Annotated in this window: 35 protein-coding genes and 1 tRNA gene (1 of these 36 cut by a window edge); 14 read left to right on the top strand and 22 right to left on the bottom strand. The window is 66.1% G+C overall.

The annotated features are described in order from the left end of the window. Nucleotides 1-230: 230 nt before the first annotated feature. On the bottom strand, nt 231-2,528 hold the full coding sequence (locus MTR65_RS07735; RefSeq protein ID WP_243798811.1) for a TonB-dependent receptor: 2,298 nt from the start codon (nt 2,526-2,528) through the stop codon (nt 231-233). Between the two features lie 280 nt (nt 2,529-2,808). Further along, nucleotides 2,809-3,189, bottom strand: coding sequence for a PilZ domain-containing protein (locus tag MTR65_RS07730; RefSeq protein WP_243798808.1), 381 nt, complete (start codon nt 3,187-3,189; stop codon nt 2,809-2,811). Between the two features lie 345 nt (nt 3,190-3,534). Here MTR65_RS07730 and MTR65_RS07725 point away from each other — a divergent pair, with 345 nt between their 5' ends. Continuing rightward, a complete protein-coding gene (locus MTR65_RS07725) occupies nt 3,535-5,628 on the top strand; it encodes a RelA/SpoT family protein (protein WP_243798806.1) in 2,094 nt (697 codons plus the stop codon). Between the two features lie 7 nt (nt 5,629-5,635). On the opposite strand, the gene MTR65_RS07720 is transcribed toward MTR65_RS07725, so the two are convergent. Continuing rightward, nucleotides 5,636-5,953 (bottom strand): DUF1905 domain-containing protein, encoded by a 318-nt coding sequence (locus tag MTR65_RS07720; RefSeq protein WP_243798803.1) that lies wholly within the window; start codon nt 5,951-5,953, stop codon nt 5,636-5,638. Continuing rightward, on the bottom strand, nt 5,950-7,029 hold the full coding sequence (locus tag MTR65_RS07715; RefSeq protein WP_243798801.1) for a peptidylprolyl isomerase: 1,080 nt from the start codon (nt 7,027-7,029) through the stop codon (nt 5,950-5,952). The genes MTR65_RS07720 and MTR65_RS07715 overlap by 4 nt, the downstream gene beginning before the upstream one ends. Nucleotides 7,030-7,103: 74 nt before the next feature. Here MTR65_RS07715 and MTR65_RS07710 point away from each other — a divergent pair. Continuing rightward, nucleotides 7,104-7,194: transfer RNA gene (locus tag MTR65_RS07710), tRNA-Ser, on the top strand. 121 nt (nt 7,195-7,315) lie between these two features. Here MTR65_RS07710 and MTR65_RS07705 read toward each other — a convergent pair. After that, nucleotides 7,316-7,612, bottom strand: coding sequence for a putative quinol monooxygenase (locus MTR65_RS07705; RefSeq protein ID WP_243798799.1), 297 nt, complete (start codon nt 7,610-7,612; stop codon nt 7,316-7,318). A 74-nt stretch (nt 7,613-7,686) separates the two neighbouring features. Then, nucleotides 7,687-8,484, bottom strand: coding sequence for a type 1 glutamine amidotransferase domain-containing protein (locus tag MTR65_RS07700; RefSeq protein ID WP_243798797.1), 798 nt, complete (start codon nt 8,482-8,484; stop codon nt 7,687-7,689). A gap of 117 nt (nt 8,485-8,601) precedes the next feature. Between MTR65_RS07700 and MTR65_RS07695 the strand changes: the two genes are divergently transcribed. Next, a complete protein-coding gene (locus MTR65_RS07695; protein WP_243798795.1) occupies nt 8,602-9,510 on the top strand; it encodes a LysR family transcriptional regulator in 909 nt (302 codons plus the stop codon). A gap of 133 nt (nt 9,511-9,643) precedes the next feature. Here the strand turns inward: MTR65_RS07695 and MTR65_RS07690 are convergent, their stop codons facing one another. Then, nucleotides 9,644-11,266 (bottom strand): GMC family oxidoreductase, encoded by a 1,623-nt coding sequence (locus MTR65_RS07690; RefSeq protein WP_243798793.1) that lies wholly within the window; start codon nt 11,264-11,266, stop codon nt 9,644-9,646. Between the two features lie 37 nt (nt 11,267-11,303). Continuing rightward, the gene (locus MTR65_RS07685; protein WP_243798790.1) at nt 11,304-12,785 is read right to left on the bottom strand and encodes a benzaldehyde dehydrogenase; all 1,482 of its coding nucleotides are present in this window, start codon (nt 12,783-12,785) and stop codon (nt 11,304-11,306) included. Between the two features lie 149 nt (nt 12,786-12,934). On the opposite strand from MTR65_RS07685, the gene MTR65_RS07680 reads away from it, so the two are divergent. Both MTR65_RS07680 and MTR65_RS07675 read left to right on the top strand, forming a co-directional pair. Continuing rightward, nucleotides 12,935-13,852 (top strand): LysR family transcriptional regulator, encoded by a 918-nt coding sequence (locus MTR65_RS07680; protein ID WP_243798787.1) that lies wholly within the window; start codon nt 12,935-12,937, stop codon nt 13,850-13,852. A gap of 137 nt (nt 13,853-13,989) precedes the next feature. Then, a complete protein-coding gene (locus MTR65_RS07675; protein ID WP_243798785.1) occupies nt 13,990-15,585 on the top strand; it encodes a tannase/feruloyl esterase family alpha/beta hydrolase in 1,596 nt (531 codons plus the stop codon). A 10-nt stretch (nt 15,586-15,595) separates the two neighbouring features. On the opposite strand, the gene MTR65_RS07670 is transcribed toward MTR65_RS07675, so the two are convergent. Then, a complete protein-coding gene (locus tag MTR65_RS07670) occupies nt 15,596-16,327 on the bottom strand; it encodes a 2'-5' RNA ligase family protein (protein WP_243798783.1) in 732 nt (243 codons plus the stop codon). Further along, a complete protein-coding gene (locus MTR65_RS07665; RefSeq protein WP_243798780.1) occupies nt 16,296-18,485 on the bottom strand; it encodes a penicillin acylase family protein in 2,190 nt (729 codons plus the stop codon). Before MTR65_RS07665 ends, MTR65_RS07670 begins: the two co-directional genes overlap by 32 nt. Before the next feature lie 214 nt (nt 18,486-18,699). On the opposite strand from MTR65_RS07665, the gene MTR65_RS07660 reads away from it, so the two are divergent. From MTR65_RS07660 to MTR65_RS07645, 4 genes are all read left to right on the top strand, one after another. Next, nucleotides 18,700-19,872, top strand: a complete 1,173-nt coding sequence (locus tag MTR65_RS07660; protein WP_243798820.1) for an efflux RND transporter periplasmic adaptor subunit — start codon at nt 18,700-18,702, stop codon at nt 19,870-19,872. Between the two features lies 1 nt (nt 19,873). Beyond that, nucleotides 19,874-23,041, top strand: coding sequence for an efflux RND transporter permease subunit (locus tag MTR65_RS07655; RefSeq protein WP_243798777.1), 3,168 nt, complete (start codon nt 19,874-19,876; stop codon nt 23,039-23,041). A gap of 2 nt (nt 23,042-23,043) precedes the next feature. Next, nucleotides 23,044-24,486, top strand: coding sequence for an efflux transporter outer membrane subunit (locus MTR65_RS07650; protein ID WP_243798775.1), 1,443 nt, complete (start codon nt 23,044-23,046; stop codon nt 24,484-24,486). Nucleotides 24,487-24,621: 135 nt separating this feature from the next. Then, nucleotides 24,622-25,239: a TetR/AcrR family transcriptional regulator gene (locus MTR65_RS07645; RefSeq protein ID WP_243798773.1), complete on the top strand. Its 618-nt coding sequence runs from the start codon at nt 24,622-24,624 to the stop codon at nt 25,237-25,239. Nucleotides 25,240-25,308: 69 nt separating this feature from the next. Here MTR65_RS07645 and MTR65_RS07640 read toward each other — a convergent pair whose 3' ends face one another. The 5 genes from MTR65_RS07640 to MTR65_RS07620 form a co-directional block, all read right to left on the bottom strand. After that, complete coding sequence (locus tag MTR65_RS07640; RefSeq protein ID WP_243798771.1) at nt 25,309-26,277, bottom strand: copper resistance protein B; 969 nt, start codon at nt 26,275-26,277, stop codon at nt 25,309-25,311. After that, the gene (locus MTR65_RS07635) at nt 26,274-28,064 is read right to left on the bottom strand and encodes a copper resistance system multicopper oxidase (protein ID WP_243798768.1); all 1,791 of its coding nucleotides are present in this window, start codon (nt 28,062-28,064) and stop codon (nt 26,274-26,276) included. The genes MTR65_RS07640 and MTR65_RS07635 overlap by 4 nt, the downstream gene beginning before the upstream one ends. Before the next feature lie 85 nt (nt 28,065-28,149). Continuing rightward, nucleotides 28,150-28,554, bottom strand: coding sequence for a DUF2946 family protein (locus MTR65_RS07630; RefSeq protein WP_243798766.1), 405 nt, complete (start codon nt 28,552-28,554; stop codon nt 28,150-28,152). Between the two features lie 196 nt (nt 28,555-28,750). Next, nucleotides 28,751-30,064 carry a metal-dependent hydrolase family protein gene (locus MTR65_RS07625; protein WP_243798764.1) on the bottom strand — a complete coding sequence of 438 codons (1,314 nt, stop codon included), beginning with the start codon at nt 30,062-30,064 and terminating at the stop codon, nt 28,751-28,753. Between the two features lie 86 nt (nt 30,065-30,150). Next, nucleotides 30,151-32,457: a TonB-dependent receptor gene (locus MTR65_RS07620; RefSeq protein ID WP_243798762.1), complete on the bottom strand. Its 2,307-nt coding sequence runs from the start codon at nt 32,455-32,457 to the stop codon at nt 30,151-30,153. 531 nt (nt 32,458-32,988) lie between these two features. Here MTR65_RS07620 and MTR65_RS07615 point away from each other — a divergent pair. Next, the gene (locus MTR65_RS07615; RefSeq protein ID WP_243798760.1) at nt 32,989-35,802 is read left to right on the top strand and encodes a M14 family zinc carboxypeptidase; all 2,814 of its coding nucleotides are present in this window, start codon (nt 32,989-32,991) and stop codon (nt 35,800-35,802) included. Between the two features lie 81 nt (nt 35,803-35,883). Here MTR65_RS07615 and MTR65_RS07610 read toward each other — a convergent pair whose 3' ends face one another. Both MTR65_RS07610 and MTR65_RS07605 read right to left on the bottom strand, forming a co-directional pair. After that, nucleotides 35,884-36,867: a ketopantoate reductase family protein gene (locus MTR65_RS07610; protein ID WP_243798758.1), complete on the bottom strand. Its 984-nt coding sequence runs from the start codon at nt 36,865-36,867 to the stop codon at nt 35,884-35,886. Further along, nucleotides 36,864-38,081, bottom strand: coding sequence for an aromatic amino acid transaminase (locus tag MTR65_RS07605; RefSeq protein WP_243798756.1), 1,218 nt, complete (start codon nt 38,079-38,081; stop codon nt 36,864-36,866). The genes MTR65_RS07610 and MTR65_RS07605 overlap by 4 nt, the downstream gene beginning before the upstream one ends. A gap of 206 nt (nt 38,082-38,287) precedes the next feature. On the opposite strand from MTR65_RS07605, the gene MTR65_RS07600 reads away from it, so the two are divergent. Continuing rightward, nucleotides 38,288-38,764, top strand: coding sequence for an Lrp/AsnC family transcriptional regulator (locus MTR65_RS07600; RefSeq protein WP_243798754.1), 477 nt, complete (start codon nt 38,288-38,290; stop codon nt 38,762-38,764). 37 nt (nt 38,765-38,801) lie between these two features. Here the strand turns inward: MTR65_RS07600 and MTR65_RS07595 are convergent, their stop codons facing one another. The 5 genes from MTR65_RS07595 to MTR65_RS07575 all read right to left on the bottom strand — a co-directional run bounded on the left by MTR65_RS07595 (nt 38,802) and on the right by MTR65_RS07575 (nt 46,523). After that, nucleotides 38,802-39,992, bottom strand: coding sequence for an ROK family protein (locus MTR65_RS07595; protein ID WP_243798752.1), 1,191 nt, complete (start codon nt 39,990-39,992; stop codon nt 38,802-38,804). Nucleotides 39,993-40,106: 114 nt separating this feature from the next. Further along, nucleotides 40,107-41,333 carry a serine hydrolase domain-containing protein gene (locus MTR65_RS07590; protein WP_243798750.1) on the bottom strand — a complete coding sequence of 409 codons (1,227 nt, stop codon included), beginning with the start codon at nt 41,331-41,333 and terminating at the stop codon, nt 40,107-40,109. 160 nt (nt 41,334-41,493) lie between these two features. Further along, the gene (locus tag MTR65_RS07585) at nt 41,494-44,706 is read right to left on the bottom strand and encodes an amidohydrolase family protein (RefSeq protein WP_243798747.1); all 3,213 of its coding nucleotides are present in this window, start codon (nt 44,704-44,706) and stop codon (nt 41,494-41,496) included. Then, nucleotides 44,703-45,860, bottom strand: a complete 1,158-nt coding sequence (locus MTR65_RS07580; RefSeq protein WP_243798744.1) for a PepSY-associated TM helix domain-containing protein — start codon at nt 45,858-45,860, stop codon at nt 44,703-44,705. The genes MTR65_RS07585 and MTR65_RS07580 overlap by 4 nt, the downstream gene beginning before the upstream one ends. Before the next feature lie 24 nt (nt 45,861-45,884). After that, nucleotides 45,885-46,523 (bottom strand): FMN-binding negative transcriptional regulator, encoded by a 639-nt coding sequence (locus tag MTR65_RS07575; RefSeq protein WP_243798742.1) that lies wholly within the window; start codon nt 46,521-46,523, stop codon nt 45,885-45,887. A 184-nt stretch (nt 46,524-46,707) separates the two neighbouring features. Between MTR65_RS07575 and pdxR the strand changes: the two genes are divergently transcribed. The 3 genes from pdxR to MTR65_RS07560 form a co-directional block, all read left to right on the top strand. After that, entirely contained in the window at nt 46,708-48,195 is a 1,488-nt protein-coding gene (gene pdxR / locus MTR65_RS07570; protein WP_243798740.1) for a MocR-like pyridoxine biosynthesis transcription factor PdxR, read from the top strand. Nucleotides 48,196-48,306: 111 nt separating this feature from the next. Further along, complete coding sequence (locus tag MTR65_RS07565; protein WP_243798737.1) at nt 48,307-49,992, top strand: amidohydrolase; 1,686 nt, start codon at nt 48,307-48,309, stop codon at nt 49,990-49,992. A 149-nt stretch (nt 49,993-50,141) separates the two neighbouring features. Then, a protein-coding gene (locus MTR65_RS07560; protein WP_243798735.1) for a TonB-dependent receptor crosses the window boundary here: on the top strand, nt 50,142-50,913 show its start. Its footprint extends 1,385 nt past the window's final position; the window shows 772 of its 2,157 coding nt (coding positions 1-772); the start codon lies at nt 50,142-50,144; its stop codon lies off the right edge, out of view.

Here is a 50,913-nt window from a genome sequence, read left to right as displayed (position 1 = left end):
AGGCTCACCGCTCGCTACGCCGTGGGTGAAGCCCTGTGCGGTCATTGCCTGGGCCAGGCCCGGCAGCGCCAGGGCGCCGAGGCCAAGGAGGCTGCCCTGGATGAGAAGGCGGCGGTCGAGAGTGAGAGGCATGGCAGGCAGTGTCCTGTGTCGCAGGCTATCGGGAAACGCGAAAAAGGGGCGGGGTGGCCGGGCGCGGGACGTGTCCTGGGCCCGCCCACCCCGGATCGTCAGAAGCGGGCCTTCACGGTCACGCCGTAAGTGCGCGGCTCGGCCGGGATGAAGGTGGGGTGCCCGAAGGCGCCGCCGGTGTTGCCCGCATCGAGGAGGTACTTCTCGTCGAAGAGGTTGCGCGCCCAGCCCGCGATTTCATACTGGCCGTTGGCGAAGGTCACGCCGCCACGCACGTTGGCAAGCGTCACGCCCGGCTGGCTGATCGCTTCGGTATTGGGCGTCTCGAAGTAGATCTTCGAGCGGTAGGTCACGCTGGGCGAGAGGAACAGGCCGACGGTCTCGGTTACCGGGGCATCGATGATAAGCCCGGCCGAAGCCTGCCACTCGGGCTGGAGGCGGAAGCGCGAACCAGCGAGGTTGCCGTTCTCGGGGTCGTTGTCGATACCGCCGTCGATCCAGCCGCCGTTGGCGTAGGCGCGCAGCCACGAGGTGGGGCTCACCTCGACTTCGGCCTCTACGCCCAGGTTGCTGGCCGAGCCCGCGCTGATCGTGCGCGCGTTGCCGCCCGCCTCGATCACGGTGACCTGGAAGTCGGAGTACTGCTGGTAGTAGACGCCGAGTGAACCGGAGAAGATGCCGCTCGCCATCTTCACGCCGCCCTCGTAGTTCCACACGGTCTCGTTGCCGACCTCGTTGGGGCCTGCATAGCGCGCGCCGGTGTCGGCATCGGTGAGCGTCGTCACCTGGACCGAGGGCGAACGGCGGCCCTTGGAGATGGTGGCGTAGAGATTGACCTCGTCGGTCACGCGCAGCAGCGCGTTGAAGCGCGGCAGGAACGCGGCGTAGCTGCGGTCGGCGTAGACCACGGCGCCATCGGTGTTGGCATAAGGCAGCAGCGGCTCGCCGTAGATCGGGGCGACCGGCTGGTAGGTGGAATAGCCCGAGCGGCGCTTCTCGATGAGGACGCGCGCGCCCGCGTTGAGTTCAAGCGCCGGGGTGGGGATCCAGGTCGCCTCGCCGAACATCGACCAGGACTGGTTGCGGCCCTCGTTCTGGAACCAGCTGGCATAGGGCGCGCTCTCGATCAGGCCGCCCGTGGCAAGGCCGGTGGCAAGCGCGGCCGGCACGGAATTGTCGGGCGCGACGCAGCCAAGGCCAGGGATGATGTTCGCGGTACACTGCAGATAGGTGCCGACTTCGCTGGAGAAGGGCACGTACTGGCGTGTGTCCTCGATCATGTAGTTCCAGCCGAAGTGGGCGCGCCACTGGTCATCGGCATAGGCGAAGCGGCCCTCGTGGCTGAACTGCCAGCCATCGGCCTGCTCGGCGAATTCCAGATAGGAGGCGGCCGAACCATCGGCGTCGAAGACCTCGAGCGAATCGAAGTTGCGGTAGCCGTTGACGGTGGTGAAGCTCCAGCCGTCCGCGAAGTCCCAGTTGAAGGTGAAGTTCACGTCGTAGACGTCACGGTCGAGGCCCAGCTTGTCCTTGCCCAGGACTTCCTGCGAATTGGGCGAGCCGCCCAGGTACGCATCGCCGTAGACGTCGTCCACCGCGGTCGAGCCGAGCGTGCGCGAAAGAAACGGGGTGCCCGAGTTGCGCTGGCGGTCGTAGGTGAAGACGAGATCCGCGGTGATGTCCGGGGTCGGGGTGAAGCGCAGCGAGCCGCGCACACCCAGCGTGTTGATGCCGTAGAGGTCGTCCTGATTGGGCGCGAGGTTCTTCACGTAGCCATCGCGGTTCTTGTACTTGAATGCGACGCGGCCCGCGATCACGTCGTTACCCGCATTCAGGAAGCCGCCCGCTTCGTAATAGTCATAGTTGCCGTAGCCGCCCGAAATCTCGGCCGAGAGGCCGGGCTTGGGCTTGGCCGAGACCATCGAGATCGCGCCCACGGTCGAGGCGGTGCCGAACAGGGTCGCCTGCGGGCCCTTGACGACCTCGATGCGCTCCATGTCGTAGATGCCCTGGTAGGCCCCGCGCGAGCGCGAGATGTCGACGCCGTTGTAATAGAGCGTGACGCGCGCGGCGTCCTGCGCCGAACCACTGTCCGAGGTGATGCCGCGGATCACGATGCCGGGGTTGTTGGCGCTCTGCTCCTGGATGTTGAGGCCGGGAACGTAGGCGGAGAGCTCGTCGAGTTCGGAGACGCCGATTTCCTCCATGCGCTCACCCGAAAGCGCGCTGAGGGTGACGGGCACGTCCTGCGCGCGCTGTTCATAACGCTGCGTGGTGACGATGATCGCGTTTTCGCTTTCGCCAATGCCGTCGGCCTCGGCGGCCTGTGCGGCAGAGGCAAGCGCGACAAGGGACGAACCGGCGACAAGTGCGGAGAAGACAGCGGACAGTTTCACGGAAAAAAGGTTCCCTCACGAAATAAGCGACACGTTGGAGTGGCTTGCGGGAAGCCCCCTAGCCTGTGTTTGTGACAGCCGCGCGAACCCTTCCGCTTGAAAACGGGGAAGGGCTACGGTGCCGGGGAGGCCCTTTGTCGCAAATTTACAATCTGGAACAGTCTGTTCGTGCAGGCATCAGGATGTGCCTTCGACAGACACGCGGACGCAGCCGGACGCGTAAGGTCCGACTGCGTGGGACGTGCGGGAGGTCGAGGGGAGGGCGCCGGGGCGCGGCGCCTCAGCAGGCGTAGAGCGGGGCGCTCTCTGCCTTCGGTGTGGCGCGCAAGAGACGGTTCTCCACCTGCCCGCCCAGAGTTCCTGCCATGTTGCCGTTGCGGCGCTGGTTGGCGAGACCGATTCCGTGGAGGTCAAGCGGGGCGGACAACTGCACGCCGAATTCACGGCCTTCCACCCAGCGGACCTCACCCTTGAGGCCGAAGGTTCCGGCGAGGTCAAGCTCGATCACTTCGCCGCAGCAAGGAAGCAGGTCCTTGCTGGCAAGGCACATGCCCTGCTCGGAAACGTTGCGGATCATCACCGGGGTGCCGTCCAGACCGGGCAGCGTCATCATCGCGCGCATCAAGGTGCGGTGGCGCGGCGCGCGTGTCACGCGGGCCATGCGGCCGCCCCGCGCCTTCATCGCGCTTGCTTCCGCTGTCTTGTGCGTATCCGCTATCGCGGCCTCTCTATCCAGCATTCCCATCTCGTCCGGTCTCCTCGTCGGTCTGCGCCCGGGGGCGGCAAGACCCTCCTCACTCAAGTTCGTGAGGATGCCCGGGACATTGCTGGCGAAGCGTTAACCCTCGCCCCGGGGCATATCCGATGAAAACGATTGAATTTGCGCCTTGCACGGGGTTAATCTTTTCCGGCCTGCCCCGGCCTCGCGCGTATCTGGTTGCAAAGATTGCATCTGGGCGCGGCAAGGCTTGCCGTGCGCCAAAAAATCTTCACATGACATGGAACGATGCTGCGTCAGTACGAACTAGTTGAACGCGTCAAGGAATACGCGCCCGAGGCCGACGAGGCCCTGCTCAACCGTGCCTATGTCTACACGGTCCAGAAGCATGGAACCCAGAAGCGGGCGAGCGGGGACCCCTATTTTTCGCACCCGGTCGAAGTCGCCGGCCTGATGACCGAGCTCAAGCTCGACCAGCAGACAATCATCACCGCGCTCCTCCACGACACGGTCGAGGATACGCTGGCGACGACCGACGAGATCGAGAAACTCTTCGGCACTGACGTCGCGCGGCTGGTCGATGGCGTCACCAAGCTCTCCAAGATCGAGGTGATGACCGAGAACGAGCGCGCGGCCGAGAACCTGCGCAAGTTCCTCCTCGCGATGAGCGAGGACCTGCGCGTGCTCCTCGTCAAGCTGGCCGATCGTCTTCACAACATGCGCACGCTCCACTTCATCAAGAAGCCGGAGAAGCGCCAGCGCATCGCGCGCGAGACCATGGAGATCTACGCGCCGCTGGCCGAGCGCGTGGGCATGTACGAATACATGCGCGAGATGCAGCTCCTGGCCTTCGAGCAGTTGGAGCCCGAGGGCTATGCCACGATCACCGGGCGTCTTGCCCAGATCCGCAGCCAGGAAGGCGGGCAGGTCGATGCGATCGCGCTGGCCATCAAGCAGGCGCTCGCCGAAGCAGGCATCGCGGTCGAGGTGACGGGGCGAGAGAAGCACCCCTATTCGATCTGGCGCAAGATGAAGGAGCGCCACGTCTCCTTCGAGCAGATCACCGACATCATGGCCTTCCGCGTCCTCACCGAGAACCCGGACGATTGCTACCGCGCGCTGGGCGTCCTGCACCAGCACTGGCAGATGATCCCGGGGCGCTTCAAGGACTACATCTCGACGCCCAAGTCGAACGGCTACCAGTCGCTGCACACCGCGCTCATCTATGAAAATTCGATGCGCATGGAAGTGCAGATCCGCACCCGCGAGATGCACCGCCTAAACGAGTTTGGCCTCGCCGCGCACTGGGCCTACAAGCAGGGCGGTTCGCGCCCCGACGGGCAGGTCGGCTGGCTGCGTGACCTCATCGAGATCGTCGACAGCACGCACGACGCCGAGGAGCTGCTCGAGAACACCAAGCTCGCGATCTACCAGGACCGCATCTTCGCCTTCACCCCCAAGGGCGCGCTGCACCAGTTGCCCAAGGGCTCGACTGCGGTCGACTTCGCCTTTGCGGTCCATACCGACCTTGGCAGTTCGGCGGTGGGCGCCAAGATCAACAACCGCCACATGCCGCTGCGCACCCGTCTCAACAACGGCGACGTGGTGGAGATCATCAAGAGCGAGGGCTCCGAGCCGCAGCTCTCCTGGTTGGGCTTCGTCGTGACCGGCAAGGCCCGCGCCACGATCCGCCGCGCGGTGCGTGCCAAGGAGCGCGCCGAAATCGCCGAGATCGGCTCCAAGCTCTACGACGAGATCGTCACCCGCCTGCCCCAGCGCATCGGCAAGAAGGCCCTTCACGCGGCAATGGAACGCCTCGGAATGCGCGGCGAGGAAGACCTCATGTTCGCGATCGGCTCGGCCCACGTGACCGACCGCGAGGTGATGGAGGCGCTGGTGCCGGGCAGCACCGAGACCATGCCCGACGATCCCGAATGGACCCGCAGCGAGAAGGCCATCTCGATCAAGGGGCTGACAGCGGGGATGGGCTTCGAGCTTGCCAAGTGCTGCCACCCGGTGCCGGGCGACCGCATCGTCGGCCTGCGCCGTCCCGACCACAAGGTCGAGGTCCACACGATCGATTGCCTGACGCTGGCCAACGGCGTGGATGCCGACTGGCTTGACCTGTCCTGGGGCTCGCGCACGACCGGCGCGACCGGACGTCTGCGCCTCGTGCTCTACAACCGGCCCGGCACGCTGGCCGAAGTCACGCAGATCTTCGCCAACGCGCACGCCAACGTCGCCAGCCTCAACATGGTCCAGCGCGACGATCCCTTCGGCACTTACGAGGCGGATCTCGAGGTCGCCGACCTCGCCCACCTCACGCGCATCATCGCGGCGCTACGGGCAAGTGCGGCGGTGACCGACGCGGAACGTATCTAGTCGCGCGCTAGAAGGTCAGCTCGACCTCGACGGGTTCGTCTTCGGCAAGGTCCTCCGCCTTGCGCACGGCGGCCTTGACGGGCAGTAGCCAGGCGCCGTCGCCCTTGCTGGGAAAGACCGAGGTCGCAAAGCGCGTCGCCCCGATGCGCGCCTGGACCTTGATCGAACCGAAGCCGCGCCCCAGGCCCTCCAACTTGCGCATGAGCGCGGTCGCGCTCAGCGTTTCGGCATCGGCACCAGTGATGCTGAGGAAGTACCAGGTTCCCCCGTTCGCGCCACCCGTCCAGCGCCAGAGCGGGGCGGTGTGCGTGACTGTCTCGCTCATTTCGCAGCGTGGCGGATGGGCACGGGGATGTTGCAGATGTCGATGCCGCCTGTGGGCTGGATGTAGAACGTGTCCTTGCGGTTGGCGCGCGAGGCGACGTACTTTTCAAAGCTCACGCTGTCGGTGGCGAGATATTCGAAGGCGGGCAGGTCCGCCACTTCGTCGCCCATGCGCACCGAGACGATCGGAGTGCGTTCCTGCGGCGTTTCGTAGAAGCTGAGTTCGCCCGTGCCGCGCGGCAGCGAGGAGAGGTATTCCATGCCCTCGATCACCCGGCCGACGACGGCGATGTTGCGGTCGAGCTGGCGCGGGGCCTGTCCGATCACCGCGTAGAGTTCGGCGCCGGTGCCGGTGTCGGGCGAATAGTTGCGGCCCACGCCCACCGCGCCGTAGCAGTGGAGGGGCCAGAACCTTGGGTCGGTCTCGGTCGGATCTTCCGGGGCGTCGGTCGCGACGGGCCAGCCCTGGTAGAACTCCACCCAGGGCGCGTAGCTGTCGCGCGTGTGCCAGCCCATGTCGGCCTGCGCGGTGGTTGTGGCGGGGATCGAGGCGGGAGGGGTGTCCTCCTCGATAAACAGGGATTGCGGATCGAGGTCGGTCATCTGGGCCAAGACACCCGCCTCAGGTGCGCACTCAGGGTAGTCGTCCTGCGCGAAAGAGGTGGTGTAGTCTCCCTCGCCCGGCGTGCAGAGCCCGTCCGGAAGCGGCTTGGCCTTGGCCGGGTTTTCACCCTCTGGATCGCCCCATTGCACCACGTAGTTGTCCTGGACCCGGACAATGGCGATGCCGTCGTACCAGCGCGCGGCAACAAGCGCGCGCATGTTGTGCGTCCAGGGCACCGAGAAGGGCGGCGGCATGAGCTGGATCACGACCCGGCGCGGCGTGCCATCTGTGGCAGGCGCGAGCTCCATGACCATGAGGTCGGACGGCGCGATCTTGCGCCATTCCCGGGCCTTGGACGCCTTGACGATGCTGTCGGGTGTGACGTCCGGCGCTCCCTCCTGCGCCTCTAGGGGAGATGCAAGAGCGGACGTGACGGCGAGCAAGGGCAGGAGATGCCGGAGGAAAATGCGCATGAAATGACGATGCCACGCGCTCAGTGCTTGCGAAAGCCAAAAAGTGGCGCTAGTGGCACGCCCTCCAGCGATGCGGAGCGGTGGCCGAGTGGTCGAAGGCGCACGCCTGGAAAGTGTGTATACGGTAACCCCGTATCGAGGGTTCGAATCCCTCCCGCTCCGCCATTTCCCTGATCATTGATGTTCGTGATTGCCCGCTGAAGGGCAGGTTCTTGCGAACTTTTCCGTGTTTGATTGCCCCCTGCGCCACGATGGCGACAGGCGCCCTCGACCTCGTCGTGGCCCCTCAGTTTGCAGAGAGGGGATCAAGGACGAAGGCGACCCGTTCGGCCAGCGTCTCGATCTGCGCGAGGTAGGTCTGGAAATGCGCAGTTGCGCGGTGGGCGGCAACCGCTTCCTGTCCGGTGTAGAGCTCGTCCAGCACGAAGCGGGTCGGCTCGCTCTGGTCCTGCCAGAGGTCGTAGCGAAGGTTGCCCGCTTCGGCCCGGCTCGGCGCGAGCATGCCCTCGAGAAGCGCGCGGAGCTGGTCGGTTGCGCCGGGACGGGCGGTCAGGATGGCAACGATCTTTACAGGCGTGGTCATGGTGGTGATCCTTTCTGAACGGGAGGGGGCGGTGGTGCGCATGCGAAGCGCACCGCCGGTCTTGCGCGTGCGCATTATGCGGTGCGCGAACCGCCAAGCGCTTCGATCATGGCCTTGGCAATGGCGTGATCGGAGGCCGGGTTCTGGCCCGTGATCAGTTCGCGGTCGACGACCACATGCGGGGCAAAGTCCTCGTCTGCAGCGCTGACCTCGCCGCCCGCGAGGCGCAGGGCCTTGGGCATGTCGAAATGAAGTTCGCCCTTGAGCAGGTGTTCTTCGGCAATCTTCTCCTCGCTCGCCGAGAACACCGTCATGCGATAGCCCGCGTAGATCCAGTCCTGCGCCAGGCGGCTTGCCCGGGTATCGTCGCCCTCGGTCAGGGCTGCCCGGTACGCGGGCGCGTCGCTGAGCGCCGCGACAATCGCTACGGGTCCATGGCAGAGCAGCCCGGTCGGCTTGGCCTTGGCGTGGAAGTGGTGCAGGATCATGCCCACCTCGAGATTCTCCATGAGGTCGACTATCGGCGCATGGCCCCCGGGGACAAAGACACCGGCAAATCCATCCAGCCCCTCGGTCAGGACCGAGGACAGTGTGCGCACCGCGTTCATCGCCGGGTGCTCGGCAAAGAACTGCCTGGCGCGTTCATATGCGGCTTTATCACCGCCAAAATGCTCGGCCGTGTCCGAGTCTGCATCGATGTGCGGCCGGGTGCCATCGGGCGTGGCGAGCACGACATCGTAGCCCGCGTCGATCAGCGCCATTGCGGGGACGACGGTCTCGTTGAGATACTGTCCGGTCGGGGCCGAGCCACCGCCGCGCAATTCGATCTGGGTGGCATTCGAGCCGAGAAAGAGCACTCTCGCCTGCGTCATCTGAACCTCCTTGGTCATGTGCAGCAACCGCTGCGGATGCCTGCAAGGTGGTCTCTTTCTACATATTCGAGAAATTTATTATATTGATCTTAGATATGGGCAAGGCAGTATGACTGGATGCGCTACGATCTCAACCTGCTTCCCATCTTCGTCGCCCTGATGGAGGAGCGGAACGTCACACGCGCCGCCCAGCGGGTCGGGATGACCCAGCCCGCGCTGTCCAACGCGCTTTCGCGTCTGCGCGTGATGTTGCAGGACCAGCTGTTCATTCGTGAGCGCTATGGCATCCAGCCCACGCCCATTGCTCTCGAACTGGCGCCGAGGATTGCCGAGGCACTAGCCAAGCTCGATGATGCCGTGCTGGGCCAGCAGGCCTTCGATCCGGCGAAGGCCGAGCGGGTCTTCACCATAGCTCCGAACGGCTATGTCGAGTTCGTTCTGGTGCCCGCCGTGGTGGCCCGGCTTCAGCAGGTGGCACCGGGCATCAAGCTGCGGCTGACACCCTATGGCAACGATCTGGCCGAGACGGGCGTCGTGTCCGGCACGACCGCGCTGGTGCTGGGCCGCATCGTCGATCCGCCCGACAATCTCGTTGTCCAGCACCTCATGGACGAAAGCCTAGCCTGCGCCGTGCGGGCAGACCATCCCACGGTGGGCGACACGATGACACGCGCGCAGTTCGAGGCGCTGAAGCACGTCAACATCATGCCTCCGGGGCGCATGCGCGCGGGTCTGTTCCAGGCGCTCGCCCAGCAGGACCTCAAGCGCGAGGTGGCCATTTCCGTCACCAACTTCTTCGCGGTCGCCGAAATGGTGGCGGCCACCGACTATTGCGCAACGCTGCCCTCGCTGATCTGTCAGCGGCTGAGGCAGGATCCGCGCCTGAAAATCCTGCCCACGCCGGTGGACCTTGGCACGTTCCCCGTCGAAATGGCCTGGCATGTGCGATATCGGCAGGACCCGGCCCATCGCTGGTTTCGGGGATTGATTGCCGATGTGGTTCGGGAGCTGTCAGCTTCCGCGTGAAGCGCCTCGTGCTACCCAAGCCTCGCTTGAGAGCTATCCCTAATGCAAGATCGCCCCGGAAAGCCGAAGCTTTCCGAGGCGATCCCGGTTGGGAGCTCGTGGAAGGGGCCAAGGTGCCCCGGTGCCGTGCGGGTCAGGCCGCAGCGGGCGCCTTGGCGAAGTAGGTCTCGACCAGCATCTTGGAGGCGTGCCGGGCCAGTGCCTGCGTGGGGGCATTGGTGTTGCCGCTGATGATCTGGGGCATGATCGAGGCGTCGATGACGTGAAGGTTGTCGATGCCCTTTACCTTGAGGCGCGCATCGACGACGCTCATCGGATCCTCGGGCTTGCCCATCGCGCAGGTGCCGACCGGGTGCCACATGGTGGTGGCGACCTGCTTGACGAAACCGCTGATGTCCTCATCGCTCTGGACGGCTGCGCCGGGGACGAATTCCTCCTCGATTACTTCGGCAAGCGAGCGCTGCGCCATGACCTTGCGCAGGGCCTTGACCGCCGCAATGCCGACCTTGAGGTCATAAGGGTCGCCGATGAAGTTGGGGTTGATCAGCGGCATCGAAGTGGGATCGGCGTCGGCAAGGCGAACCCAGCCCCGGCTTCTGGGCTGGAGCACCACCGTGGCAAACGTGACTCCCGATCGCGAACCCGACGGATTGAGGCCGTCCTCTGAAATGATCGGCTCGTGGTAGCATTGCACCGTGGGTTCCTGGTTCTCCAGATCGTCTGGATCGAAATAGGACACGGTCTCGATGCCATTGCCCGAGGCCGGGCCGTCGCCCGTGACCAGATAGCGCGCGCCCGAGGCCAGCATGCCCACCCCTTGCGCGGCGGACTGATAGCCCATCTTGCCTTTCACGAAGGCGGCGATCGGAATGATCGGGTGGTCCTGCAGGTTCTCACCGACGCCGGGCAGGTCCTCGATCACGGGAATGCCGAACGTCTCGAGCTGTTCGCGCGGGCCCACGCCCGAATGCATGAGCACCTTGGGGCTTTGCACCGCGCCTGCCGAGAGGATGACGAGATCGGCGCGAATTTCTTCTTCGCTGGACCCGTGGCGCACGCACACGCCGACCGCCTTGTGGTCCTCGATCAGGACCTTCGTGACGGTGCGCGAGGTCAGGAGATCGACGCGGCCAGCATCGACCTGCGGATGCAGATAGGCGACCGCCGCGCTGGCGCGCTTGCCATTGTCGATGTTCATCTGGACCGGGGATACACCGGTCTGGGTCGTGCCATTATAGTCGGCGTTGTAGTCCAGCCCGAACTCCTGAAACGCCTTCATGCAGCGCTGGTTGAGTTCGTTGATACCCTTGGGCAGTTCGACCGAGAGAGGGCCGTCGATGCCGTGATGCTCGTTGTGGAAGGTGTCGTTGCGCTCCTGCTCGATGTAGGTCTTGCGCATCGTGTCCCACGACCAGTCGCCGGTTTCGCCCACGGCCTCCTGCCAGGCGTCGAAATCCTGCTTCTGGCCGCGCACGTAGCACATCGCGTTGACCGACGTGCCGCCACCCACGACCTTGCCCATGCGGAAGCGGCGGCGCTGGCCGTTCACGGGCACGGTGTCGTAGGGCCAGACCGCGGTATCCTTGGCGAGCAGCTTGGAATAGCCCGCAGGAATGTGGATCATGGGGTTGCGATCCAGCGGCCCGGCTTCCAGCACGGCAATCGATTTGTCGGTGTGCTGCGCGAGGTAGTCGGCAACGACGCAGCCTGCAGCGCCGCTGCCCACGATGAGAACGTCGTAGTGCTTTCCAGACATCAGGTGACCTTTCTTTTTGTTATGTCGTGCGCCGGCTTCAGAACGGGTAGGCCGGTGCCTCTCCCTTGATCGTGACCCACTGCCACTCGGTGAATTCCTCCCAGTTCGCCGGACCGCCGATGGCGCTGCCGTTGCCCGAGGCGCCTACGCCGCCGAAGGGGTTGACCACCTCGTCGTTGACCGTCTGGTCGTTGATGTGAAGGAGGCCGGTCTGGAGCTGCTCGCCGATCGCCATGGCGCGCGAAACATTGCGCGACTGAATGGCGGCGGAGAGGCCGTATTCGGTCTGGTTGGCAAGCTTTACGGCTTCGGCATCGTCGGCGAAGGTGGTGACGACCGCGACCGGACCGAAAATCTCTTCGCGAAAGGCGCTCATCTCGGGGGTGACGTTGGCAAGGACGGTGGGCGTGTAGAACAGCTTCTCACCCTGGCCGCCGGTGACGAGCGTGGCGCCTGCATCGAGGCTTTCCTGGACGACCTTGGCGACGTGGTCGGCCTGGCGCTGGTTAATCAGCGGGCCGATCGCGATGTTCTCGTCGGTGGGGTCGCCCATCGGCAGCGCCGCGGCCTTTTCGCCCAGCGCCTTCACGAAATCCTCGGCAATCGCTTCGTGGACGAGCACCCGGCCCGCCGACATGCAGATCTGTCCCTGGTGCAGGAACACACCCCAGGCGACATTGCGAAGGGCAAGGTCGATATCGGCGTCGTCGAGCACGATGATCGAGTTCTTGCCGCCCAGTTCCAGACTGACCTTCTTGAGATGACGGCTGGCGTTCTGGCCGACCATGCGCCCCGCGCCGGTCGAGCCGGTGAACTGGATCATGCCCACCTCCGGGTCCGAGCACAGCGCCTCGCCCGCTTCGCTGCCGCCGGGAAGGACATGCAGGAGGCCCGAGGGCAGGCCCGCCAGTTCGAACAGACGCGCAATGACGAGGCCGCCGCAGATTGCGGTGCGCGGGTCGGGCTTGAGGATCACCGCATTGCCCACGGCGAGCGCGGGCGCGACCGCGCGCATGGCGAGGTAGAGCGGGAAGTTGAAGGGGGAGATGATGCCCACGACGCCAATCGGGCGGCGCCGCGCCATGTTGATGCGGCCGGGCGTCGTGGGCAGGACAAGGCCCTGCGCCTGATGGGGCATTGCGGCGGCAAGCTGGATGGACTTCAGGGTGACGGTCAGCTCGAAGGCCGCCTTGGCACGGGCCGAGCCGCTTTCGCGGACCAGCCAGGTGACAATATCTTCAAAGTGCGCCTGGCCGATGGAAAGCGCTTTCAGGAACACCTCGGCGCGGGCGTCGGGGGTGAGGGCGGCCCATTCGCGCTGGGCGCGGCGCGCGGACTTGGCCGCTTGGGCAACGTCTTCGGCGTTGGCAAGCGCAATCTGGCCCAGTTCCTTGCCGGTGGCGGGCTCGATCGCCTGCGTGGTGTCATCGCCGGCGGTCCAGCCATTGCCGTAGAACATACCGGAAAGATACTTTTCGGGGAGGAATTCGGCTGCGTCCTGCGCGCTGGTATTCGTCATGCCCATCTCCGTTCTCTTGCTTTTTATCGCGTATTGGCGACCTGAATGGAGCGGGAGGTAAGTTTTCTCCCCGAGGATGCAAAGACCATCTAGGTTCCTTCACATATCGGTTTGGTATATCACGCGCCGCAGTCGTAACGAGAGGAACCATGGCGGACATTCGGCGTTTACGCTATTTCGTGGCGGTTGCTTCCGAGCAGAGCTTCACCCGCGCGGCGGCGCGTCTCAACATCGCGCAGCCCCCGCTGAGCCGCCGTATCCAGGAAATCGAGGAAGAGCTTGGCACGAAGTTGATCGAGCGCTCCTCGCGCCCGCTCACGCTGACCCCCGCCGGCCAGCTGTTCTACGCCCACGCCCTTCAGGTGCTGGAGCGGCACGATACCATGGAGCGGGCGATGGAGCGCTTCATCAAGGCGGAACGGCCACGCTTCACGCTGGGCGTGCAACCCTCCGAGTTCTACGTTCGCCTCCCGCAGATCGTGCGGCGCTTCCGCACGCAGGATCCGGGTACGGACCTGGTCCTCACCGAAATGAGCAGTTCCGAGCAGATCGCGGCCCTGAAGGAAGGTCGGATCGATGCGGGGCTGGGGCGCGTGCGCATCGATGATCCTGCCATCGAGCGCGAAGTGCTGCGCGAGGAACGCCTTGTCGCCGCGCTGCCGCCAGGGGCGGGGCCTGCGAACGAGCCCATTGGCCTGGATCACCTGGCGCGCATGCCCCTGCTGCTCTACCCGCGCGAGCCACGGCCCAGCCACGCCGACGTGGTGCTGTCCGTCTTTCGCGATTCCGGCCTGAACCCTGAGGAAGTGATCGAGGTGCGCGAACTGGAGACGGCGCTCATCATGGTCTCGGCCGGGGTCGGGGCCTGCCTCATACCGGCTTCCTCGCAGTGGCTGGCCCATCCCGAGGTCATCTGCCGCCCGGTGCAGCCGCGGGCCGTCTCGCCGATCATTCTCTACCACCGCCCCGGCGAGGCTTCGCCCCAGTTCGCCACGCTCCTGCGGACATTCGCCTCCCTGTTCCAGGAATGGGGCTATCCGCTCTCGGCCCGCCTCTTGCAGGCGTGACAGCCACAGGGGCGCAGGCAGGTCTCTTGCAGGTAGACGGATCGGACGCTTGACCCGTGCTCGCCTCGCCTATCATAACAGGTGGTAGGATGGCGTCCTGAAGGGCGTGGAGCGATAGATTTCGCAGGGAGAGAGACATGTCACGTGCCATATTCGGCCTGACCGCGCTGCTGTGCGCGGGGATCGCAACACCGGCCCTGGCCAGGGCGGAAGGGGCCGCGACCGAGGCGGATGAGGCACGCTGCACACGCGTCGCGCGCGAGCGTTTCGGTGAGGATGTCACCCTGACCCGGGTCGTGCATCTGGATGTGACCCCCGCGACGGCCGGTGACGCGCAAGGCACGCCGCGCATGTCCGCGCTGCCCGCCCATTGCCGGATCGAAGGCATCATCAACGCGCGCAAGGGCGCCGATGGCAAGGACTACGGCATCGGCTTTGCCATGGCGCTGCCCGATGACTGGACGGGGCGCTTCCTGCTCCAGGGCGGCGGCGGGCTCAACGGCAGCGTGAAGCCTCCGGTGGGGCCTGTCGCCAGCGATGGCACGCCGGCACTGGCGCGCGGCTTTGCGGTCATCAGCCACGACAGCGGGCACAAGGGCGCGGTCTTCGACGACAGTTTCCTGGCCGACCAGCGCGCTGCGCTCGACTTTGCCGAAGCCTCGGTGGAGCGCGTGGCGCTGCTCGGCAAGGCGATCGCGACGCGTTACTACGGCGCGCCCATCGCGCACAGCTACATGACCGGCTGCTCGACGGGCGGGCGCGAGGGCATGCTGGCCTTCCAGCGCTATCCCGACCTGTTCGACGGCATCGTGGTCGGAGCCCCCGCGATGCGTTCGGCGGATTCGAATCTCGGCGTCGAATATACTCAGGTCCTGTTCAACCAGGCCGCGCCCAAGGATGGGGACGGCCTGCCGATCCTCAGCCAGGTTCTGACCGACGCCAATCGCAAGGCAATCCTGGCGGGCATCCTCGACCAGTGCGATGGCCTGGATGGCCTGAAGGACGGCATGGTCGAGAACGTCGCGCAGTGCCGTTTCCAACCGACCCGCATCGGCTGCGAGGAGGCGCCGGGCGAGGGGTGCCTGTCGGCCGGACAGGTGCGCGCGCTGGAGCTGGGATTGGCAGGTCCGAAGGACAGCGCGGGTTATCCGCTCTACGCCCCCATGGCGGCCGATACCGGCATCGTCGCGAGCCCTATGGGGTATCTGCCGACCGGGCATCCCGGCCCCTTCGGTCCGCCCAACCGCGCGACCGAGATCGACCTTGACGCGCGCATCCACGCGATCCGCAACACCGCCTGGCAACGCCTGACCGACACCAATTACTGGACCAACCTCAGCACTTATCTGGGCCGGGGGGGCAAGGTCCTGTTCTTCCACGGCGTCTCGGACTTCTGGTTCTCGCCCTTTGCGACCTGGGACTACTACCAGCGCGCGGCCGAGGCGAACGGTGCGGACTTCACGCAGGCGAGCCGGTTCTACATGGTGCCTGGAATGCTGCACTGCTCGGGCGGCAACAGCTTCGAGGAGTTCGATCTCCTCTCCGCCATCGTCGCCTTCGTGGAAGAGGGCAAGGCGCCCGAGGCGGTGACCGCTTATCGCAAGGGAGAGGGGGCGGACCATGTGCGCGAGAGCAGGCCTCTATGCCCCTATCCGGCGCACGCGGCCTATCAGGGCGGCGATCCGCGGCGTGCGGAGAGCTTTACCTGCGAGCCGCCTGCCGAGGCCGACTGAGCCGACGTCTTCAGCGCGGGAAGCGGAATTCGGCGAGGGTCTCCACGATCTGGCCATCTGCATCCACACGGCCGATACCGATCCCTTCGACCATTCCCTCTGCGTGCGGGGGATCGGCCTTCGCCTGCGCCATGAAGGCATCGAGCTCGGGGCTCGTCTCGCGGGCAAGCAGGGTCAGGTGCGGATCGAACTGGGCAAAGACGTTGGGGGATCCGTAGCGTTCGAAAACGGGTAGTTTGTCGGGGTAGGCCTCCATCCATTCGGGTGGGGCTACCGCGTGGTCGCGCAAGGGTTCGGCCGTGAGCGTGACGAGGTCGGCGAGGCGCTGGAGTGCGGCGCTGCGCTCCAGGGTCAGGAACAGCCAGTCCGAGGGTGTGCGCTCGGCGCCCTTGATAACAAGGGGAATGCGCGCCTGCTGCCGGGCGAGCGCGCCAATGGCCGCGATCAGTTTCTCTTCCGATCCTTGCGGGTACTGCGTCAGGTAGAGCGTTGCGTGCACCGCGTGCCCCCGCGCCTGGAAGCTGGTCATGCCGCGCGCGGCGAGATCTGCGCTCGCCTTCGTGACGGCCTCTTCGATCGCGGCGGAGGGAATGGCATAGACGTTCAGGCGCACAGGTTCCTGCGCATGGGCACCAAACGCGAGCGTCATGCCGACAAGACCGAGCATGGCGGCAAGGAGACGGGTGAAGCGGGCGCGAGGGCTCCCACGCTCAGCCGCCCGGGTGGTAGCGTTTTTCGACATGGCCGGTGAGATCCTCGGGGTAGAAGTAGACGGGGCGCAAGGCGCCTTGCGCATAGAGTTCGGCCTGGTCGGCGAAGTGCGGTGAGGCCGGATCGCCGCTTTCGCCGCCCGCCGTGACGGCGAGCGCGCGGACCTTCGGGCCGAATTCGACCACGGCAACGAAGCTGTTGCCGCTCGTGCCATAGTACTTGGCCGTGTTGGGGTAAGGCTTCGCGCCAAAGGAGGCGAGCGAGCCCCAGATGGCCGAGGTGAAGGGCACCGGAAGGCTGGGCGCATCATCATCGAAGTGGGGCGTCAGCGTGTTGTCGAGGCGCTGGAAGCGGTTGATGTCGCCCCAGGCCACGCGCCAGGAGCCAAAGTCACCCCTGAGGCGCGCCACGGTGTCCTCAAGTGCGGTAAGGCGGGCGTTGGCTTTGAGGTTGCGGGCGATGTAGTCGGGCAGTTGCAGGTGCGCGGCCTTGGCCTTCGCGCGGTACGCTGCGCCTAGCGTATCGCCCCAGACGACCGCCAGCGAGGTCGCCTGTGAGGCATAGCCCCAGCGGTGGTCCCAGCGGCGCAGGAGCGTGATCGGCTCGGCCAGCGCGGCGCGGCGGGGATCCTCTTCGGGCAGAGCGTCGTAGTCGGCCAGCAGTTGCGGGATCAGCATCGCGAAGGCGGGTAGGTGGCTGTCAAAGGCCGCCTCGACCAGCGTTTCCAGCGTGAAATCGGCGCGCCCTTGCAGCACGGCATCGGCGTGGACGCCGCGGTAATTGGGGCCAAACTGGTCCATGTACTTCGGGAAGTCTTCCGGTATGGGGCTGTCGGGGCCAGCCGCATCCCAGGGCCAGTCGTTGGTGTTATGGACCCAGCCTACACCGGGGGCGATGGCGCTGGGCAGGCTCTCCAGCGTGTGGAGGCCCTGCCAGTCGGTCGCGGGATCTGCGCCGTCGACGACTTGGGTATAGTCGAAGGTGTCGTCGCGCACGGGTACGAATTGGGGGTGGAGATAGGCGATCTCACCCTTGCTATCGGCAAAGATCGTGTCGTTCGAGGAATTGGCGCGCCGCTCGGCTACGTCCAGGTAGCTGGCCAGATCCTCGGTCTTGGTGCGCAGCCAGGACTGCTCGAGGGCGGGGATCGGCTTCCACATGAGCGCCTGCGCGATCCACTTGCCGCCGTGTTCGGCAACAACGGGCCCGTGGTGGGTGCGGTAGACCGGGAACGTGCGCGTGCCCTTCGTCCCGTCCTCGCGGCGGTAGGCGAGGGTGAGGCTTTCCTCTCTCACCGGGCGCAGTTCGTCCCCATAGCGGGTGAAGCGCGCGCCGTCCTTCTCGACCACGGTCTCGGCGAAGCTGTCGATGTTGTCGACGCCCGAGGAGGTGTGCATCCAGCCGGTCCTGGTGTTGAAGCCCTGGTAGATGAAGAACTGGCCCCAGGTGCTGGCGCCATAGGCGTTGAGACCTTCCTCGCTCGTCATCTGCAATTCGGAGCGGAAGTAGAAGCTGGTGTGCGGGTTGATGAGGAGGAGCGCGTGGCCGTTCTTCGTGTTGGTGGGCGCAATGGCGATACCGTTGGAGCCGCTTGGCTCGCGCGGGGCCGCGCCGGTTTCCAGCGCGGTCAGCGCAATCTCGCGCTTTTCATAGAAGGCCTGGAGCTGGCTGAGCGGGATCGAGCGCTCGATGTCCCCGCCGATGCTGCCTTCCGTGAAGGAGAGCGCCATCCACGGCTCGAACCGGGTCAGGACGCGGGGGCGTACCTCGGGGTGGGTGGCAAGGTAGCAGTTGAGCCCGTCCGCCCAGGCGTCCATCAGCGCGCGCAGCCAGGCCGGGCTTTCGCTGTACTGGGTCTTGAGCCTGGTGGGATCGACGAAGAGGCGCTGGCGTAGGTCCTGCCAGATCGCGCTTTCCCCTTCCGCCTCGGCCACGCGGCCAAGGGCCGTCAGGTAGTTCATCTCGATGCGGGGGAAGTCGTCCTCGGCCTGCGCGTAGATTGCCCCGAAAACCGCATCGGCGTCGGTCGTGCCGTGGACGTGGGCGATGCCCCAGTCGTCCCGCGTGATCGTCACGTCCTTCGCGTGGGCGGACCAACGCGCGGTTTCGGAGAGCGGGGCGGCGCTGGCCTGAACGGGCGCAAGGCTTGAGGCAAGGAGGGCGGCAAGGAGGATAGCGGGGCGTGTCATCGTCTGCTGGTGCTATGCGCGCGGTCTGCGCGAGGCAAGCGCGGTGAGAGCGAGGCGCGCCGGAGTAGATCGCCAAGGCCGCTCAGGGCGGCCCCTTGTTGCAATTCCTGCACAATCGAACGCAATAACCGTACAGCACGGTATATTGACGGATTGTGTCTGAAGGGTCACTGGCCGACCGTTCTGTACGGTTATGGAGTGTCCGGTGTTGTCCATGTTTTCGCCGCTTGCGGGAAATGCCCCCCGATCCGCACGGCGCTCGCGCATCAGGGGCGCTGCCTGTGGCGCCGCGCTGGCCCTGATCCTCACGCTGGGCGCCTGCGCCGGTGAACCCGAAGCCAAGGCTCCCGAGCCCGCGCGGGTCGATGTCATGGTCATGCAGCCGCGCGACCTGCCGCGCGATATGGACTTCTCCGGCCGCACCAGCGCCTATCGCGTCGCCGAGATCCGCCCGCAGGTGAACGGCATCCTGCAGCGCCGCTTCTTCACCGAGGGCGTGGACGTCGCCAAGGGGCAGACGCTCTACCAGATCGACCCCTCGGTCTATCAGGCGACCTACAACCGCGCGGTGGCGAACCTGGCCTCGGCCCGCAATCTGGCCCGCCGCTACGAGGATCTCGTCGCCGACAAGGTTGTTTCGCGCCAGCAGCGCGACGATGCCGTGGCCGCCTGGCACCAGGCCGAAGCGGAGGTGCAGGCCGCCCGCATCGACCTGCAACGCACGCACCTGTCCTCGCCGATCACCGGGCGCATCGGCCGTTCGCTGACGACCGAGGGCGCGCTCGTCTCGGCCGATCAGGCGGTGGCGCTGACCACGGTGACGCAGCTCGATCCCATCTTCGTCGACATCCAGCAGTCGAGCGATGAACTTCTGCGCCTGCGTCGCCATCTCACCGACAAGAACCTGACGGCGGGCAGCGGCGCGAACATCCCGGTCGAACTCACACTGGAGGACGGCAAGCCCTATGAGATCAAGGGCAAGCTCTCGTTCTCCGAAGTGAATGTCGATCCGGGCACGGGCATGACCACGCTGCGCGCGATCTTCCCCAACCCCGAGCACCTGCTGCTGCCGGGCATGTACGTGCGCGCCAAGGTGCGGGCCTCGGTGGCGGAGAACGCGTTTCTGGTTCCCCAGAACGCGATCTCGCGCGACATCCACGCCGATCCTTTCGTCTACGTGGTGGCCAAGGACGGCAGCGCCAAGGAAGCGCGCGTCACTCTTGATGGATCGAGCGGCAGTTCCTGGATTGTCACGCAGGGGCTCCATGCCGGGGACCGGGTGATCACCAACGGCCTCGAAGCCGTGCGCCCGGGCGCGAAGGTTGCGGTCGAGGAGGTCTCCGGCGGCGCGGCTGCCAAGCGCGTGGCGCGCGCGGAGACCCACTGACATGGCCCGCTATTTCATCGACAGACCTGTCTTCGCATGGGTCATCGCGCTTATCATCATGCTGGTGGGCGCGATCTTCGTGGTCTCGCTGCCGATCGCGCAGTACCCCAATATCGCGCCGCCCCCGATCACGGTCTCGGTTACCTATCCCGGCGCTTCGGCCGAAACGGTGCGCGATACGGTGATCCAGCCCATCGAGCAGCAGATGTACGGCCTCGATGGTCTGGAATACATGTCGGCCAATGCGCAGGCCGATGGTTCGGCGCAGATCGTGCTGACCTTCATCCAGGGCACCGATCCCAACATCGCGCAGGTGCAGGTCCAGAACAAGCTCTCCCTTGCCCAGCCCATGCTGCCCGCCGAAGTGGTCGCGCAGGGGCTCTCGGTGACCAAGGCCACGCGCAACTTCATGCTGGTTGCCTCCTTCACATCGAAGGACCACTCGATGGACCGCGCGGCCATCGGTGACTACCTCGCCTCGAACGTGACCAACCCGCTCGCGCGTATCTCGGGCGTGGGCGACTACATCCTGTTCGGCTCCGAATACGCGATGCGCATCTGGGTCAAGCCGGAACGCCTGCAGAGCTTTGGCCTCACCATCAGCGATGTCCAGAACGCGATTGCCAGCCAGAACGTGCAGGTCTCTTCAGGCGAAATCGGCGGCCTGCCGGCGCGCAAGGGCCAGTTGCTGGACGCGACCGTGGTAGGCCCGACCCGCTTCACCGACCCCGAGCAGTTCCGCAACGTCCTCCTCAAGGTCAACACCGACGGCTCGCAGGTGCGCCTCAAGGACGTGGCGGAGGTCGAGCTCAACAGCCAGAACATGCAGCCGCGCGGCCTGATGAACGGTAGCGACACCGCGGCCATCGGCATCAACCTTGCACCCGGTGCCAACCAGATGGAAGTGGCCGCCGCGATCAAGAGCGAACTGACCCGGCTGGAGCAGTATTTCCCGGAAGGCCTTACGGTCAATTTTCCCTACGATACGACACCCGTCGTCAAGCTATCGCTGGAGGAAGTGGTCGAGACCCTGATCGTCGCGATCCTCCTGGTGGTGGGCGTGATGTACCTCTTCCTCCAGAACGTTCGCGCGACGCTGATCCCCACCATCGCGGTGCCGGTCGTGCTCCTGGGCACGTTCGCTGTCCTTGGCTTCTTCGGCTTTACCATCAACACCCTGAGCATGCTGGGGATGGTGCTGGCCATTGGCCTCCTGGTCGATGACGCCATCGTCGTGGTCGAGAACGTCGAGCGCCTCATGGTCGAGGAACACCTCAGCCCGCTCGAGGCCACGCGCAAGTCGATGGACCAGATCACCGGCGCGCTCGTGGGTATCGCCCTCGTCATCTCGACGGTGTTCCTGCCGATGGCCTTCTTCGGCGGCTCGGCGGGCGTGGTCTATCGCCAGTTCTCGATCACCATCATCTCCTCGATGCTGTTGTCGGCCTTCGTGGCGATCACCTTCACCCCGGCGCTGTGCGCCACGATCCTGAAGCCCCACGATCCGTCCAAGGCCAAGAAGAGCGGCTTCTTCCACGGCTTCAACACGCGCTATGACGCCATGGTCCAGCGCTACGGCGGGGGCGTTGCCGGTGTGCTTCGCCACATGCGCCCCGCAGCCATCGTCTATGTCGCGCTGACCGCGGGCACGCTCTACCTGCTCCAGGTCCTGCCCTCGGGCTTCATGCCCGAGGAGGACCAGAGCACCGTCTTCGTGCAGGTCCAGCTCAAGCCGGGATCGACCGCGGAGATGACCGAGAAGGTCAACAACGACATTCGCGCCTACTTCCAGGACCATGAGAAGGAGGCGGTGAACAGCGTGCTTTCGGTCATGGGCTTCAACTTTGGCGGGCGCGCGCAGGATGCCGGCATCGTCATCGTCGGCCTCAAGGACTTCGAGACACGCGAGGGCGCTGAGAACACCGCGATGGCGGTGGTGGAGCGGGCCATGGCGCACTTCCACGACTACAAGGGCGCAACGGTAACCCCCTTCCTGCCGCCTGCGGTCATGGAACTGGGCAACGCCAGCGGCTTCGACCTGGAACTGGAGGACCGCGGGCACCTGGGCCATGACAAGCTGATCGCCGCGCGCAACCAGCTACTTGCCAAGGCCCGCAGCGATCCGCGTCTGGTCGCTGTGCGCCCCAACGGTCTCGACGACATTCCCCAGGCCCACTTCGTGATCGACCGCGAGAAGGCCGAGGCACAGGGCGTCTCGATGGCCGAGATCAACACCACGCTGCAAGGCTCGTTCGGTCAGCTCTACGTCAACCAGTTCACCCGCTCAGGCCGCACCAAGCGCGTCTTCATCCAGGGTGAGATCGACAAGCGCATGCAGCCCGAAGACCTCGATTACTGGTACCTGCGCAACAACCAGGGCCAGATGGTCCCGCTCTCGGGCGTCGTGCGCATCGACTGGAAGGTCGGCGCGCAGAAGCTGGAGCGTTACAACGGCGTGGAATCGATCGAGATCCTGGGCGAACCGGCGCGCGGCGTCAGCTCGGGCGAAGCGATGGCAATCATGGAAGGCTACATCGACGAACTGCCCGAGGGCATCAGCCATGAATGGACCTCGGTCTCCTTCGAGCAGGAGCAGTCGTCCGGGCAGGCGGGCAAGCTTTATGTGGTCTCGATTGTCGCGGTGCTGCTGTGCCTGGCCGCGCTCTACGAAAGCTCGGCGATCCCCGTCGCGGTGATCCTGGCGGTGCCGCTGGGCGTGCTGGGGGCGGTGGCGGCCTCGCTGATGCGTGGCCTGCAGAACGACATCTATTTCCAGGTCGGTCTGCTCACCACCGTGGGCCTTGCCACCAAGAACTCGATCCTCATCGTCGAGTTCGCGCGCGAGGGCTACGACCAGGGCATGGAACTGGTCGAGGCCGCGATCCACGCCGCCAAGGAACGTCTGCGCCCGATCCTGATGACCTCCTTCGCCTTCATCCTGGGGACGCTGCCGCTGGCGGTTGCCTCGGGCGCAGGCGCGGGTTCGCACGTTGCTATCGGTACGGCAGTCGTGGGTGGCATGATCGGGGCGACGATCCTCGTGATCTTCCTCGTGCCCGCTTTCTTCGTGGGCGTGATGAGGCTCTTCAAGGTGCCGCGCCAGGACTACTCCAAGCCGCATTCAGGCCCCACGCCCTATATCCCCGAGCACACCGGACAGGAGGCATGATCATGCGCAAGGCCCCCCTGAGTAGCCTTCTGGCCCTGACTGTTGCAGGCGCCCTCGCGGGCTGTTCGTTCACCCCCAAATACGAACGCCCGGACCTTCCCGTGGCGCAGGACTGGCCCGAGGACCTGCAAGCCGCCGCCGGAGAACCGGGCTTAGGAGAGGATACGGATAAGACCCTGGGCTGGGAGGAGTTCTACCGCTCCGCCCCCTTACGCGAGGTCATCCGGCTTGGCCTTGAGAACAACCGCGACCTGCGCCAGGCCGTGCTCAACGTTCAGGCCTACCGGGCGCGCTACCGCATCCAGCACGCGGACCTGTTCCCGACGCTGGAAGCGGGCGCGGACGGATCGCTCCAGCGCCTGCCCGCAGACCTGTCGCAAACCGGGCAGGGCCATGTCTTCGAACAGTATGGCCTGGACGTGGGCACGACGTCCTACGAACTCGACCTGTTCGGACGCATCCGCAGCCTCAATTCCGAGGCCATGCAGACCTACCTCGCCAGCGAGCAGGCGCGTCGCGCAAGCCAGATCACGCTGGTCGCCAACATCGCCGTCGCCTTCCTGACGCTGGAGATCGACCGGCAGCGCCTCGACCTCAGCCAGCGCACGCTCACCAACTACGAGGAGGCGCTAGGCCTTGTCGAACGTGGGCTGGAGGTCGGCACGGCGACCGAACTGGACCGGCGCCAGGCGGCGACACTGGTGGCGCAGACCCAGGCCGAAGTGCAGCGCGGCACGCGCCTTGTCGCGACCGACACCAACGCGCTGCGCCTGCTGGTCGGGACCACTCTGCCCGAAGGGTTTGACAATGGCTTTATCGCCGACGACACGATCCTGGCCCGCGTGCCCGCCGGGCTTCCCGCAGCCCTCCTCCAGCGCCGCCCCGACATCATGGAGGCCGAGCATCAGTTGATGGCAGCCAACGCCGATATCGGCGCGGCGCGCGCGGCCTTCTTCCCGCAGGTGACCCTGACAGGCTCGGGCGGGACAGTCAGCGACGGCGTCTCGGGCCTGTTCGGAAATGGCCAGGGGACCTGGTCGTTCCTGCCGCACATCAGCCTGCCGGTCTTCACCGGCGGGCGGCTGAAGGGCAACCTGCGCTACGCCGAACTGACCCGGGACATGCGCGTGGCGGCCTACGAGAAGACGATCCAGACCGCCTTTCGCGAAGTCTCCGATGGCCTTGCCGCACGCGCGACCTTTGGCCGGCAGCTGGCCGCGCAGCAGCGCGAGGTGGCTTCCTCGCAAGGCTATCTCGACCTCGCCGACAAGGCCTACCGGGGCGGGGTGCGCGACTACCTCGTCGTGCTCGACGCGCAGCGCACGGTCTTCTCCGCGCAGCAGCAGTACCTTGTCGATCACCTCGCGCAGCTGACCGGCGAGATCCAGCTCTACCAGGCGCTGGGCGGCGGCTGGTCGCCGCAGGACGAGGCGACGTCCCTCTAGGACGCGAGAGGCCCGGTCCACGCCGCCGTGTGTGGGCCGGGCTCTGTTGTTTGCGGGACAGGGCGTCTTGCGAAGGGGCGGTCTTCGCTCCTATTGCGAACGTACCGTATGGTATTTGAACAGGGGGAGGACGCGGTGCGAAAGAAGACGCAGAGCAAGCGCGAGGAGATCGTTGCCATTGCCCGCGCAGCCTTCCTGGATGGGGGCTACAGCGCGACCTCGATGGCGAGCATCGCGGCGCTCGTCGGAGGCTCCAAGGGCACCCTCTACGGCTATTTTTCCAGCAAGGAAGAGCTGTTCGGCGCGGTCGTGCGCGATGTCAGCGAAGAGCATGGGCTGCCCGTGCTGGCGCTGCTCGACGATCCGCAGGCCGACCTTGCCGAGACCATCTTCGCGCTCGCGCGGGCGCTCACCCGCTTCTTCGTGATGCCCGAGGCCATCGCCCACTACCGTCTGGCGGTGGGGGAATCGGGACGGTTCCCCAAGCTCGGCCAGATCTTCTTCGAGCAGGGCCAGAAAGAGGGTGAGGACATGGTGACCGCCTGGCTGGAGGAGCGCATCGCGCGGGGGCAACTCGCGGCGCGTCCCCCGCGCCTCCTGGCCCAGCAGTTCGTGGCGCTGTGCCGGGCAGGGCCCTGGAACGCCCTCTTGATGGGCGCGCCCGAGCAGCCGGGCGAGGCACAGCTGGAGGAACTGGCCACACTGGCGGCGCAGACCTTCCTCGCCGCGCACGCGCGGCCCCACCCAGAGTGATTCTGGGAGTGATCCCGGAAGTGATGCGAGGAAGGGGGCGATGCGCGTGCACCGGCCCCTCCGTTAGCCTCAGAACCAGGCTCTGAGGCCCGCGACCGCAACCACCCGGTCGGGGTCATCTCCCACCGCGCGGGCATAGTCGGCGGTGGAGCCGAACTTCTTCTGCCATTCCACGCCCACGTAGGGTGCGAACTGGCGCGCGAACTCGTAGCGCAGGCGCACGCCCGCCTCGAGCGAGGTGAGCCCGCGTCCGGTGCCGCGCTCGGCGATCCGCTGGGCCGAGAACAGCGCTTCGGCGCGCGGTTGCAGGATCAGCCGCTGGGTCAGACGCTGGTCGGTCTCGGCCTCCAAGCGTGCAGTCAGTTCCCCCTTGGTCGACAGGAAGGCCTGCGCGGAGATGTCGAACATGTAGGGCGCGAGCCCCTCGACACCCAGGCTCACTTGCGTGCGGTCGGGATCCGGGCCCAGTTCCTGCCGCACCCCGGCCTGGAGGTCGAACCAGGCGCCGATGGCGTGGCCCCACAAGACTTCGACTTCGGCGTCCTCGATGCCCTCACCAAAGGCCGCTTCGCCCTCGCTCTTGATCCATAACCGGTCGATGTCGCCGCCGGTGCGCAGCGCGCCTTCCCATGAAAGGCCGTCGCTGCCCTTGCCCAGTTTCGCCTCGAGCCGGTCGAGCATGACGATGGTGGTGCCCATGCCGCCCATCTCGTGCCGGACCATGTGGCGGGCGTGGGCCATGTCTTCGCCGGGGAAATACATATCGGCGGCGTGGTCCGGGCCCGAGAACGCCTCGGGCGGGGGCGGGCCTTGCGGGATGTCCTGCGCCATCGACGGCGCGCCCGCGTTCATGGGCATGGCGTGTCCCTCATGGGCATCATGCCCATCGTGGGAAGGCATCGCCATCCCCTCGCCATGCTGCGAATGGTCCATGGCGTGGCCGGACATGTCATGACCGGAATGGTCCTGCGCGTGCAGCGGAGCGGGAAGGAGCAGCGCGCCGGTGAGGGCGCCGATCAGGAAACGGGCCTTTGTCATGCCGCACCTCCTTCCAGCGGGCGCACGGTGACGACGTTGAACATGCCGGACATCATGTGCAGCAGGAGGTGGCAGTGAAACGCCCAGTCGCCCGGCGCATCGGCGGTCACGTCGAAGGAGACCTTGCCCGCGGGGAGCACGCTCACCGTGTGCTTGCGCGGCCGCCGCTTGCCCGCGCCGTTGACGAGATCGAAGAAGAAGCCGTGCAGGTGGATCGGGTGCGTCATCATCGTCTCGTTGACGAGGGTGAAGCGCACGCGCTCGTTGTGGGCAAGGCGGATCGGCTCGACCATCTCGGAGAAACGCCGCCCGTCGAAGGACCACATGTAGCGTTCCATGTTGCCGGTGAGGTGTACCACGATCTCGCGCGTGGGCGGCGTCAAGTCGTCGCGGTCTTCGGGCGTTTCGAGGTCGGTGTAGACAAGCACGCGATGGTCCACGTCATCAAGGCCCAGGCCCCGCTCACCAGTGCGGTCGGTGGGCATGGGGGCCAGCATGTCGACGCCGGGTGTCAGCTCCACGCCGGGCGCGGTCGCGGGATCGCGCATGGAGTGGTTCATCGCCATCCCGCCATCGCCGTGGTCCATGCCTTCCATGCTGCCCATGGCGTGATCGGAGTGGTCCGTTTCATCCCTATCTCCCATCCCCATATCCTTCATGGTGAGACGCGGCGGTTTGCGTAAGGGGGGGACCGGAGCGACCATCCCGGCGCGCGGGGCCAGTGTGGCGCGGGCAAAGCCCGAACGGTCGCTCGATTCCGCGATGACCGAGTATGCGCGCGCGTCCGGCGTCACCACCAGATCGTAGGTCTCGGCGACGCCGATCTGGATCTCGTCGGTCTCGACCGGCGCGACGTCGCTGCCGTCGGCCGCGATCACGGTAAAGGGGAGACCCGGGATACGCAGGTTGAAGATGGTCATGGCCGAGGCGTTGATGACGCGCAGGCGCACCCGCTCACCGGGCCGGAACAGGCCGGTCCAGTTGGCGTCCGGGCCCTGGCCGTTGATGAGGTAGGTGTAGGTCGCGCCCGTCACGTCGGCGATGTCCATGGGCGACATGCGCATGCGGCCCCAGGCCAGCTTCTGTTCCTGTGTCCAAGGCTTGCCCGAGGGGTTCTCGAACAGGGCCTGCTGCTGGAAGTTGTAGTAATCCGGGCGGGCCTTGAGCTTGCGCCAGATCTCCATGGGCGGCGTGAAGCTCCAGTCCGAGAGCATGAGGATCATCTCGCGCTCGGTTTCCACGCGCTCACCGTGGGCGGGATCGATCACCAGCGGGCCGAACAGGCCGGTTCCTTCCTGACCGCCCGAATGGCTGTGGTACCAGTAGGTGCCCGACTGGCGCACGGGAAAGCGGTAGGTGAAGGTCTCGTGCGGAGCGATCCCGGGGAAGGTGACGCCGGGCACACCGTCCATCTGGAAAGGCAGCAGGATGCCGTGCCAGTGGATCGAGCTGTCGACATCGAGGTGGTTGGTGACGGCAAGCTCCACGTCCTGCCCTTCGCGCAGGCGAATGAGCGGGCCGGGCACCGTGCCATTGACGGTGGTCGCGCTGGCGGTGCGTCCGCCCAGCGTGAATGGCGTGCGCGCGATGTTGAGCGCGATGTGCTCGCCGCTCAGCGCACCTTCGGTCGTGGCGCCGGTCGCGGTGCCGGTCGCGGTATGGGCACCGTGGTGGTGGTGCATCTGGGCGCGTGCCCAGTGGGGGAAGAGCAGCGAGGCCGCCGCGCCGCCGCCTGCGGTCAGCGCGCCGGCGAGCAGCGCGCGCCGGTCATGGGGTGTCTGGAACATGGGGTATCCTTCCGGCAGAGCCGGGTCTGAATTCCGAAATGCAACGGCAAGGTCCAGGCGCGCAGGTGCGGCCCGACTTCGAAGATCAGACAGCCCGCGGAGGCGGGGGATCGAGCGGCGAGGCGTGCGAGGCCAGCGCGGCCATGGCGCGCGGCTGCGGACGCTCGCGGTGGAGCGGGCGCAGCGCCGGGGGCGCGGGAAGGTCGGGCAGGGCAAGCCCGGTTGCGGCCAGGCACGAGGCCATGCAGTGGAGGTTGGCGAGCGGGGCCTTCCCATGGCCGGTGTCATGTCCCGTGCCGTGACCCGAAGTCTCGCAGCCGGTATGGGCCATCTCCATCGCGTGCGAAGGCGCGGGGCTGGCCTCGCCCGTGCCCGAAAGGACGGGTGACAGGGCAAGCCCAAGCGCGACCAGCGCGAACACCGCGATCCGGTGCGCAGAGGCGAGGCCTCCACGGGTGCCGGACAGGAGAAGGGTGAGGGCGCGGTGCATGATGAGCCCATCATATCCGCGAACGCGCTGCCTGTGCAATGTAAAGGGAGAAGGAAAAGAAGATTTCCGAGGGCCATCGCCCTCGGGCTCCCCATACCGTCTACCTCACCTTGCGCAGCCAGCCTAGCGCGCGGAAGGTGAGGTAGACGATTCTGGGGTCAAGGGGCGATGGCCCCTTGAATCCTTTGGTCCTGAATTACTTGGCCTTGCCGTTCGCCTTCACGACCTCGCCGCCCTTCATCACGAAGTCGACGTTCTCGAGCAGGGTGATGTCGGCGAAGGGATCGCCCTTGACCGCGACAAGGTCGGCGTAGTGGCCGGGGGTGAGCGAGCCCACGACATCGCTCGCGCCCAGCAGGTCCGCGGCATTGACGGTGGCCGCGCGGATCGCATCGCGCGGGGTCATCCCGGCGCGCACGAGGAGGGCGAACTCCTTGGCGTTGGTGCCGTGGGGCGCCAGGCTCTGGTCGGTGCCGAAGGCGATCTTGACGCCCGCCTTGTAGGCACGGCCCAGGTTGCTCATCACGATCGGGCCGACTTCCAGCGCCTTGGCCGCGGCCGAAGGGTTGAGCGTCTCGGGGTGGGTCTTGGCGATCTGCACCACCGTCTCGGCGACGAGCAGTGTGGGCACGAGATAGGTGCCGTTGGCCTTCATCGCCTTGTCGGTTTCGGCATCGCCGAAGGAGCCGTGCTCGATGGAATCGACGCCCAGCTGCGACGCGTGAAGGATCGCGGTCTTGCCATGGGCGTGTGCGGCGACCTTGATGCCCAGGCTATGGGCGGTGTCGACCACGGCCTTGATCTCGTCGTCGGTCATGGTCTGGTGGTTGGGATCATCGCCGATCGAGAGCACGCCGCCGCTGGGCATGATCTTGATGAGGTTGACCCCGTCGCGGTGCATGCCGCGGACGATCTTGCGCGCCTCGATGGGGCCGTCGATGACGCGGCCCTCGGAGTGGAAGTCGAGCTCGGGGCTCATCCCGTTCTGCGGGTCGCCGTGGCCGCCGGTGGGGCCGAGCGGATAGCCCGAGACCCACATGCGCGGGCCTTCGATCTCGCCCGCCGCGATGGCCTTCTTGAGCCCGACGACGATCGACGTCTCGCCGCCCACGTCGCGGATGCTGGTGAAGCCACCGAGCAGCGTGGCGCGCGCGTAGGCGACCGCTTCCAGCGCGGTGTCGATGTCGGTCTTCTGCGCGCGTTCGGCGACCGGGTTCTTGCCGCTGTAGCCCATCGTCACGTGGTCGTGGGTGTCGATGAAGCCGGGCAGCACGGTTTCGCCCGAAAGGTCGATGACCTCGGCGCCCTCGCGGGTGACGAAGCCGTCCTCGACCGCGACGATGCGGTCATCGGCAATGACGATGGAGACGTTGGAACGGGTCGCCTCCCCATCGAACAAGGTGCCGGCGTGGACGACGGCGTCGCGGGCCAGTGCGCTCTGGCCAAGCGGGGCCAGAGCCAGGGCGACGAAAGGCAGGGCGCGAAGAAGAGCGGTACGTGTGGGTCGCATGGGGGTGGGAAAACTCCGGTTGGTCGCAAGGTGACGGCGGCGGGGAGAGGGGGCTCTCCCCGCCGCTTTGGTCCGAAGGTCTGGGATCAGAACTTCTGGCGCACGTTGACGCCGATGGTGCGCGGGGTCGCGCTGCTCACCAGCGTGCGGCCCCGTGCAATCGCGCTCGAGCTGGCGCGGGTGATCGCGGTCGCATCGAGCAGGTTGGTCACGTAGAGGTAGGCCCCCCAGGACTGGCCCGGACCTTCCACGCCCAGGCGTGCGTTGACGAGGGCATAGTCCTCGACCTCGCGCGCGAAGGTGTAGTTGCGGCGGAAGTCCGACCACGAACCGCCCACGTAGTTGAAGTCGACGCGGGCCATGCCGCCAAGGCTGTCGGTGAGCGACCAGTCGTACTGCGCCGAAGCGCCGCCCATCCACTTGGGCACGTAGGGGATGCGGTCGCCCTTGAGGCCCGAAGTCGCCGTCGCGCCGGTGTTCTGATCCTCAGCGAGGGTTGCGTCAGTGTAGGTCACGTTGCCCTGGAGCGAGAGGCCGTCGAGCAGCATCGCGTTGACCTCGGCCTCGACGCCCTTGACCGTCGCCTTGCCCGCGTTGCCGAGGTAGGAGAACGCGCCGTTGGGGGTGCGCTGGGTGACCTGCATGTCGCTCCAGTCGATCCAGTAGGCATCGATGTTGAAGAGCACCGCGCGGTTGAACCAGCTGGTCTTGAGGCCGACCTCATAGTTCCAGAGGCTGTCCGAGTTGTAGCCGGTGAGCGCAGCGTCAAGGCCGAGCACCTGGTTCGCGCCGCCCGGACGGTAGCCCTGCGAGGCTTCGGCGTAGAGCATCACGTCGGGCGTGAACTCGTACGAGCCGTTGAAGCGGAACACCCAGCCGTTCTCGGTCGAATCCACCGCGGTGGGCGGGGTGATGCGCGCGCCGACGAGGATCGAGGGCACATCGGTGTAGCCCACGATGTCCTTGTCGTAGTGGAAGTAGCGCGCACCGCCGGTCAGCTGCGCGCCTTCGAAGGGATGCAGCGTGACTTCGCCGTAGCCCGCCAGCTGGGTCAGCGAATCGTCGATGTGGCGTCCGGTCACGACCTGCAGCGGACGCATGATCTCGCCCGAGACGCGATTGGTGTTCACCTGGGGGTTCCAGACCGCGATGTTGCGGTCCGACCAGAAGCCGCCGATGGTCCAGTCGAGGATGCCGGTGGTGTTGGAGCTGAGGCGCAGCTCGCCTGTCCAGGCGTCCATTTCCTGCTGGGGATAGAGCACCGAGTAGGACTGCCAGTCGACGAGGTCGTAGTAGTCGGTCAGCTGGCTGTCGCTGCACGGGCTGCCCCCGCCCACGAGCGCGGCGCAGCGCCCTTCGCTGCGCTGGGCCTGCATGAAGCGCGAGACGTCGCTTGCCGAGGACAGTTCGCGGTGCATGTACGAACCCGAGGCGACGAACGTCGCGAAGTCGAACTCGTAGGTCGACGCGATCGAGTAGAGTTCGGTGTCATCGACGATCGGCTGGCGGGTGTAGGCGTCCGAATTGAACTTGCCCGCTTCCTGGGTCCACAGCGGGGTGTCGGTGCGCGTGCGGTTGAGGAAGGTGGTGACATCGAAGGTCCAGCGGTCCGAAGGCTGCATGCGCAGCATCAGGCGTCCGCCATAGCTCTTGAGGACGTTGATGTCGTCGATGCCGAGCGCGGTGTTGTCGATGTAGCCGTCCTGGCGCTTGTAGAAGCCGACCACGCGCACGCCGACCTTGTCGGTGGCGAGCGGCACGTTGAGCATGGCGCTGGCATCGTAGTTCCAGCCACCATAGCGGGTGTTCGAGAGGCTGGCATCGACCGCGCTGCCAAGGCCGGTCAGGTCAGGCTTGTTGTAGATGATGCGCAGCGTGCCGCCCATCGAGCCTGCGCCGTAGAGCGTGCCCTGGGGGCCGCGCAGGACCTCGACGCGCTCGACGTCGAAGAGCTTGAGTTCCGGCGTCGAGCCGCCCGCGTCGTTGCCCGCGCCGATCATACCGGTCACCGGGGTTTCATCGTAGTAGGTGCCAATCATCGGCTCGCCCGAGCCCTGGATGCCGCGGATGACGACGCGGCGCTGCGAGGGGCCGCCGTCCACGAAGCTGAGGCCCGGTGCGCTTGCGGCCAGGTCGGCGATGTCCTGCACGCCCGAGTTGGCCATGGTCTCGCCGGTGACGGCCGAGATCGAGATCGGCGTTTCCTGGATCGAGCTCGAACGCTTGAGCGCGGTCACCACGATGTCGGCGCCGACGATGGTGTCCCCGTTCGTCGCGGCCTGCTCCTGGGCGCTGGCCTGCGGTGCCCAGGCCAGCGCGATCAGGCTGGCAGCCGTGAAGAGGCTCCGGCCCATGGCCCGGGCCGACAACGTCGTGGTAGTATTCGTGAACACGGTATTCCCCCTGAATCCTCGGCGCGCACTTTCTTTTGTTGCACGCGCGAAACCTGTTGGCCGCACAGCGCTGTGCGACCGCCCTCATTCGGCGTCTTCGCTCTCCCTGCCTATGTATGTTGTCCCTTGAAGCGGCTTTGCCCCCGCAATCGTGATGACAGGACGTACATCGCCCGATCCGATTGCACGGTTGGCGCGCGAATGGAAGAGGGGAGGGCGCAACAAAATGGTGGCATGATCGCGTGTCGACTTGTTGCAGAGGGCTTTGATCGTATCGCTTTGCGCAACAAACGTGCATGAATCCGCAAAAGGGCGCCTGTTTCGTCCTCGTCTGGCGAGAATCTGCCCGATTTGACGGGGCGCACGTCCGGGCAGCGGACAAGTTTCCGGAAAGTCGCATGAAAACCGGTTGCATCGAGGGCGAAGGGCGCCAAGGGTGCGCGCCGGGGTTGCAGACAGATCGCAGGGCACGCCCGGCCGCTTCCCGGCGGCCAGCCCACCGTCTGCACGACAGGGACAACAGGAGGCTTCATGTTCCGCAAGAGTCACGTGGGCGCGCTCGGCGCCCTGCTGCTGTGCAGTGCAGCGCAAATCCACGCGCAGGCGGGAAGCGCACCGGCCATGGACAGCGACTACGCCGCGGCGGTGAAGTCCTGGACCACCAAGCCCGAATTCATGAGCCCGCTGGTCGATCACCTGCCCGCATCCTCGACCATTCCCTCGCCCAAGGAGGTGCTGGGCGATCACATCGGCGCGCCCAACAAGCTGCACTACTACCAGCAGATCGTGGGCTACTACCGCGCGCTGGCACAGGCCGCGCCCGACCGGGTCAAGATCGTCGAGATCGGCAAGACCGAGGAGGGGCGCGAGAACATCATCGTGATGATCTCTTCGGCGCAGAACATGGCCGGCATCGAGAACACGCGTCTGGGCCTTGCCAAGCTGGCCGATCCGCGCGGCGTGTCCGAGGAGGAGGCCAAGGCGGTCATCGCCGAGACGCCGCCGATCTACCACATTTCCGCAGGCCTCCACAGCGCCGAGACCGGCCCGCCCGAAATGCTCATGGAGCTGGCCTATCGCCTGCTCGCCGATGACAGCGAGACATTCCAGCGCATTCGCGACAACGTCATCGTCTCGCTCAGCCCCGTGCTCGAGGCGGACGGGCGTGACCGCTATGTCGACTGGTACTACCGCAACCTCATCGACGAGCGCGACGACCGCAACAAGCCGGGTGGCCCGCCGTACTGGGGTAAATACATCTACCATGACAACAATCGCGACATCAATCTGTCGGACAAGAGCGCCAAGGAACTGATGAAGTGGTACCTGGAATGGCACCCCCCGATCATGCACGAGCTGCATGAATCGGTGCCCTTCCTCTACATCTATTCGGGCATGGCGCCGCAGAACCCGGACCTCGATCCGCTGCTCTTCGCCGAGCTGCCCTGGTTCTCCAACTATGAGATGGCGCAGCTCACCAAGTACGGTATGCCGGGCGTGTGGACGCATGGCTATGTCGATGCCTGGACGCCGGGCTACCTCGCCTTCATGTCGTCCAACCACAACGGTATGCTCCGTATGTACGAGACCTTCGGCAATGGCGGGGCGACGACGATGTACCGCCATGTCGCGCCCGATCCGGCCTCGGGCCTTGGCCGCGACCAGACCACGCGCAAGTGGTACCGCCCCAATCCTCCCTACAAGGAGGTCATGTGGTCGCTGCGCAACAATACCAACTTCATGGAAACGGGCGTCCTTACCGCCCTCGACATGACTTCGCGCTTCCCGAAGGAAATCCTCGAGAACTTCTACAAGAAGAGCCGCGATGCCATCAAGGTTGGCGCGGGTGAAGCGCCCTACGGCTTCATCATTCCCGCCGGCCAGGCCGATCCCACGCGCGTCAAGTTCGTGACCGACATCCTGCAGCTTCAGGGCATCGAGATCGGCCAGGCCGAGCGCGAGGTGAAGCTGAAGGAGGGCACCTACCCGGCGGGCTCGCTGATCGTGAAGCTTGACCAGCCCTACGGCCGTCTCGCCAAGATCCTGCTGCGGGTCCAGGACAACTATCCCGACGAGAACGTGGGCACCTACGACGATGCGGCCTGGACCATGGGCCTTATGGCGCACGCCAGGATCGTGGAGAGCGCGGACGAGGAGATCCTCTCGGTGCCTACGCGCGCCGTCGACAGCTTCGCTCCGCGCGGCTCGATCACCGGATCGGGCGCGAAGACCTATGCCGTGCTCGATACGGGCGCCGTGGGCATGGCGACGCTGCGCTACAAGCTGGCGGACGTCGACGGTGTCGAGATCGTCGAGGATGCCTTCAAATCAGGCGGCACCACCATTCCGGCAGGCTCCTTCCTCGTGCCGGGTAGCGCCTATGACACCTTGAAGCCGCTGGTCGAGACCCTCGCGCTCGACGCGGTGGGGATCGGCAGCGCGGCGGACAAGGCGCAGACCCACGCCAGCGAACTGCCCCGTCTCGGCGTCTTCAGCACCTGGGGCTCGACGCAGGATGTGGGCTGGCTGCGCTACGGGCTCGACCAGCAGGAGATCGACTATGACCTCCTGTTCAAGGAGCGTGTGCGCCAGGGCAACCTGCGCGCTGATTACGACATCATCATCCTGCCCCAGCAGGGCCGCTCGACCAAGGACATCGTCTTCGACATTCCGATGACCGGCAAGCCGCTGCCCTACACCAAGACCGACCAGTACCGCTTCTCGGGCGACTACGGCTCCTCGCCCGACATCCGCGGCGGCATGGGGCTGGAGGGCCTTGCCGAACTCAAGAAGTTCGTGGACGCAGGCGGCACGCTCATCACCACGGGCCGCGCCAGCGAGGTGCCGATCGAGTACGGCTTTGTCAGCGAGATCGCGACCAAGGCTCCGCCGGCGAATTTCTACGCGCCCGGCCCGATCGTGAAGGGCAAGGTGGTGAAGCCCCAAAGCCCGATCTTCTACGGCTATGCCGGGGAACTGAAGGGCGGCAAGGTGCAGGGCGGCGAACTGGCGCAAGGTGAACTGCCGCTGCGCTGGGCCCAGAGCACGACCTACTACGTGCCCGAGCGCCTCAAGGCGGACGTCCTGATGACCTATCCGGGCGGCAAGGACAGCATCCTCAGTGGCTTCATCCGCGACGGGGACAAGCTCAAGGATAACGCGGCGATCATCAACGTGCCCTCGGGCGAGGGGCGCATCCTGATGTTCGCGACCAACCCGGTCTGGCGCTGGCAGAACTGGGGCGAGTTCCGCATGCTCTACAACGCGGTGCTCAACTGGAAGCAGCTGGGCGCGACCGACGAGACGCCGCCGCCGCCGCCCGCGGTTCCCGCCGCGCAGCAGTGAGCTTGAGGCTTATCTGATAGGCAAAAGGCCCGCAGGAAGCGTTCTTCCTGCGGGCCTTTTTCATGTGGGGGCCGGAGCGGCTCAGGCGCGGGCGAGTTCGCGCTCGGAGAGGAAGCCGCAGATGTCGGCAACGGTCCGGGTGGTGTCCATTGCCACGCCTTCCTCGGCCGCGAGTTCGAGGGCGGAGTGGGCTATCGCGCCCATCTCCAGTTCTGCTCCGCGCGCATAGTCCTGCGCCATCGAGGTGTAATAGGCCCCCATCCGCCGCCCGATGGCGACCATCTCCTCGAGCGTCAGGCTGGGCTCGACGCCGAGCGCGCGGGCAAGCGCGATGCACTCCTCCAGCATAGGGATCGTGATGCGGGCCAGGTGGGGCGAGGTGAACTGTTCGCCCACGGTCGCGTTGGCGACTACCGAGAGCGGGTTGCTGGCGAGGTTGAGTGCGACCTTGGACCAGACCTCGCGGCGGATTTCGCGGGTCGGCTGGATGGCAATCGCACAGCCCTCGAACAGGGCGGCAAGAAGCGCTTCGGTCTTTGCGTGCGCATCCGCGATACTGCCCAGAACAAGGCGCTCACGCCCGTTCGAGGTGAGATCGCCGCTCACGCTGTCGAGCGCGCAGCCCACGTAGACAACGGCGCCGATGATGTGCGCGGGATCGAAGGCGTCCACCAGCGCACCTGCCGTATCGACACTGCGTACGGCGCGCGCGGTCTCGGGCTGGAAATACCACCAGGGCACGCCGTTCACGAGCGGGACGATGCGTGTGGTCGGGCCGATGAGCGGACGGATCTCCTCCAGCGAGGCAGCAATGGCCTGCGCCTTGAGTGCGAGGAAAACGACGTCCCAGCCCCCCTCCATCGCGGCCGTCTGCGCATCAAGCGCGGTGACGGGAATGGGCGGTAAGGCGGGATCGGCAAAGGTGATGCCCTGGCGTTCCAGCTGCGCGAGGCGGCGCCCCCGCGCGATCATGGTCGGGGCCTTGCCCGCGCTCTGGAGGCGCGCGGCGACAAGCGAGCCGACCGCGCCGCCACCGAAGATGCAGGTGCGCAGCGGGCGGCTCACAGCGCCATCTCCGGCTGCGGCGCGCGGCACGCAGAGGCAAGCCCCGCGATGAAATCGTCGACGCGCGCAAGCGGCAGTCCGGCAAGGTTCACGCGGCCATCGGGTGCGACATAGATCGCGCTCTCGTCCTTGAGCTTCTGCACGACGCGGTGACCGGCGCCGAGCAGGCAGAACATGCCCTTCTGATTGGCAAGTCCGGTAAGGCCGAGATCGCCCGCAAGGGGATGCACGGCGATAGCCTTGCGGGTCTGGACAAGGCGCGCGCGCATGGCGTCCAGTTCGCGCGTCCACAGGGCGGTCAGGTCCGCGCTCTCCAGCACCGTGCGCACGACGGCCGCGCCGTGGTCGGGCGGCATCGAGTATTCGCCGCGCGCCAGCGCCTTGGCCATGGCCATGGCCTTGGCAAGCGGGGCGGCCTGCGTGCCGGTCATCAGAAGCGCGCCGACCCGGTCGCGGTAGAGCCCGAAGGTCTTGTTGCACGAGACCGCGATCAGCGCCTCGGGCACCCGCTCGACGAGCGTGCGCACTCCGGCGGCGTCCTCTTCCAGGCCAAGCCCGAAGCCCTGGTAGGCAAGGTCGACGAGGGGGAAGAGGCCCTTGTCGGCCATGCGCATGGCGAGCGTGGCCCACTGCTGGGCCGTGAAGTCGATCCCCGTGGGATTGTGGCCGCAGCCCTGGAGCAGGATGGCATCGCCCGGCTCTGCGCGCTCTGCCATCTCCAACCATGCTGCGAAGTCGAGCGCAGTGCCCATGGCATCGGTGTGGTCGAACGTGCGGATGCGAAGCCCAGCTTCTTCGAAGACGGGAACGTGGTTGCCCCAGGTCGGCGTCGCCAGCCAGATCGTCGCCGGCCCGCCGCCGTGGGGGCGCGGATTGACCGCCAGCAGACGCGCGGCGAGGCGCAGCGCGCCGGTCCCGCCCACACTCTGCAGGCCCGCGACCTGGCAGCCGGAGTGCGCGCCCAGTACGAGATCGGCGATGCGCGCGCAGAATTGCACATCACCGGCTGGTCCGAGATAGGCCTTGCTGGCCTGGCCTGCGACAAGCTGCGCCTCGGCGGCTTTCACTGCCTCCATGACGGGTGTCTGCCCCTCTTCATCGCGGTAGACGCCGACCGAGAGGTCGAGGCGGTGGCGGCGCGGATCGGCGCGCACTTCGCCGATGAGGGCAAGCAGGGGATCGTCGGGTTGCAGGTCGAAGCGGTCGAAGAGCACGTCACATTCCGGTTGTTGGTGAAGCGGGGTGGAGAGCGTGCTTCTATCGGGAGGCGCGTGCGCTGGGTTTGCCTATTACGCGCGTTTTTCTGGAAATCTGCAACATAACACCGTAAAAGTTGATTTTGATGCATGTTTTGAGCGATCAGTGCTTTCGGGCTACACGTCCTGTGGCCCGTGTGTCGTGATCTGGAAGGGGAGTAACCATGGCGAAGGACCGGCTCGATTCCTTTGATCGGCGTATCCTGGAGATCCTGCAGTTGAACGGGGAACTGGGCCCCAGCGAACTGAGTAGCCGCATCCACCTCTCACCCTCGCAGTGCTCGCGCCGTCTCCAGCGGCTGCGCGAGGAAGGCTACATCCAGCGCACCGCAGCGATCCTCGATCCCGAGAAGCTGAACCTGGGGATCTCGGCCTATGTCTCGGTGCGGCTGCGCTCGCAGTCGACCGAGATCGTCAGCGCCTTTCGCGAGCGGGTGGAGGCGCTGCCCGAAGTGGTTTCGTGCGACTACACGACCGGCGAGATCGACTTCATGCTCAAGGTCCACACCCGCGATCTGGCGTCGTACAGCGAGTTCGTGAACGCCAAGCTCTTCGACGGCGATCTCATCGACAACATGCGCACCTTCGTCATCATGCAGCAGCTCAAGCGCACGACCAGCCTGACGCTTGACTACTGCTGAGACGGCCGGGCAGGGGTTGGATTGCTGGGCAGGGCGCTCAGTTCCAGTCGGGCAGGGGCTCGTCCTGGAACAGGCGTTCGGCCACCAGTGCGATGGCGCCAAGGCCATGGGTCGAGCGATCATCCTCGCATAAGGTGAGCGGGAAGTCTTCACCCAGGAAGCTGAGCAGGTTCTGGGAAAAGGCGTGGGTGAGGGCCGGACCGGCCAGCTCGATCCAGGCCGGTTCCTCGACGATGACCCGGACCGCGTCGGGATTGGACAGGTTGACGAGGTTGGCAAGCGAGAGGCCGAGCGCCGTACCGGCATCCTCGAACAGGGCGCGCGCCTTGTTTTCCCCGGCTCGGGCGCGCTCGGCGATCTCGGGAAAATGGGCCGCGAGCGCATGGACTTCGTCGTGGGAGGGCGCGGCCATGGCCGCATCGCGAAGCGCAATGCCTCCAACCGAGGCTACCGTGCCCAGGCAGCCGCTGCCACCGCACCAGCACGGGAGGCCTTCGGCCAGGCTGGTCTTCACATGGCCGAATTCCGGGTTCACTCCGCGCCCGCCCATGAGCACGGCCCCGTCGCGCGTGGTCGCAAGGCTGAGGTCGAGGCCGACTTGCAGGAAATGGCGAAGGCCTATGCCCTCTTCCGGGGTGCGCCAGCATTCCGCGCGGGCGATCACGTTGGCCTGATTGTCGATGAAGACGGGGATTCCCAGGCGGCGCTCCAGCATGTCCTGGATGGGCACCGCCTGTGGGATCGCAGGGGGCAGCCAGTGCAGGATGCCGGCAGCCGCCTGAACCGTTCCGAAGAAGCCGACCCCGGCAGCGTGCGGGCGCGGCAGGTCCCAGCGCAGGTTCGCCACCGTGCTGCGCAGGCACTCCGCGAGGGTGTCGGCCAGCGCGCCTCCGGCCAGCGCGGGGGGCAGGGGATAGTCTGCCTCTTCGAGGACGTCCCCCATGAGATTGGTGATCTGCACGTGCAGGCAACCGGAGGGATAGAGCAGCATGCCGGCCATTGTCGCGGCTTCGGAATTGATCGAGAGCGCGAGGCGCGGACGCCCCCGGCCTTCGGCGGGTTCGCGGATCTCGCGGACGATGCCATGGTCGACGAGCTCGCGGGTAATGTTCGAAATGGACCCCGCGGAAAGCCCGCTTTCCGTGACAAGCTCGACACGCGAGATGGCCTTGTGACGGCGAATGCAATTGAGGACGTGAAGTCGGCTGTTTACGGCAGATGAGGACACGACCAACGTCTTTCTGCATTGCGTTCATTATCTTGCCTAAATTTACATAAGCAATCGTTATCGGCAAGAATTAATATGACTAATAATGAGTAATCTAGTCTATTTTGATTATAATTAATATGATTTCGACTTGTATTTATTGTGGGTGGGCGTGTTTGCGGCGCACTCCGTGCCAGAGCCCAGTATGGCATTGGGCAGGGCCGCATCGTCCCAGTTCACGTACATCCCGCCGGTGCGCACGATGACCGTATCTGCCTCGCGCGAGATATAGACGCGCTGGCCGCCAAATCCGTCGAGATAGACCATGTCCCTGGCGAGAAAGGGGGCCGAATGGCGGGCCTGGAATGCAACATAGGGGCCATAGGAGCGCCCCTCGCCTTCGGGAGAGCCAAGCCAGGTCAGCCAGCCATAGTTGGCGTTGCGCGGGCTCGGCCTGGTCATCGCGTCGATCCAGCCGGTGGGAACGAGGCGCTTGCCGTGCCACATTCCCCGCTCCTTGATGAGGAGGCCAAGGCGCATCCAGTCGCGGGCCCGGGCGTAGATGGAGGGCGTGGCGTGCCCGCTGGCATCGCCTGCGATCAGCGCGTCAGCCGCGCCAAGCGGTTGCCACAGGCGGGTGGAGACGAAGCGGGCAAAGGGCTCCCCGCTCGCCCGGTGGATCGCCTCGATCAGCAAGGTGACGTTGACGGTATGGTAGTCGAAGGTGGAGCCCGGCGCATTGACCACCGGCAGCGCGAGCCCGGCCCCCACCGCGTCCTCGCCGCCGACGAGCGCGCTTGCTCCGGCGCTTCCCGGTGCGGGATGTTCCAGTCCGCTCGTCATCTCGAGCAGGTGTCGATAGGTGATTGCACGGTGGGCCGCCTCGTCCCACTCGGTCAGGACCTCCGACACCGGGGTGTCGACAGAGGCGATCACGCCTTCCTCGATGGCGATGCCCAGAGCCAGGGCGGTGAGCGTCTTGGCCATCGAGGCGGACCAGCTGCGCGCGTTTGCGGTGTGCGGAGCAAAATCGTTGGCGAGTTCGAGTTGCCCGTCCCGCCAGACCAGCAGGGCATCGGAATCGGTGCGCGCGGCGTAGTCGATGGCCGCGCAATAGCGCGTGGCGGCCGCGGAGCGCGTGGCCGCATCCGCCAAGGGAAGCCCTTTACGCTCCTTGGCTCCGGCAATCCCATAAAGCGCAGGATAGCCCGTGATCTGGCGCGCCGGATTGCCAGATGGCGGCGCCTCTTCCGGCGCGCTCGCGGCCGGGGCCATGGGGGCTACTGCCAGGGCCGCCGCAAGAGCGAGCGAGATGGGCCGTTTGGCGATCAGGCGCTGGGATGTGCGGCGCGCAGTTGGCATGCTGGTTCGACCCTCGCGAAATCCACCCCCAGAATGGCACGGGGGCGGGCCAAGCATAGGCCTAAACCCGCCCCTACGAAGACCCGGCGCGGCGTGCTTTCATGGAGTGAACAGGAGGAAGGTACCCACGCCAAAGGGAAGGGGGCGCTCGCGAACCGGGTCAGTGGTGCGTGTGGGCCGGAGGCATGGGAGTAGCGAGCCAGTTCTCGGTATCCAGACCTTCGAACCACGGGCGCGGCACCGGGCCGAGCCGAGGCCAGATCTCTTGGAGGTTCGCCGCATCATAGAGGAAGCCGCCCCGCATGACCGAGGCGATGTCGCGCGCCTTGGCAATGTCCGAGCGCGGATCGGCGTCGAGCACGAGAAGATCGGCCAATTTGCCGGGCTCGATCGTACCCAGATCGGACAGGCGCCCGATGGTCTGCGCCGAACCTGCCGTTGCTGCGTGCAGCACGGCCTTCGGGCTCATCCCGCCAAGGGCATGGGCTTCCATTTCCCAGTGATAGCCGATCCCCGGCATTTCTCCGTGCGAGCCGATGCCGACCAGTACGCCCGCATCTGCAAGGCGGACCAAGTCCTGCGCGATCACCGGGAAGCGCTCGCGCGAAAGGGGCTGGAAAGTCCGGCTCAGGGTAAGCCTCTGGCGGATCGCGTTGCCGGGCCAGTAATGGCGCATCTTGGCATCGACCACGGGGTCCTCGTGGGCGATGAACCAGTCCAGCGCCGGGCCTCCCGAATTGGTGATCGAAAGCGTGGTGTCGTAGCTTGTGCCCATCGCCTTCATCACCGCTATGAGGTCGTCCCCTAGCGGCGGGGCGGCCAGCGCGTGTTCGTTGCCGGCATAGCCATCGAGGATTTGCGTCAGATCCAGCTTGAGCGCGAGCGCCCCTTCGGTCGTGGCGAGGAGCTTCTGCTCGCGCGCGGCCATGGCCACCCACTGGCGCACTTCGCGATCGCCTGTGCGATACTCCTTGAGATTGGAGATGCGATAGCCGTCCGAATAGCGCTCCAGCACGCGTCGGGCATCGTCGAGCGAGCCAATGCGAACCTTGGAAAAGACCGCCGTACCCGTCGAGCGCAGGCGAGGTGCCAGCAGCAGCCCGGCATCGACCATCCCCTGGTATCCCATGTGGTCGATACTGAGCGTGGAGGGGTCGAAACTTGTCGTCACCCCGTAGGCCAACCGCGCGCGCAAGCCCCACATTTCGCTGGCCCAGTTGGTGCGGCGGATCTCGCCGATATGGTCGTGAACATCGATGAAGCCGGGCAGGATCGTCTTGCCGGTGACGTCACGCACCGTGGTCCCGGCGGGTATATCGAGCGTGCCGCCCGGGCCCACGGCCGCGATGCGGTCGCCCGTTACCAGGACATCGGCATTCTCGATCACCCGGTCACCGTGCGCCATCGTCAGGACCCTTGCCCCGCGCAGCAGGAGCGAGCCTTCGGGTTTTGCCCGTGGCAGCCGGGCGACCAGGCGCATTTCGGCAGATTGCGTGCCTTCGTCGGTGTCATAGCGGGTCCACTGGGTTCCCAGCACTGCATCGAGCCGATGCGGTCCCGTCCACTCGAACCAGTCCGCCCCCGACTCGGCAAGCGCCCGGGCCGGACTGTCCTTCGCCGTGAGGTCGACCTCGTGCGCAGGGTCGGCCGGACGCGGCAGGACGTAGAGCCTGTCACCGATGGTCGCGGCCAGCGTCGCCCCATCGGGGCTTATGCGCATGTCGTCGACCGGGGAATTTCCCTCCATGAAGTAGTAGGAGGGCCCGGTCACCCTTGCGACAGGCGCAGTGGCTCCCGTTGCAAGATCCACGCGCTCGAGCGCGCTCCCCGTATAGTAATAGGCGGCCCCGGCCTCCTGCGTGAATTGCGCATGCCCGCCGAAGTTGCCGTGCGCGATGATCTGCTCTGCGCCACTCGTGGGGTCGAGTGCGACAAGATCGCCTTCCCGCTCCATGCCGATCTCGAAATAGTTCTGACGGCGCTGGTCGGTCGGGGAACGCAGGGCCAGAATCCGGCGGCCATCGGGGGTGAAGACCGGGGCTCGGTAATAGGCCGGGGTTACATTCAGCTTGCGCGCGCCCGAACCGTCAGCGGACGACGTCCATACCGCACCACCCTCGGCTTCGGACCAGGTCACGAAGACGAGTCGCGTGCCATCCGGGCTCCAGGCCGGCTCGCTTGGCAGGTCGAGGTCGATGGGCAGGCGCCGTGCCTCCCCGCCCTCCAGGTCCTGCACCCAGAGCCCGCCAAGGGCGGCGAAGGCGATCTGCGTGCCATCGGGCGAGGTCATCGGCTCCATAGCCAGCCTGGATTCGACCGGGCCTGTCGGCTCGTGAATGGCAAAGCGGTTGGATGGGGCCAGCGCGATGCGTGCATCGATCGTGCGCGTCAGGACGCGTGCGGCGCTGCCATCTGTGGGCTGGCGGACGAACCGGCCATCCCGGCTGAGAAGCACGGCCGAGGCATCGGGGGTGAACGCCATGCCGGGCACCATGCCCTGCCAGGAGGAGGCCTGCATGGCATCGAGCTGTGTCGTGCCAAGCGCGCGATCCTCGCCCGTCGATAGATCGCGCAGGCGCAGCATCGACGTGCCCTCCCGGCGGGTCACGTAGGCCAGGTGCCTGCCGTCCGGCGCCATGCGCGGCGCAAAATAGGCATCCTCTCCGGTTCCGCGCCCGGAAGGGCCCGCGATGATCGTTTGCTCTTCGCCGGTCTGCAAATCGCGGCGCAGGATCGTCCAGCGCGTGGGAACGTCAAATTCGAGCCCGCCCACCCGGCGCGCGTAGTAGAGCCAGCGCCCGTCCGGCGAGGCCGAGGCATCGAGCGTGGAGTGCCAGGCGCTGCGCGGGGCGTCGGGGGAGGGCTTGATCGGCGCCAGCTGTTCCGGCGTGCCGTTCAGGGGAAAGCGCCAGAGTTCGTAATTGTTGAGATCAGGCCGGAAGCGGCTGGCGAAGACGGCGTCGCCGCTGGCGCTCCAGGTGGGCGAGACCATCACGGTCTCGTCGTCGAAATCCGAGATCACGCGCGCCTCCGAACCATCGGGATGCGCGATCCAGATGTTCTCCGAACCGTTGCGATCGCTGGTGAAGGTGATCCAGCGCCCGTCGGGGGAGAAGCGCGGCTGGCTGTCGAAGGCAAGCCCTTCGCTCACCTGGCTCGCCACGCCGCCTGTCGCGGGCATGGTGTACAGATCACCCATGACATCGAAGACGAGGGTGTGGCCATCTGGGGAGACATCGAGCGAGGACCAGGTCGTGCGATCGGGGCGCACCTCGAGCACCCGCTCCGGCGTGATCGGCAGGTCGGCCCGAACCGGGTTCGCGGCCAGTCCAACCCCGGCCAGCAGCAGCGCCCTTGCAATCCTGCGCGTCACGTCCTTGCTCCCTTGCGCGCGCGGCGCTGCACGAGGCGCCCCGGCCGTTTCTTCCACCACAGGTAGATCCCCGTCACGCACATCGCGAAGACCACGAGCCCCAGCACCACGATCGCCAGTTCGCTCGGTATCCCGGCGATGTGGCCGCTGTGCAGCGGATAGAGCCAGCGATACATCGCAAGGTTGGTGTTGCCGTGATAGGGATCGATGACTTCGGCCAGCTTCCCGCTCGCCCGGTCGAAATAGAGATAGATCGGTCCAAGATCGTTGTAGCTGAGCACACCGCTGTCGGTAAGGGTGACACCGATGCGGTCCTCTTCGCGGTCCCGGATCGCGGTCGCGGGCAACCAGCTCTCACCCATGCCCTGTGCGACGCGGCGCGCCTCGTCGAGCGCTCCTGTGAAATCAAGAGGTCCGCGGCCCTCGTCCTGTGGCAAGGCGATCTCCTGTTCGGGCACGAAGCGCTCGACAACGGGCGCATAGAGTTCGTTGAAGAAATTGAGGCACACCGAGGTGAAGGCCAGCACCGTGAGCGGGAGCAGCAGCCAGAGCCCCGACGCCCGGTGCAGGTCGAGCATCTGGCGCGAGAAGACACTCTTGAAGCTGAAGCGCCAGGTTCGCTTCCACTGCTTCCAGAAGGCGCCGCGCACGGGGAATGTCAGGTAGGCGCCGACGACATTGCTGATCAGCCATGCCAGCGCCATCACCCCCATGAACCAGCGCCCACAGGTGCCCAGCATCAAGGTATAATGCGCATCGTGCAGGAGTTCGGCCGCGCCGCGCCGGTTGAAGGCAGGGAGGGTCAGGCGACGGCCTTCAACCTCGCCACTCACCCGATCAAGGAAGACCTGATCAACCGGCTGCGCCCCCTTCGTGGGGTAGACCATGACCGGGATCCGCGCATCCGGTGCAACGGCCAGTGGAAACGAGCGCACCGTGAACTCGGGATGGTCCCGGGCGAAGCGATCGACGAGCGGAGCGACGTCCGGAGCCGAGGCTGCAGGCGCATCCCGAAACAGGTCCGCGTTGAGCCAGGCATCGAGCGGGCGCATGTAGACGAGCAGGCAACCGCTCAATGCCGCAAAACCGAGGAAGGCCAGTATCGCAAGGCCGGAATAGCGGTGCACCGCCATCCAGAAGTCTCGTGCTGTCATTCGCTTCGCCCCCACGAAACCTCCTTATTTCCGGCCCTTGCCCAGGTCGCCGCCTGGCCCCAGACGCGCGGCATTGAGGCTGCGGATCCAATCACGCAGCGCCGGATCCGGATGCCCGCTGGCAAGATTTTCTAGCACCTCGTCATCCTCGTCCTGCGCCAATTTGAATGTCGCGTCGAGCCCGGTCACCGTCACTTCGAAACCGATGATGGCGCCCAGCATCGCCTCGTAGCGCGCGCCCAGTTCCTCCGGAGCCCACGGTGCGCTGCGTCCGCCTTCGCAGTGCTCGACGAGCTGTGCGATCGCCGGGCCCGAGAGCGCCTCGTCGAAATGCACCTCGCCCTCGATCTGGAGCGTCGCGTAGTTCCAGGTCGGTCCCCAACTGCGCCGCCCACTGTGTTCGGGCGAGACATAGCCCTGGGGCCCGGTGAACAGGAAATGGGCCTGCGGATCGGCTTGCAGCAGCGCGTGGAGTTCACGCCGGCGCGACATGTGCCCGACAAGCCCGACAAGGTGTCCATCCGCGTCGTAGCGCCCGAGAAGCGGGAGCACGGTCGCGGTCGCGACGGGCGCTCCGGGTGAGAGCACCCAGGCCAGCGGATAGTCGGCAATGAGGCGGCGCACGTCCTCGCTCCCATAGTGGGCAAACTTGGGGTTCAGCATGACGCGCTCCGGCTGGCGGCGATCCGAACGGGGCGAACGCGCGCCGGATCTCCTTGGGGTTTCTTCGAGTTGTCAGGATGATCGCGAGCGCATGGTCCCTAGACAAGTACCAATTGGCGTTAATAACATGGTCCAATCCGAAAGGGCCTCCAACGCCCTTTCCTCGCTGCGAAGGTACCAAGCCATGTTACGACCCTGGCAGATATCGCTCGGCGCGCAGATCGACGCCGGGCGTAGCACGCCCATGTACATGCAGATCATCCATGCGCTGATCCGCGACATCGAGACCGGCCGGCTCACCTCAGGCACGTTCCTGCCCAGCAGCCGGGAACTTGCCAGCGCTCTTGGCGTCAACCGCAAGACCGTCGTCCTCGCCTACGAGGACCTCATTGCGCAAGGCTGGCTTTCCACCGAGGGAACGCGCGGAACGGTCGTGTCGCGCTCGCTGCCCAAGTCGCTTGGCCCGTTTGATCCCGGGCCCGTGCCCATGAGTGATCCCGCTACCAGGGCCGTTCCCCTCGACGATGAACCTCAGTACCGCTTCAGTCCGCCGCCCGAACGCCCGCTCGCACTTCCCGGCGGGGCGGGGATCAAGCTTGACGAAGGCGCCCCCGATGGTCGGCTCTTTCCCGCCGATCAGCTTGCCCGGGCCTATCGCTCCGCCGTCCAGCGGGCCTCGCGGGCGAACCGTCTGCAGTACCGCGACCCGCGCGGCACCGAGCGCCTGCGCGAACAGATCGCCGACATGCTGCGCTCGCAGCGCGGGCTGAACTTCACCGCCGACAACATCTGCATCACGCGCGGCAGCCAGAACGGGCTTTTCCTTGCGCTCCAGGTGCTGATTCACCCCGGCGATGCGGTGATCGTCGAGGAACTGACCTACGAGCCTGCCGTTGCCGCGATCCGCGCGCTTGGCGGCAAGGTCATTCCGGTCGGCATCGATGCGGACGGGATCGACATCGCGGAAATGGAAGCCGCCTGCCGCCGCCATTCGGTGCGCGCGGTCTTCCTCACGCCCCATCACCAGTTCCCGACGACAATTGCCATGCGTCCCGAACGGCGTCTGCAGGTGCTCGACATCGCCCGCCAGTTCGGGGTGGCCATCATCGAGGACGACTACGACCACGAATTCCACTTCCAGTCCCAACCGCTCCTGCCGATGGCGGGCTACGCACCAAGCCAGGTGCTCTATCTCGGCTCGATGTCCAAACTGCTGCTGCCAGCGCTACGCATCGGCTATCTTGCGGCCCCCAGGCCGGTCATCGAGGCCATCGCCCACCGTGTTTCGCTGACCGATGGCATGGGCAACACGATCACCGAGGAAACCTGTGCGGACCTGATCGAGAGCGGCGAGGTGCGCCGCCATGCTCGCAAGGCCTGGCGTATCTATGCCGAGCGCCGAAGTGCCTTTGCCAAGTTGCTGGAGAGCGAACTTGCTGGCCACGCGCAGTTCACCATGCCCGACGGGGGACTGGCTTTCTGGGTCCGCTTCGAGGGCAATCTCGAGGCCATCGAGGAGAGGGCTCTCGCCGCGGGTCTGCGCTTTGCCAGCCACCGCTCCTTCATGAGCCGCAACAGCGCCGAGAAGGGGCTCAGACTTGGCTTTGCCAGCCTCGATGCAACCGAAGCCGGGCTCGCCGTTGCAGCCCTTGCCCGCGCCGCGAAGGGCTGACCGGTCCAGCTGGACCCCGCAATTTGTGAAAACTTGGAACTTTGAGGCTCCAGAAAATCTGGCACACTCGGCAAAAATGCATCCAAGCCAGCTATTCGGGGCGCCCGCACGATGACCAGACTCGACCGCCGGACCTTACTCGCCCGCACAGCCACGGCGGGGGCACTTGCGGTCGGTCTGGATTGGACGACACAGTCCGCTCTGGCCACAAGCGGACCGGTCGACACGATATTCACCAATGCACGCATCTGGACCGGGGAAGGGCGCCGGGTCTTCACCGATGCCCTGGGCGTCGTGAACGGACGCGTCGCCGCCCTCGGCCGCGAAGCGGCACAGAGCCTTGCCAGTCCCCGAACCCGGCGGATCGACCTCGAAGGGGCGCTGGTCACCCCCGGGCTGACCGACTGTCATGTCCACTTCACCCTGGCCTCCGCCACCCTCGACCAGCCATCGCTGCGCACCGCGCGCAGCCGCGAAGCCTTCACCGCTATCCTCGCGGGGGCTGCGAAGGACGCCGCGCCCGGACAATGGCTCCAGGGGGGCAACTGGGACAACGACAGCTGGGGCGGCGGCCTGCCCACGCGCGACTGGATCGATGCCGTCACGCCGCATACACCCGTGGCGGTCGTCCGCTATGACTTGCACATGGTCCTGATGAACAGCGCCGCGCTTCAGGCGATCGGTATTGCCGATGGCCTGGCCGACATCCCGGGCGGCGTCGTTGTCCGGGATGCGGCAGGTCGTCTCACCGGCGTGTTCAAGGACGCAGCCAAGGACTTCGTGCTCGCGCGCATCCCTGTTCCCACCGAGGACGCCATCGACGCCGCCAACCGCAAGGGGATCGCGCTCGGTCTCTCGAAAGGCATCACCCAGGTCCACGAGCCCGGCATCAGCTGGGATACGTTCCACTCGGCCCGGCGCATGAAGGCCGCAGGTGGGCTCGACATGCGTTTCTATGCCATGACCCCGCTCTCCGATTGGGCAAAGCTTGCCGCAATCGTCGCCGAGGAAGGTCGCGGGGATACGCTGGTACGCTGGGGCGGCTGCAAGGTTGTCTTCGACGGCTCGCTCGGATCGCGCACCGCGCTGTTCTACGCCCCTTATTTCGATGATCCCTCGACCCGGGGCATCACGGTCACCGACGAGGCGGATATGCGCCGCTGGTTCCGCGAGGCGGACAAGGCCGGATTCCAGTTGTCCGCCCATGCCATCGGCGATGAAGCCAACGACATCGTCCTCGCGATGCTGGCCGATACCGCTACGGCGAATGGTCCGCGCGACCGGCGCAGCCGCATCGAACACGCCCAGCACCTTTCGCCCGGCGCCATTGGACGTTTTGCCGAACAGGGTGTCATCGCGTCGGTCCAGCCCTACCACGCCATCGACGATGGTCGCTGGGCGGTGCGCCGGATCGGTACGAAGCGCCTCGAGACGACCTATGCCTTCCAATCGCTGCTCGCGAGCGGGGCGCGGGTATGTTTCGGTTCGGACTGGCCCGTGGCTCCGCTGGACCCGTTGACCGGCCTGAAAGCGGCAACCCTTCGCGAAACGCTCGACGGCAAGAATCCCGATGGCTGGTTCCCACGCCAGCGTATGGACATCCACGATGCCCTCCTGTGCTACGGCAAGGGAGCGGGATGGGCCGGTGGCAGTGAACAGGACACCGGGTCTCTCGCCCCCGGGCGGCTCGCCGATTTCGTGGTCTGGGACAGTGATCTGACCACGATGCCCCTGGAAAAGCTCGACACGGCAAGGGTCCTTGGCACCTGGCTGGAGGGCCGTCAGGTCTACGGCTGAGCGCCTTGGCCCCTTGAAGTACGTAGAATTGGATGTTTTGCAGGGACTAGAGGGGCCGCACTCTTCGCAACACAACGGGACTTCAGGGGCATGTCCCGGGCATAACCAGTTTGCACCTTAGGGGGGTGCTCTTAGTGAGGGATCAAACAATGCCGACCAAATCCACGCGCCTTCGCCTGAGCCGCACGAGCCGTGCCAGCGCGAGCTCGCTCGTCCTTGCGGCCGCGCTTGCCGCGCTCACCACGCCCGCCTTTGCGCAGGACAGCCGGACGACGCAGGAAATCGTCGTCACCGCGCAGCGTGAGAACGCCACGCACGTCGGGAACGGCGGCTCTGCCGGTGTCCTGGGCGACAAGGCCGCCGAGGACCTGCCTTTCAACGTGCGCAGCTTCGACGAGACCTTGATCCTCAACCAGCAGCCGCGCTCGCTGGGCGAAGTGCTCGAGAATGATCCCACCGTGCGTACCACGTACGGCTACGGGAACGCGGCCGAGAGCTTCATCATTCGCGGCTTCGAACTCTACGGCGACGATGTGGGCCTCAACGGCCTGTACGGCATCACCCCGCGCCAGCTGATCGCGCCCGAACTCTTCGAACAGGTGCAGGTCCTCAATGGCTCCTCGGCCTTCCTCAATGGCGCCGCGCCGGGCGGTTCGGGGCTGGGCGGCAGCGTCAACCTGCTGCTCAAGCATGCAGGTGACCAGGACCTCAACCGGGCGACCCTTGGCTACACCTCGGACGCGCATTTCGGCGGCAGCTTCGACGTCTCGCGCCGCTTCGGCAACTTCGGCATCCGCATCAACGGCAACTACCAGGACGGCCAGACCGGCATCGACCGCGAGGACCGCAAGACCCAGGTCCTGGGCGTCGGCCTTGACTGGGATTCAGGCCCTGTGCGCATGAGCCTCGATGTCGCCTACC

Source organism: Novosphingobium mangrovi (assembly GCF_022818885.1).
Classification (GTDB): Bacteria; Pseudomonadota; Alphaproteobacteria; order Sphingomonadales; family Sphingomonadaceae; genus Novosphingobium; species Novosphingobium mangrovi.
Note: the sequence above shows the minus strand (reverse complement) of the source record. Positions and strands in the feature narration are given on the sequence as shown.

Coding starts and splice junctions, on each gene's coding strand:
- MTR65_RS07625 (WP_243798764.1), bottom strand. CDS start 30,064: ATGCGACCCACACGTACCGCTCTTCTTCGCGCCCTGCCTTTCGTCGCC.
- MTR65_RS07575 (WP_243798742.1), bottom strand. CDS start 46,523: ATGCTGAACCCCAAGTTTGCCCACTATGGGAGCGAGGACGTGCGCCGC.
- MTR65_RS07590 (WP_243798750.1), bottom strand. CDS start 41,333: ATGCCAACTGCGCGCCGCACATCCCAGCGCCTGATCGCCAAACGGCCC.
- MTR65_RS07700 (WP_243798797.1), bottom strand. CDS start 8,484: ATGACGCAGGCGAGAGTGCTCTTTCTCGGCTCGAATGCCACCCAGATC.
- MTR65_RS07695 (WP_243798795.1), top strand. CDS start 8,602: ATGCGCTACGATCTCAACCTGCTTCCCATCTTCGTCGCCCTGATGGAG.
- MTR65_RS07685 (WP_243798790.1), bottom strand. CDS start 12,785: ATGACGAATACCAGCGCGCAGGACGCAGCCGAATTCCTCCCCGAAAAG.
- MTR65_RS07635 (WP_243798768.1), bottom strand. CDS start 28,064: ATGTTCCAGACACCCCATGACCGGCGCGCGCTGCTCGCCGGCGCGCTG.
- MTR65_RS07640 (WP_243798771.1), bottom strand. CDS start 26,277: ATGACAAAGGCCCGTTTCCTGATCGGCGCCCTCACCGGCGCGCTGCTC.
- MTR65_RS07580 (WP_243798744.1), bottom strand. CDS start 45,860: ATGACAGCACGAGACTTCTGGATGGCGGTGCACCGCTATTCCGGCCTT.
- MTR65_RS07670 (WP_243798783.1), bottom strand. CDS start 16,327: ATGTCGAAAAACGCTACCACCCGGGCGGCTGAGCGTGGGAGCCCTCGC.
- MTR65_RS07655 (WP_243798777.1), top strand. CDS start 19,874: ATGGCCCGCTATTTCATCGACAGACCTGTCTTCGCATGGGTCATCGCG.
- MTR65_RS07615 (WP_243798760.1), top strand. CDS start 32,989: ATGTTCCGCAAGAGTCACGTGGGCGCGCTCGGCGCCCTGCTGCTGTGC.
- MTR65_RS07680 (WP_243798787.1), top strand. CDS start 12,935: ATGGCGGACATTCGGCGTTTACGCTATTTCGTGGCGGTTGCTTCCGAG.
- MTR65_RS07715 (WP_243798801.1), bottom strand. CDS start 7,029: ATGCGCATTTTCCTCCGGCATCTCCTGCCCTTGCTCGCCGTCACGTCC.
- MTR65_RS07650 (WP_243798775.1), top strand. CDS start 23,044: ATGCGCAAGGCCCCCCTGAGTAGCCTTCTGGCCCTGACTGTTGCAGGC.
- MTR65_RS07630 (WP_243798766.1), bottom strand. CDS start 28,554: ATGCACCGCGCCCTCACCCTTCTCCTGTCCGGCACCCGTGGAGGCCTC.
- MTR65_RS07665 (WP_243798780.1), bottom strand. CDS start 18,485: ATGACACGCCCCGCTATCCTCCTTGCCGCCCTCCTTGCCTCAAGCCTT.
- MTR65_RS07690 (WP_243798793.1), bottom strand. CDS start 11,266: ATGTCTGGAAAGCACTACGACGTTCTCATCGTGGGCAGCGGCGCTGCA.
- MTR65_RS07565 (WP_243798737.1), top strand. CDS start 48,307: ATGACCAGACTCGACCGCCGGACCTTACTCGCCCGCACAGCCACGGCG.
- MTR65_RS07600 (WP_243798754.1), top strand. CDS start 38,288: ATGGCGAAGGACCGGCTCGATTCCTTTGATCGGCGTATCCTGGAGATC.
- pdxR (WP_243798740.1), top strand. CDS start 46,708: ATGTTACGACCCTGGCAGATATCGCTCGGCGCGCAGATCGACGCCGGG.
- MTR65_RS07660 (WP_243798820.1), top strand. CDS start 18,700: ATGTTTTCGCCGCTTGCGGGAAATGCCCCCCGATCCGCACGGCGCTCG.
- MTR65_RS07705 (WP_243798799.1), bottom strand. CDS start 7,612: ATGACCACGCCTGTAAAGATCGTTGCCATCCTGACCGCCCGTCCCGGC.
- MTR65_RS07730 (WP_243798808.1), bottom strand. CDS start 3,189: ATGGCCCGCGTGACACGCGCGCCGCGCCACCGCACCTTGATGCGCGCG.
- MTR65_RS07675 (WP_243798785.1), top strand. CDS start 13,990: ATGTCACGTGCCATATTCGGCCTGACCGCGCTGCTGTGCGCGGGGATC.
- MTR65_RS07725 (WP_243798806.1), top strand. CDS start 3,535: ATGCTGCGTCAGTACGAACTAGTTGAACGCGTCAAGGAATACGCGCCC.
- MTR65_RS07720 (WP_243798803.1), bottom strand. CDS start 5,953: ATGAGCGAGACAGTCACGCACACCGCCCCGCTCTGGCGCTGGACGGGT.